The following is a 57,671-nucleotide window of genomic DNA, read 5'->3' as shown; positions in this document are numbered from 1 at the left end:
TACCAAAGCAGCTGACATTTTGAAGGTCTTCAATATTTACTACTATTTGATCTGGGCCTTCAAGAATTATCTCGAGTCCATGGATACAGCCAGCTGCATCAGAAACTAGGATCTTATAGGTACCTGCTGGTACCCCAATGAGAGATTGTGATGCGCCAGGGAAACTTTCAAAATCTCCATTTTCATTTTCCTTTTGCCATGAAATGTTATATCCTGGTGTACCACCACTCACTTGAATTTGAATAGAACCATCATTGGCATCTGGACAGGAAGGTGAGTTCAAGGCGAGTGTTTGAATTTCAATTCCTGCCACTGGTTGGTTAATCTGAATGTCTACAATTTCATCGTAGCAACCATTTTCATCTGTAACACGAACCCTATAGGTCCCTGCTGGAATATCGCTGATGTTCTGCGTGTCAGCGGTAAAACCATTTGATCCAGTCCATTCATAAGTATAGCTTCCAGTACCTCCACTAGCTTGGACATTGATGGCCCCAGTGGATTCTCCAAAGCAATTGATGTGCACTGGTGAGCCATCCAAGGTTATTTGAAGTGCAGGAGTAGGGGGTATGATAAAAGTTTCTTGAACATAGCAGTAATCATTAGTCAATTCTGAAACCCTCACAGTATAGCTTCCTGGACCTACATTGGTTAGGTCTTCAGTTGTAGCAATCACAGTAGAAAAGTCTCCAGCAATGTACCATTCGTGTTTCAAGCCTCCAGACCCACCATTAGTTTCGATTTGGATGGAGCCATTTTCTTGTCCAAAGCAAGTTTCTGGTGTGATGCTCACCAAGTCAATTTCTATTTGCGTTGGAGAATCAATGTCAAACTCAAACTCATCCAAGCTACAGCCACTAGCATCTCTTACGACAATTGTATTGTTTGTGCCTGCTGGGAGGTTATTTATGGTTATGTTTTGATTAGAAGTATTGACAAAAGTCCCATTATTTAAGGAGTAGGCATAAGGAGTTCTTCCACCACTGATATTGAAGGATACTGACCCATCTTGCGAACCAAAACACGATACTGGAGTTGTGGTAGGGGCTGATACTTGAAGTGCATCTGGTTCGGTGATTGTATAAATTTCCTCATCAAAACAACCATTTTCATCTGTTACAACGATTTTATAAGTGCCTACTCCTAGGTCGTTTAAATTGAGAGTTGTAGCTTCTGGGATTTCTATGTAGCTGCCATTATCTTCTATATACCACTGATACGATAAAGTGCCAGTGCCGCCATTGGCCGTGAGACCTGAGATAGATCCATCTTCCAAGCCATTACAGGAGATGTTATCTCGTTGGAGGTTTGTGGCATTAATTTGAACGCGTGAAGGCGTCCCAATGGTAATGTTTCTGGAAATTTTACAGCTATTTTCATAACTGATTACAGCTGTATAGTTGCCAGCAGTGAGTTTATCAAACGTAACATCGCTACCATATAAGGTCTCGCTCCCTATAGTAATCTCATACGCTGCTGTGTCATCTACTATAATTCTCACGCTACCATCATCAGCACCAAAACAAGTGACAGGGCTTGGGAAGTCTAGCACCAATGGAGCAGGTGGAGCAGTGACGTTTTCATAAAGAATTATAGAACAACCTTCACTATCGGTGATAGTGACCGAGATTTGACCTTCAGGCAAGTCATATGCTTCTTCCGTACTTTGGTTGCCAATGCTCCATTCTATGGTATATCCTCCATAGCCACCCGTGATATCATAAACTCTTGCAATCCCATCATTAGATCCCACACAGGTTAGATTTCTTACTACTTCAATTTCAGCTTTTAAGATTGCTGGCGGGCCTATGATTTCAAATTCTTCTCTAATCGTACAGCCACCTGCATCTGTGATGTCTACATAGTAGTTTCCTGCTTCTAAATTACTTATTTGTGAAGTAGTTGCACCATTGTCCCAGGCAAAAGTGTAACCACCCCATCCGCCTGCTGGAGTTACGGATGCTTGTCCAGTGCTTTCTCCAAAGCATTGTACATTGATAGCGTTTCTAGTAGTAGTTAGTAGGGCAGGAGGACCATTTATTTCTACAGTAAATGTCTGCATACATTCTGGGTAGTTTAATCCCCCATGTTTTGTTGTGATGGTATAGGTGTCAGCAGGGAGATTTGTGAAAGTATATTGACCACTTGTAGCATCTACATTGACAAGCTCTTCAGTAACAATGGTTAGACCAGAGGAATTCGTTAAACTCACATAGACTTCAGTGGGTAGGGGGTTGATATCTGTATAGTTTCGGGTGATTTCAAAGAGAATGCTCCCGTCAGATTCCCCGAAACATGTGATGTTGCTTGGTGTACTATCAAAGTAGAATAGGGACTCATCGATGATAGAAAAGGGTAACTCTTCAGGACAGCTTTCAAGCCTGAAGGCATCCGAAATTTCCAAGAAATAATCTCCAATAGGTAATCCATCAAACCTTACTTCACCACCATTTGCTACTGTCCACGGGTTGACATACCCTCCAGAAGCTCTTCTGATCCTAAACCTAACCTCACCTTCATATCCAAGGATATTATATGAAATGCTTCCATTGTCTTCACAAGTAACAGGAAATGCTCCAAGATTTCCATCATCATCGAACTCGATTGGCTCTATTTCTTCAAGTTCGACTTCGTCGTATTCAACACAACCATTTGCATTTTCTACCTCCACGACATAACTCCCCGCAGGGAATCCTGAAAGATTTATTGTGTTTCCAGATATAGGAGTAGATTGAACAACTTGTCCAAATTCATCATATATGGTAACAATGAATGGTGATAAACCATTGTTAATAACTCCTTCGATTCGTCCATAAGTAATACCATCACACTCATTTTCCTCCAAAAATTCTATATCAAGAGTAAAGTTTGAGGATCCTTGGAAAGTAAAGGTGTCTGAATATATGTCACCTTTCGCATCTACTACTGTAGCTATATAAGTTCCTCTTTGAGCTTGTGTCAAAATACTAACTTCAGAAGGACCAAGGTTTTCATCAACTTGTATTATTTCTCCATTAAGTTCCCATGTATATGTATATGGAGCTTCTCCACCTCTTACTCTAAATTCAGCAACTCTTAAACATTCTTCTCTAACATACCTGTCCCCCTCCATTGACTGAGCAATTGAGTTTTGCCAAGCCATTGTTGTTAGGAATAGAATTAGAATATTTATCTTTAAAAGGTATAATTTCACCATATAACTCATTTAGGAGAAAGCCCACTTTTCATCAAGCAATAACTATTAATAGGGTGCTCATGCAAGATTACAGGTCGATTTCAAATACAGATAAGAGGGTTTCGGTTAGGTTATACTGTATTTTATGATTACAAAACAATATTATTGTATTTCGTAATGTGTAAAATACTATTCTGAAATTACCTCATATCAGTTAAGTATATGAATAAAAAATCATATAATAAAAATAATATTTTTAGGGATTTTTCTACAAAAATCGTTGAATCTCTTTAATTAGGGTTTGTTTACGCATTAATGCAATTCATTGCTAAAAAATTGGTAATCAATAAATAATCGAATATTGTCTTAAATCTAGGCTACTTCAATAGCTTCTATTTTGTTGTTTCTAAATTCGCCTTTTTCACCCGCTTTCAATCCCCAAAGGGCTGATACCAGAGGGGATTCTTTAGAAACCAGCTGATAGTCTGTGCCGTCTAGAGATACTTTACCCATAGGTATAGAAACCCAGATCCAGCCCATTGCCACTTTAATCAAAGCACCCTCTTCTATCGTCTCCTGTTCTTTCACCGGGACAGCATTGAGTTGATTGAGCATCACCTTGGTAGTGCTCAGTTGCTTTTGTAGCATACTCCTGTTTTGGTTGAGCATTTCTTGATGCGTCTCATACTTGTCTCCTGCGGAACTCTTTTCTTCGGCTTCAGAAGACTGCTGAAGTTCGCTCAATTGTCTCTCGATATCCGTGATTTGATCCTTCAGCAATTGCTGCGATTTTTTTAAAAGTGCTTGCTTAATGTTCTGGCTTGATGTCTTCATGCGGCAAAAGTAAATAAAAAACAGGAAATCCACTTAGACTTCCTGTTTTCTCAAATAATAACCCAAATAAATATGTCTGTTGCAATTATTCTTAACTCTTGACTAAATAATTTTGCATAGCCTTTTGTACAGCTTCTACCAAGCCATTATGCCTACTTAGGTCTTCTCCCCATAAGGTTTCTTCTTTTAAAGCTGATGCTACGATCACACTTGTATCTTCTGTAGTCCAAAGGTTTTTGAAAAAATTTGTAACTTCCTTATCATCGTGAACTGGTGTTACCACACCTTCAAAATCTCCACTATAAAATATAAGCAAGGCTGCAAATGATTGTATTAAATTGTTAGGCCATTCACCCTTCCGCTTTTTATATTCTAGGATGCTAGGAAGTACCCTTACTTTAAATTTGGAAATGGAGTTCAGTGCAATAGAACTCAATTCATGTCTGATAAAAGGATTTTTGAATCTATCGAGTACATCACTTGCAAATTTCTCTAGTTCGGCGGGAGGGAGGTCTAGTGTCGGGATGATTTCTTTGTAAATAGCATCTTTGATGAAGTTTCCAATTTCTGGATCTTCCACAGATTCTCTCACTGTACGCAATCCTGATAGATAAGCTACAGGAACCAATGCTGTATGAGCACCATTCAGAATTCTTACTTTTCGTGTTCTATATGGACTTTGATCTTTCACGAATTTTACTTCAAGGCCTGTTTGTGGTCCAGGAAATATCTCTGCCAAAGATTTATCACCTTCTATGACCCAAAGATGAAACGGTTCTGCCATGACGACTAATTTATCTTCGAATCCCAGTTCAGCTTGAATAGTATCAATAGTGTCTTTTGGATACCCTGGCACGATCCTGTCTACTAGTGTATTACAAAACGTATTGGAAGACGCAATCCAGTTTGAGAAAGCCTCTGGAAGTTGCCATAGAGCAATATATTTCATTATAGCAGCTTTGAGTTGTTCTCCATTTTTATCTATCAATTCACAAGGAATGATGATAAGCCCTTTGTCATTATCTCCCTCAAACTTCTTAAATCGCTCATAAAGTAACGCTGTAAGTTTACCAGGGAATGTATTTGGTGTGATATGGTAGTCAGTGTCATTTTGATCAAATGCAATGCCTGCTTCTGTGGTATTGGAGATGATGAATTTCAAATCAACCTGATGGGCGAGTTGTAAATATTCTTGATAGGCATCATATGGATTAGTGACACCATTGACACAAGTGATCAGCTTGGTCTTGTCCACGGTGTTTCCATCAAGGATGCCTTGCAATTTCACATGGAAAAGTCCATCTTGATCATTGAGCAATTTCCCTAAGCCTTGTGCCAAGGGTTGTACAATTTGAACATTGCCATCAAATCCAGACTTTTCGTTCATTTCTTCAATCATCCAGTTTACAAACCCTCGTAAGAAATTGCCCTCTCCAAACTGAATGACTTTTACCGGTCTTTGTACTGTGCTGACCTGATCTCTATTCAAAGCTTTCATGGATTCCGTTTATTAGAAGTTGAAATAATTTTTTGCATTGTAATAGCTGATGTCGGATACTATTTTGCCTAGCCAAGCTTCATCAGCTGGTAACTCACCATTTGCGACATCTTGTCCTATGAGATTACACAGAATTCTTCGGAAGTATTCATGTCGAGGAAATGAGAGGAAGCTTCTAGAGTCTGTAAGCATACCAATAAAACAGCTGAGCAAGCCCATGTTTGAAAGGGCATTGATTTGCTTTTCCATACCATCTTTTTGATCTAAAAACCACCAAGCTGATCCGAACTGGATTTTTCCTCTAATGGATCCATCATTGAAATTACCAATCATGGTAGCCATTACCTCATTTGCGGTAGGGTTGAGGTTATAAAGTATCGTTTTAGCCAGCTGATCTGTTCCATCTAGCAAATTTAGAAAACTTGCCAATGCCCGAGCTTGAGAAAAGTCACCAATTGAGTCAAAGCCAGTATCTGGTCCGAGTTTACTTAACATGCGCTCATTGGTGTTCCTAAGTGCACCTAAGTGAAACTGCTGGGTCCAACCTTTTGTGTGATACATTTTGCACAGTTCATACAAGGTGTAGAACTTAAAGTATTGGGTTTCTTCTACACTTAAAATTTTGCCACTAAGGACATTGGTGAATAAGGTGCTGATGTCATAGCTTCCCAATTCAAAGTAATAGAGTTGTTCAAGTCCGTGGTCAGACAATGTCCCTCCATGACTGTGAAAATGATCAATTCTATTTTGTAATGCAGCAAGTAAGTCATTGTAGTTTTTAACCTCGATGCTTGAAACCTCAGAAAGTTGTGAAATATATGCTTTGAAGGCAGCGGGATTTTCTACTGCATAGACCTTATCAGGTCTGAATGCTGGAAACAATTTCGTGTCAGGGCTGCTGCTTTCGGCAATTTTGTGATATTCTAGACTATCAATAGGATCATCTGTAGAGCAAACTATTTCTACATTCATCTTTTTCAACAAACCTTGGGTGTGGTATGCTGTCGTTTGAAGTTTTGCAGTGGTTTCATCATAGATTCTTTTTGCATTGTCAGGCCCCAGTAAATCTGTGATGTCAAAGTATCGTTGTAGCTCAAGGTGTGTCCAATGGTAGAGGGGATTTCTTAAAGTGTAAGGAACTGCTTCTGCCCATTTGGTGAATTTTTCCTCATCTGTAGCGGCTCCAGTGATGAATTTCTCATCTATTCCCAGTGTACGCATTGCTCTCCACTTGTAGTGATCACCAGCAAGCCAAACTTCAGAGGTGTTGTTGAACTTTCTGTTGGTAGCGATATCGTGCGGAGAAAGGTGACAGTGATAGTCTATTATTGGAAGTTTTGAGGCGTAATCATGGTATAGAATTTTAGCAAAATCATTTTTTAGCAAAAAGTCTTCAGTGAGAAATTTGCTAGAGTTTTTTGTAGCTGAGATCATTTTGTAATTGAAAATTGATGAAATAATTAGCTTTTGTTAAGAGAAGATTCTCTAATGATAAGTTCTGGTTTCAAAACTGTTTTATGAGTGGCTTTCTTTTTGTTTTCTGATTTGAGTAATTCAAAGAAGGTCTCTGCGGTCACCCTTCCCATAGGAATACTCTTTTGATCCACTGTAGTGATAGGTGGGGCAGTGAAAGATGTAAAGGGTTCATTTCCAAATCCTGCAAGCTTGACTTGGTCAGGGACCGAGATCTTATGCTCTCGAAGCACTTGCATGGCCCCCATCACAGCATAGTCAGAAGATGAAAATACAGCATCAAAGCTTACTCCTTTACGGAGGATGTTTTCCATTGAAGTTCGACCATCTTCGAGTTGCATATTGCTTTCTTCAATTAAGTCAGAATCAAGAGGTATTTGAGCATCTCTTAGTGCATCCTCATAACCTCTTAGTCTTTCTCTATAAATGTTGATTTTCTTTGGCGAAGTGAAATGAACTATTCTCTTGCAGCCTTGATCAATGAGGTGCTTGGTGACCTCATAGGCTCCTAAATAATCATCTATCACTACTTGACTTACATCCAGTTCATTGGTGATCCTGTCAAAAAGAATAAGCGGAATACCTTTGTCAAGGACTTTTTTGAAATGATCAAAAGAATCAGTGTTTTTCCCAATAGAGGCTATGATGCCATCCACACGTGCATTGAGAAGGGCATCTACTGTTTGTACTTCTTTTTCAAAATCTTCATAAGACTGTGAAATGATAACCTTGTAATCTAGCTCATTGGCAATTTCCTCTATCCCCCTTACGACAGAGGAGAAGAAATTTCGGTTGGCAGTTGGCACAAGGACACCGATCAATTTACTTTTACCACTTCTTAAGGCAGAGGCGATATGATTTGGCTGATAATTCAGCTGTTTAGCCATTTTAATTACCTGCTTTTTGGTGTTTTCTGAAATCCTCGGGTTGTCATTCAGTGCACGTGAAACAGTCGAAGCTGTGATATTCAACTTTTCAGCGATATCATGTATCGTCGCCTTGCCTTTTTTCATAAATATTAATCTTGTGGCTTACCGATAGTTGCAAGAATGCCACCATCTACATAAAGAATTTGTCCATTGACAAAGTCGCTGGCTTTACTACTTAAGAATACTACAGCACCAGCCAAGTCACTTGGGTCTCCCCATCTGCCCGCAGGGGTTCGGCTTATAATCCACTCGTTGAATGGGTGGCCATCTACTCTTATCGGGGCTGTTTGTTCCGTTGCAAAATATCCTGGTCCAATGCCGTTCACTTGGATATTGTATTTTGCCCATTCTGTGGCTAAGTTTCTTGTCAACATTTTGAGGCCACCCTTAGCAGCAGCATATGCACTTACAGTGTCTCTTCCTAGCTCACTCATCATAGAGCAAATATTGATGATCTTTCCTCCACCTCTTTTTACCATTGATTTAGCAACGGCTTGAGCTAAGATGAACGGAGATACCAGATCCACATCAACGACTTTTCTGAAATCTTCAGGGTCCATTTCTAGTGCTGGTACACGCATGATCATTCCAGCATTGTTCACCAATATGGCAATGGCTCCCAAATCTGCTTCAATTTGAGCGATGTTTTTGTTTACAGCACTCACATCTGTGACATCAAAAAGGTAACCTTTGGCATCGATGCCCTCATTTTTATAAGCTTCAAGTGCTGCTTCCATTTTGGAAGGAGTGTGTCCGTTGATTACCAATGTGGCTCCATGCTCGGCAAGTGCTTTGGCCATCGCCATTCCCAATCCGTGTGTTGCTCCCGTTACTAGAGCAACTTTTCCTTTGATATCGAATAGATCTGTCATTATTTTAATGCTATAGGTGCTACTGTATCCATATCTCCATAATCCAAGTTTTCACCAGCCATACCCCATATAAACGTATAGTTTGATGTGCCAGCCCCACTATGAATTGACCAAGGTGGAGAAATGACGGCTTGATGCTTTTTCATCCATATATGCCTGGTCTCCTCTGGCTGCCCCATGTAGTGACATACTGCTTGATCTTCATTCATGTCAAAATAGAAATACGCTTCCATTCTTCTGTCGTGGGTGTGAGCTGGCATGGTATTCCATACAGAGCCAGGCTTCAATTCAGTCATTCCCATTTGTAGTTGGCAAGTAGGGACCACAGAGTTTACAAGGAGCTTGTAGATAGTTCTATGATTGGAGTTTTCCAATGCACCCAAAGTGACTACTTCTGCATCTTTTTGGCTTACCTTTTTGGTAGGGAAATTCTTATGAGCTGGTGCAGAATTGAAATAGAGATAGGTGTGACCATCACCAGAAGGATGGAAAACCACATCTTTTACCCCTTGTCCTATATAAAGCGCCTCTTTGTGAGCAAGCTCGAAGGTCTCTCCATCCACTTCAATTTTTGTGGGTGCACCTACATTGATGATACCAATTTCTCTTCTTTCTAAAAAGTATGAAGCTTTGAGTTGATCTACAGTTTCTAAACTTAAAGCTTTGTTTACAGGATGAATTCCACCTACAATAAGTCTATCATTGAGTGTGTATACACCGTTGATATGGTCTTCTACAAAAAGATTTTCAATTAAGAAATGTTCTCTGAGTTGAGAAGTATCATAGTTTTTAACATCTGCTGGGTGATTTGCGTATCTTGTTTCTATGTTGGTGTGCATAATTTATCTTTATGTAATCGTTTGCGCAATATAGTATTTTATGTGTGAAAGTTACAAAAGTTTAAATGAATAATTCTGCATCATTTTATAAAATTTTAGCGAAATTTAATTTTATAAATATCTAATTTGATAATTTATTAGCCCAGATTACATATTTATTCTTAAATTCTATTTTAAATTTCACTAATACTTTTTATATATGCAATCGATTGCCTTAATACACTTGATTTGTGCATGAAGCTGTGCAAATATTGTGCAACAATTACGAATAATCAAACCCTTTATTGATACTAAAAAATTATTTATGAAAAAACGATCTATACTTTATGCTTTGCTTTTTTGCTTGACAGCTTGTGGGACGCAAAATGATGATGTTTCTGATGCTTTTATGGCATTGAAAGTAACTAATCCATCTGATGCTTTGAGAGTCGATCAATTGATATGGATTGAAAAGTCTCAAATTCAAGACAATCTTAACGTTGTCAATGACAAAGGATTCACTGCATACATTGGAAACATTGAACTGGCGTCTCAATATGTCAGAGAAGGAGAGCAACAAGGTCTTGCAATTTTGATTCCTGAAATACAAGGTAAGGAGACCCTATCTGTTAGCGTGACTTATGATGGAGAACGTGAAGAGGGACGCTTTTATCCCAAGCGAACACAAGCAGAGCTTTCACATAAATTTGGAGGGTATTTTGAGAACCGCAAATACATTGGAGGTGAATTTCAAAATGTAAAAGAACTGCATGTACCACAAGAACACACGGACCACTCTTGGTACATCAGGTATGAAGGACCAGGATGGGAGTCTGATAAGGTAGGTTATAGGTTCTATCTTGATTGGAGAAATGGTGTTGATGTATTCGGTAAAAGGGTAACTGAGCCAGTACTACAAAATGTAGGTATGGATGATTTTGATTCCTATCATGATTTGCATGACTGGGGAATGGATGTGTTGAAAGTAGGAAAATCTTTGGGAATTGGCTCTATAGCAACATGGGAAGAAAATCAGGCAAGAAGAGTAGATGTGACTGATAGCCTGTATGCCGCTGTTACTAATGATGGAGCAATTTTTTCTTCTGTTTTGACTAAATATTATGGTTGGGATGTAGCCAGTGGTAAGACAGACTTGACTTCAAACCTAAGCATCCATGCAGGAAGCCGATTGAGTGAGCAGCGATTATATAGTAGTGAAGCAATTCCGACCATAGCTACTGGTTTGATCAAAGATAAATTGGCAGAAGTGATCCAAAGTAGAGATGATAAAGCATATAGCTACCTTGCTACCTATGGTAAGCAAAGCTTAAATGATGATAACCTTGGTATTGCAATATTCTATAAAACTAGCCAAAAACTGACTGTAACAGAAGATGAACATTCTCATGTAGTAGTGCTCAAGCCTGAAGCTAATCAAGTCAAGTATTATTTTGCGGCTGCATGGGAGCTAGAGCAAGAAGGCATCAAAACACTAGAAGATTTTCAGTCTTATCTTGATCAAGTAGTGGAAGAGCTATCAAATCCATTGGTCGTAGAGGTGAATAAATAGGTCAAATGAAGGTTGTATTTACATATTTGATAATAAGTTACTTGGCTTTGATTAATGTATCATGTCAAGCGAAAGAAATGGCACTTGGTGACTCGTCTAAAAGTATCTCTACCAGAATGGCAATCTCTGAAATCAATAGAAATCCAGAAGGCTGGACCTTAGATTTTAATCAAAAGCCCAAATGGGAATATACCCATGGCTTGGTTATGATGGCAATGCATAGGGTTTGGAGGGAGACGGGAGATGATCAGTTTTATGAGTATATCAGAAAATTCATTGATTTTATGATCGATGAAGGTGGTCAAATCAAAACTTATAAAAAAAGTGATTATAATATCGACAGGGTAAATGGTGGCAAATTCTTGATTGATATCTATGAAGTCACCAAAGAGGAAAAGCTTCAGATGGCCATCGAAATGCTCAGAGATCAAATGAGAGAACATCCCAGGAATTCAGAAGGAGGGTTTTGGCACAAAAAAGTCTACCCTCATCAGATGTGGTTGGACGGTATATACATGGGTTCTCCATTTTTGGCACAATATGCAGCGACATTTGATGAGCCAGCCCTTTTTGATGATGTGGTCAATCAGATATTCGTTATGGACAAGTTTGGATATAGTCAAGAGACTGGTCTATATCATCATGCATACGATGAAAGCAAATCAGAGCGTTGGGCTGATCCTGACACTGGCTTGTCAACAAACTATTGGGGTCGAAGTGTTGGTTGGTATGCGATGGCCTTAGTGGATGTGCTTGATTTTCTTCCTCATGATCATCCAAAACGAGATGATATCATTGAGATTGTAAAGAAGTTAGCGAATGGAATAGTTCAATATCAGCATCCATCTGGGACTTGGTATCAAGTACTTGATCAAGGAGATCGTGAAGGGAATTACTTAGAAGCTTCAGCTTCTAGTATGTTCGCTTATTTCTTGCTTAAAGGTACTCAGCATGGCTATTTAGATGAGGAGTTTGAGCAGGCGGGAGTCAAGGCATATGAAGGTGTACTCAAAGAATTTGTGAAAGAAGCACCTGATGGATCTCTCTCTTTGACTCAAATCTGTGGCGTTGCAGGTCTCGGGGGTAACCCTTATAGGGATGGCTCTTATGAATATTATGTGAATGAAGTAATTAGAGAGAATGACCCTAAAGGGATAGGTCCATTTATTCTAGCATCTCTACTTTATGAAAACATGGGCAAATGAACAAGCTTATTTATACCATAACCTTACTCTTAAATTGGCAGACAATATTAGCTGACCCTTACGATATAGTTGTCTCACAAGATGGTTCAGCTGATTTTGGTACTGTGCAGGAGGCGATCATGGCTGTGCCAGATTTTAGAGATTTGCCTACTGTAATCTATATCAAATCAGGGATATACAGGGAAAAAATTATTCTGCCGACATCCAAGACAAAAGTCGTTTTGATAGGAGAGGACCCAATGAAGACTATCTTGACTTATGATGATTATGCATCAAAGCAAAATCGATTTGGAGAAGAAATGGGTACCACAGGATCAAGTAGCTTTTTTGTTTTTGGGGATGATTTTATGGCCAAAAATATCACTTTTGAGAATTCAGCAGGACCAGTTGGTCAAGCAGTAGCTATGAGGGTGACTGCGGATAGGGTTTTCTTTGAAAATTGTAGGTTTTTAGGTTTTCAAGATACACTCTATGCTCATGGTGAGCGAAGCAGACAATATTATAAAAGTTGTTATATTGAGGGAACGACCGATTTTATTTTTGGATGGTCTACAGCTGTGTTTGAGGAATGTGAAATTTACTCCAAAGCAGGAGGTCAATATATTACAGCAGCCTCTACATTGGAGAATGTAGCCTATGGCTTTGTATTTGTCAATTGCAGCTTAACAGGCGATGCACCTGCTGGCAAAGTATACCTTGGTAGACCATGGCGAATTCACGCAAAGACAGTTTTTATCCATACAGAAATGGGGGAGCATATTCGTCCAGAGGGATGGCATAATTGGAACAAACCTGAAGCTGAAGAAACTGCATTTTATGCAGAATACAACTCTTCAGGTGCTGGAGCTGACAAAAACTCAAGAGTATCTTGGTCAAAACAACTCTTAGAAGAGCATTTGGAAAACTTTTCCATTGATAAAATACTCGCAGGAGCAGATGGATGGATACCTGGAAAACAGCTGGAAAATAAGCTATGGCCCTCAAAACATCATTCATTATACACTCCTCCTGGCTCAAAACCTTGGCTTCAAACAAGCTTGTCATTTCTATAAATAAACATTAGAACCTTAATAATCAAAATCCCATGAACAAGTATTCCCGCTTAACCTTTATTGTTTTCCTATTGATTTTTGGGTGTCAGCGAGCAGAAGTTTCTTCTCAAGGCAGCAGTAGTAAGATTGATATCAGCAGCATCTATCATGATGTAGAATTTGAAATGCCAGAGGTGAAACAAACCAGTTTTCCTGATTTGACTGTAAATATAATTGATCATGGTGCTGTCTCTGATGGAGTCACCAAGAATACTCAAGCATTCGAAAAAGCGATAGAGGCAATTTCACGGCAAGGTGGTGGTACTGTGTTGGTTCCACGTGGGATTTGGCTGACTGGTCCCATAATTTTTAAAAGTAACATTAACCTTCATCTTGAAGCAGGGGCTTTGATTCAATTCAGTAAAGATTTTGATGATTATCCATTGGTCGAAACTAGTTTTGAAGGATTGAATACAGTGAGGTGTATCTCGCCTATTTACGCAGATGGTGTAGAAAATATTGCAATCACTGGAGAGGGGACGCTTGATGGAAATGGAGATGCTTGGAGGCCAGTGAAAAAAAGTAAAATGACAGATTCTCAATGGAAAAGTTTACTGGCCACAGGAGGCATGTTGAATGATAAAGGAGATATGTGGTTTCCATCAAATTCTTCTTACCAAGGTTACCTAGCGAGTAGCAATTTCAATGTCCCGGACTTGATTGATGCCAGCGAGTTGGAGACTGTTAAGGATTTTTTAAGACCAGTAATGGTTAGTATCAAAAATAGCAAGCGGATTTTGCTTGATGGGCCAACTTTTCAAAATTCACCAGCATGGAACATTCACCCACTTATGAATGAAGATTTGATCATCCGAAATCTGAATGTCCGAAATCCTTGGTATTCCCAAAATGGCGATGGGCTTGATTTGGAGTCTTGTAAAAATGTGTTGATATATAACAATATCTTTGATGTAGGCGATGATGCTATTTGCTTTAAGTCGGGAAAAGATAAAGATGGAAGAGAAAGAGGGATGCCTACAGAAAATGTGATTGTAAAAAACAACATAGTGTATCATGGGCATGGTGGGTTTGTGATAGGAAGCGAAATGTCTGGAGGGGTAAGGAATGTACATATTTCTTCTTGTACTTTCATGGGTACTGATGTTGGGTTGAGATTCAAAAGTACCAGAGGTCGAGGTGGTATTGTGGAGCATATTTATATTTCTGATATAGATATGATAAATATTCCTACAGATGTTATCAATTTCAACATGTTTTATGGAGGAAACTCTCCAGTACTCGAAGCTGATCAAAGTGCCGAAGACGAAGCAAGAGATGAGCAGGCTTTTCCTGTAAATGAAGAAACTCCAATTTTCAGAAATATTCATATGAAGAATATCAAGGCAACAAATAGTGGGACTGCAGCAAATTTCCAAGGCCTTCCAGAAATGAATCTCCAGAATGTTACTTTAGAGAATGCTTTGTTGCAAACAAAAAATGGGATTCTTGCAGTAGATTCAGACGGTTTACAATTGAAAGATGTACGTGTGATTCCAACTAAGGGAGCTGCATTGACACTTTACAATAGTAAAAATGTAGAGGTGGTAGATTTCAGCTATGAAGTTTCAGATTCAAAAGTAGTGAAAGTGCTGGGATCTCTTTCTTCTAACATCAGTTTACGAAAGCAGGATTTTAAGAATCACAATGATGAAGTTGAAGTAAGTTCAGGTGCTTCGGTAGTAAGTTATCAATAACATAGAAACCAAATGTCTAGTAAAGTTCTGTTAATCATAGTCTTAATCGTGCTTGGGTTTTATGGGAAAGAAATGGAAAATCATCAAAAGGTTACCTTGTTTTTGATTGGAGATTCGACTTTGGCAGACAAGCCTTACACAGGAAGTAATCCAGAGAAGGGATGGGGACAAGTTTTGCCACTATACTTCAAGGAAGGAATTGTTGTTGAAAATCATGCAGTCAATGGAAGAAGCACAAGAAGCTTCAGAGATGAAGGAAGGTGGGATTTAGTTATGGCAAAAGTTCAGAAGGATGATTATGTATTGATTGAATTTGGACACAATGATCAAAAAGTTAATTCCCCAGATAGATATGCTGAAGCGAATACAGACTTTAGAAATAATTTGATCCGATATGTGGAGGAAATTAGAGAGAAAGGAGCATTGCCAATTTTGGCAACTCCGATCTCTAGACGAAGCTTTGATGAGAATGGAAAATTGACGGATACTCATGGAAGATATACAGAGGTAGTGCGGGAAGTATCAGAAACATTTGATGTTCCATTATTAGATTTACATCAGAAGACTGTTGAATTGCTAGAGCAGTTTGGAATGGAGAAATCAAAGGAGTTATTTCTTCACTACAGACCGGGGGATTATGAGCAATTTCCTGATGGTATAGAAGATAACACACATCTTTCGCCCACAGGGGCATTCAAAGTAGCTGATCTTGCAGTGCAAGAAATGAAAAAGCATGTGCCAGAAATAAGCAATTATCTAAAAGAGTAAGTTGAAATTTAATAATAGCTATTTTTCGTTTGATTCTTATTTGCATTAATTGTGTAATTTTTTTCAAATAATAAAGATAAAAGGATGTATTTTGATATTTTTGTTGGCAACTTTATTTACCGTTAACTCAAAATCTAATGCCATGAAATTCGGAAAATTCAATTTGGTTTTAAGGGTATTTGCTTTGCTTACCTTAGCCTTTTGTAATTCGATAACGCTTCAAGCTATTGAAATTAATCATGGATTTGAAGGGAATATGTTTGATACCATTATTGATGAACATCGTTTTGTCAACTCGGAGTCAAAGACTGAGTTAAGAGAAAATGAAGATTCTTTTATTCAAAATGAAGCTTTAGATTCTTTGCAATTGGGGATTATTTTCAGAGATGATTTTTCTAATGAAGAATTGGGGGCAATGCCAAAATTGTGGAAGAGTAGTGGTGGTGGTGCTGTAGTCAATGAAAAAGGTGAGAACTGGCTAGAGTTAAAGGCAAATGTTACTTACAGAATTGATTCCTTGATTGATTTACCGGAGGATTTTGAAGTATCATTTGACTTGCTTACCAAAAGTGACCAAGCTAGAGATATAGGTGCTATGCGTTTTGGCTTTGGGCGTGACAACTCTGTGCGAAGATATATTATGGATGCGTATAACAACAATGCGATAACATCCACTCAAATACATTTTTCAAATAAGAAAGTCACTAGTTCTAGTAGCGATACTAAGTTATATACCACTGATAACTTTCCTTTAAACTCTTATGCTAATCGTCTAATGAAAGTTCGTATTCAAGTTAAAGGTGAAAACATGATCATTTTTATTGACGATGAAAAGTTACTTGACGCTGCTATGTTTAATAAAAATTCGGTAAAATTTTTTTATCTGAGTGCACCTTTTAATTATAAAAATGATGCAAGAATGTATTTCAAAAATTTTAAAATTGTTGCTATTGATTAAATGATATAGTGGTTTGTCAAAACATTTTAAAATGAAATTAATTGATTTTGGTGTTTTTAAAATATCATCACACAATTTATTGAAACTTGTTAATTCTTTATAGCATGACGGGGAAATGTAACCTTGAAAAGCATTACATTTTTGATTTGTTTCCTATCATTAGGTTTTAATTTTCATTGTAATTTAAAAGTGTTGGTATTGTATTTTTTGCTCGATCATATCCCAGACAGTAATTGTTAAGCCAGATAGAGCTGGTATATGGTGAATATTTCAAAATGGAACTGAGCCTTAACATGCGGGATCTATCCACTTTTTAATAGAAAACAAGCTACCCTGTGTAAACGATTGCGCAAAAGAGTGATAAATTATAACTAATCATTGAAAATTAAATGTTTCTATAAAGTGCTTTTTGACACTTAATATACTAAATGGTTGAAAATAAGTGCTAAATATATTTTTTTAAGAAAATTCTTGGCAATAAATAAAAAATTTTATAATATGCAATCGATTGCGCAAATGGTAGCTCTTTTGGTTAAATTTGTGTATTGAAAAACAAGCAATAAACCCCAATAATAATGATCTTAAGATTTGATTCTCCAACAGTCATCCTTTCTGGATAGCTCGTATCTCTTGCAATGATTTTTGGCATGGATACGTACATTTATTCATGCCATCTATAAGTTTTCTTAACAATTAACCCTATATCTTATTGAAATGAACATTACAAAAGGAATTCCGGGTACAATCCGGTTGATATTCTTGATGTCCTTCCTGTTGGTGCTGACCACAGGGATAGTTTGGGCACAAGGATCTTTAGTCAGAGGAACAGTGACTGACGAAGGTGGAGAGCCAATCCCAGGGGCTTCTGTCCTAGTCAAAGGAACCAGCATAGGTGTAGCAGCAGACATTGATGGGAGGTTTTCGATAGAAGTACCCTCCAATGCCACATTGATTTTTTCTTTCATAGGTATGGTTGCAAGAGAAGTTCAAGTGGGCAATCAGACAGTAATAGACATCAGTCTCAAAGAGGATATATCTACGCTAGATGAATACGTCGTAGTAGGATATGCTTCTATAGAAAGAAGAGACTTGACGAGTTCTGTTTCATCAGTCAATGCGAAACAACTTGCTGATATTCCTATCAACTCTGCTGCTGAAGCACTGGCTGGCCGACTGGCAGGGGTTCAGGTCACGGGCAGTGAAGGCTCGCCGAATGCTGAAGTTCAGATCAGGGTTCGTGGAGGAGGTTCTATTACTCAAGATAATTCACCACTTTATGTAGTAGATGGTGTACAGGTGGAAAATGCCCTTTCTGTACTTTCCCCACAAGATATAGAATCTATAGATGTACTAAAAGATGCCTCAGCCACTGCAATTTATGGTGCTAGAGGAGCAAATGGAGTTGTTATCATCACTACCAAAGGAGGAAGTGAAATGAAGACAACGGTAAGTTATAATGGATTCGGAGGTGTAAAACAATTGGCGAGGAGACTTGAGGTAATGAACCCTTATGAATTTGTGAGGTATCAGCACGAGAGATCAAGAGGTTCGGAGCAAGAGAGAAATAACTTCTTAAATACCTATGGTAATTTTGGTGATATCAACAATTACAGACAGGTTCCTTTCGTGGATTGGCAAGATGAGATCTTTGGGAGAAATGCCATCATGCAAACACACAATGTGAGTGTAGCTGGTGGTACAGCTGCCACTAAATACAACCTTTCAGTGACTTCTAATACTGAAGAAGGCGTAATGCTTGCCTCGGACTTTGATAGGAAATTGTTGAATTTTAGGTTTGATCACAAAGTAAATGAAAAACTATCAGTGGGCTTCAATGTGAGGCATAACAGTACAACTGTCAATGGTGCTGGCACTGCTTCTGAAGGATCATCCTCAACCAACAGGTTGAGACATGCAGTCAAGTATAGGCCTTTGCTTATGGAAGGAGGAGATTTGACAGCTTTTGATCCTGATTATGCTGATGAAACCAATGCGAATTCTTTGGCATTGATCAATCCGATATTGCTTACTGATGCAGAATATAGGCAGAGAAAGCAAAGTGTAACTAACTTCAGTGGGTCAGTCAATTACAAAATCAATGATCATTTTTCATTCAGGACAACACTAGGAATTGATTTTTCTGATATTAAGGATTATGCATTCAACGACACCATTACCAGTCCTGCCAGACAAGTTGGAGCAGGTCAGCCTATAGCTTCTATTCGTAGAAATGAAAGAATGATTGTCAATAATTCAAATGTATTCTCTTTCAGTACTGCCAAAATGAAAACGGCATTTACAGAAAAAAATAAATTTGATGTATTGATTGGGCATGAGATATTCGAAGAGGAGTTTAGGATTGATTATCTTGAATCTAGGTTTTTCCCAATCGGTATCACTGCAGAAAGAGCCTTAGGTAATCTTTCATTGGGAACTCCGCAAATACCTACATCAAATCAACAAGAAGCTAAGCTGGTATCATTCTTCGGGAGGGTGAATTATGCCTTTGGAGATAAGTTTTTGTTTGCAGCTACAATGAGAGCTGATGGCTCTTCCAAGTTTGCACCAGGTAGAAAGTGGGGATATTTCCCTTCATTCTCGGGAGCTTACAGGATCTCAGATGAACCATTTATGATGTCAGTCAACAATACGATTTCTGATTTGAAAATAAGGGCTTCGTACGGTGAATCTGGAAACAATAGAATTGATAATTTCTTATACTTAACCCAGTTTGGTCCAAATGCATTTTATGGTTTCAACAATCAAGTAGATGTTGGGTTTTCACCTGTTTCGCTTGCTAATGAGAACTTGATTTGGGAAACTACAGTTGCTAAAAATATCGGCCTTGATGCGGGGTTATGGGGAGGAAGGATTCAACTTTCAGTAGATGCATATATCAACAACACAAGAGACCTTTTAGTCGAAGTACCTGTGCCATCTACTTCAGGATATGTAGTTCAGATTCAGAATGTAGGCGAAACTTCCAATAAAGGTATAGAAGTCCAGCTTTCTGGTGCGATTATCAATAAAAAAGACTTTAATTGGACATCAAGTTTCAATATTTCACACAATGTCAATCGTGTGGAGAGTCTTGGTGAGCAATCTCAATTCTTAGTGCCATCTGGATGGGCTGGTGGTAATGTTCCATTTGACTACGCAATCCAAGTAGGGAAACCTGTTGGTACAATGTGGGGACTAGTGACAGATGGCTTCTATCAAATCAGCGATTTTGATTACAATGATGGGGTCTATACCCTTCGTGATGGTGTTCCCAACAATCAGGGAATTACTTCTGTAGTTCCTCGTCCTGGTACGATAAAATTCCAAGATTTGAATGGTGATGGAGTAGTGGATGATAATGATAGGACTGCGATCGGGAATGCAACACCCCGATTCTTTGGTGGATTGAACCAGCAATTCACCTTCAAAAACTTTGATGCGAGTATTTTCTTAAATTTTGTATTTGGAAATGATATTTTGAATGCAAATAAGCTTGAGTTTTCATCAGGATACACGCCAAACTCAAACTTGCTGGCTATCATGAATGATAGGTTTACCAATGTGAATGAAGCAGGTCAGGTTGTGACAGACCCTGTGGCTTTGGCAGAATTGAATGCCGATGCTAAGATCTGGACGCCTTTGACTTCAGCTTCATCTTTTTATATGCACTCTTGGGCTGTAGAAGATGGTTCATTTTTGAGGATTAACAATGTGACCTTGGGCTACACTTTGCCAGCTAGATTGCTACAGCAATACAAAATCCAAAGAATGAGGTTTTATGCAACAGGAAATAACTTGGCGATTTTCACAAAATACACTGGATATGACCCAGAAGTGAATACCAGAAGAAGGACACCGATGACGCCAGGGGTAGACTATTCAGCCTATCCAAGAGCCAGGACATTTATAGCTGGTGTCAATATAACTTTCTAATGCCTTAATGAAAATAATCATGAAAAGAATATATCAAATTACTTTAGTGCTGGTGTTTTCCTTGGGAACTATGACTTCATGTGAGAATTACCTAGAGGTGCCACCAGTGTCTTCATTTGGACCAGATTATGTGTTTAGTAACGTAACGAATGCTACCATTGCACTTACTGGAGTTTATGCAGCTTTGGGAGGAGATAATGGATATGGTATCAGGTTAAGCATGTACTATCCACTTGATGATGATATCCTGATGGGACAGGGAGGTAACCCCTTTCCAGACAACGAGCGTAGAGATATCGCCCATTATAATGTACAACCTTCAAATACACAGCTTAGGCTACCATTCAATCAGCTTTATACTGGTATAGAGCGTGCAAATATTTGTATTGCTGAGATTCCACGCATGGCGATGTACAGCAATGGAACTGAAGCTGAAAGAAGGGAACTTAGAAGACTACATGGTGAAGCTTTGACACTAAGAGCACAGTTTTACTTCGAATTAGTTAGAAACTGGGGTGATATTCCAGCTCAGTTTGAGCCATCCAGTACATTGGATGATTTGTTTTTGGAAAGAACAGATAGGGATATCATCTATGATCGCATCATTGAAGATCTTGGGCAAGCTGCAGAATTGCTTCCGTGGGCGACAGCAAGCTCTTCCAATGAACGTATTACCCAAGGTGCCGCAAGAGCTTTGAGGGCTAGAATAGCTCTTTTTAGAGGTGGATATTCATTAAGGTTAGACAGAACAATGAGAAGAGGGGCAGATCATCGACAATTTTATCAAATTGCTAGAGATGAGGCATTGGCCGTGATCAACAGTGGTTCTCATCAACTCAATCCTTCTTTTGAAGCCGTATTTAGAGAAGGATTGTTGGCAAGAAGGAGAGAGCCTAATCAAGAGATCCTTTGGGAGATTGCAATGACTGGTGGTGGAAGTTCATTTGGTGATAGTAAATTAGGCTATTACAATGGCCCAAGATGGAATAATTTAGGAAACTCAGCATTGACAATCTTACCTACATTCTTTTATTCATTTGATGAAAATGACCTAAGAAGAGATGTGTCTGCAGCGCCATATAATATCAATCAAGATTTTACTATTGTAGCAAGAAACATACAGACGATGGTGGATGGGAAATTTAGAAGAGATTGGATGTCAAACCCGGTAGTGATCAATTCAAACGCTCAGTATTTTGGAATCAATTGGCCGATGATCAGATACGCTGATGTGCTCTTGATGTTCGCAGAAGCGGAAAATGAACTGAACAATGGACCTACAGCAGCGGCTATTCAAGCTTTTGAGCAAGTGAGAACTAGGGGCTTTGGAGGTGATGCGTCTCTGATCGGTACTACTCCAAGTTCTTATCAAGAATTCTTTGAGGCAATCGTGCAAGAAAGAGCATTTGAACTTTCGGGAGAGGGAATCAGAAAGTATGATTTGATCAGGTGGAATCTCTTAGAAACCAAGCTGAATGAAACCAAAGCGAATTTAGAAGCTATGGCTACAAGGGCTGGAGCATATGCAAACTTGCCAACGACCATGTATTATGAAGCTGGAGCAAATGAACTGAGATGGCTGAATTCTTTGTATCAGCCTCAGCCAACAACAGCACCTGCAGGATCAGCATCGGTGGCATGGTTAGGAAATGGAATCAACACTACCATTTTGACCTATTTTGCGGTAGGTTTTACACCTGGTAAAAGTGAGTTGCTTCCACTTCATACCTCGATTTTGGATGCTAATTCAAAGTTGAAACAAGAATATGGATATTAATCAAGCCCAAATGTCTGAAATCATGAAATCAATTAATAAAAATATACTCAATTTATGCTTAGTAATTCTATTAGGGATAGGCCTTGGAGCTTGTACTGATATAGAGCCAAACTATGAGGCTCCTGATGATATGAAGCGATTCAGGCCTGTACGTATCACTGGTACCAATGGAGAGATAGCTGTGACATTGACATGGCCAGAAGCATTGTTTACCAATTCTGGAGAGGTCAATTACCTCGTTCAAATTTCTCAGGACAGTCTTTTTTCAGCTATCACTTTAGAAAAAGAGACTGTGGTTAATACCTTGGAAATTACTGATGAAGAATTAGAAATCAATGTCGATTTCTTTGCTCGGGTCAGAACACTGGGGGTAACTTCATCCACTGATTCTGAATGGCAAAGGACAATGCTACCTTTTAGAATTACAGGTGAGCAGATTTTCTTACCTACTTTTGACAATGAAATAGGAGCGTCTACAGTGTTACTCAGGTGGAGGCCAACAGCCAATCCTTCCAGAATAGAATTGACAGACCAAGATGGGATTGTATCAGAAGTTATTCTTTCTGATGAAAACCGTTCAGATGCTGAGGTACTACTAGAAGAGCTCAATCCCTTGACAGAATACTTTGCGGAGATTTTTGAGGGCAATAGGACAAAGGGAACTACTTCATTTGTTACTAAGGAGCCAAGCATTTATGATATTGTGCTGACCCCATCTGATAATTTTAGAGCGATAGTAGAAGGTGCAGAAGATGGTGCCATGATAGGGTTACAACCTGGGACTTACGAAGTCAAAGATGAAGCAGGGGAATGGGCGAACCTCAGAATTATAGGAAAGTCGATTACTTTGCAATCAGTCTCAGGTGATCCAGAAGATACTAAAGTGTTGTTCAGAGAATTTACTTTCACCGAGTCAGGAGCAGGTTTCAAAGTAAGTGGAATCACATTTGATGGTGGACCAGGAAATGGAGCTTATTTTATCAATTTTGCTGGTGGTGCAGCCACATTTACGGATATCATAGTAGAAAATTGTATTGTAGAGCATGTCACTACCTCATTTATGAGAGCCAATCGTGCAGGCAATAATGAGCATAAAATGAATAAAATTAGTGTAGCGAGTTCAATTTTGAGAAACCATAGTGTAGAGAATTACCATATTTTTCACCTTGATAAATTAGAGTTTAGTGAGATCGAAATCATCAATTCTACATTTGCCTCAATTGGTAGTAGAGGGTTTATCGGATGGGCTACCAATATTCCAATGCCATCTACACCGAAAATCACCATCGATCAGGTAACATTGAATGGATTTGGGTCTCGAAACAGAAATGATAACTTGCTTGATGCAAACAACAACCTTGTTGAGTTCACCATGACAAATTCGATAATTACAAATATGCCTTATGAAGGTCAGACTGTAGGTGGAAGACTTGTAAGGGCAAACCCTGATTCACAGATCTCACTCAGAAACCTTAATATGTTCAATCTTACCACAGGAGGAGCTGACCCTGAATCAGCTACTTTGCAAAGCTATGTACAGACTGCAAACATTCTGAATGTAAACATGGGGTGGGATTCGAGAACAACAAATTTGACATTACCTACAGGATCACCTTTGAGGACAGCAGGTACGACAGGTGGTCCAATTGGTGACCCAAGGTGGGCATTCTAATGATTATATTAAGTTGTTTATAGTTCAAAAAGGCTGTGGGAATACGTTAATTTGTTGCACCATAGCTTTTTTTACATTTAAGTTATTGATTTGATTTCGGATAATCAATTATTTAGGAAGAAGGAAGGAAATATGAGATTTTCAAGAAAAAAAGTTGTAGGTTGTTTAGCTTTAGTGTGTGTGATAATAGCTTGTAAGGCTCAGCTTGCATTTGATTCGGAGGATATTGATGTTAAAAAATCAGAAGAAATAAATCATATTCAGGTTTTAGCCTTCCCTGGAGCGGATGGATATGGGAAAAATACTTCTGGTGGACGTGGCGGGAAGACTTATATTGTCACGACGCTTTCTGATGATGGTCCAGGATCATTGAGAGAAGCTGTGAGAAAAAAAGGGAAACGAACCATTGTTTTTGCTGTAGCGGGTAATATTAAACTCAAATCAGAGCTAAATATTAATAATGGAGACCTCACAATAGCTGGTCAATCTGCACCTGGGGACGGTATTACTATCCAAAATTTCCCTATCAAGATCAAAGCAGACAATGTTATCATAAGATTTATCAGAAGTAGGCTCGGAGACCTTTATGATGTAGAGGATGATGCCATGTCAGCCATTAGAAATAGAGACATTATCATAGATCATTGCTCTTTGAGTTGGGCAACTGACGAGTGTGGATCATTTTATGACAATGAAAACTTCACTTTGCAATGGTCTATTATCTCAGAGAGTTTAAATGAGTCTGTGCATGCCAAAGGTGATCATGGGTATGGTGGTATTTGGGGAGGAATGAAAGCTACCTTTCATCATAACCTGATTTCAAACCATAATAGCAGATTGCCTAGGTTCAATGGTTCAAGATACCATAAGCAACCTGAAAGGGAGATCGTGGACTTTAGAAATAATGTAATCTACAACTGGAAAAGCAATAGTGCTTATGCTGGTGAGGAAGGTAAGCATAATATCGTTGGTAATTATTATAAATATGGCACAGCCACCAAATCGAACAGGTCGAGAATCATAGAACCCTATGCACCATTTGGTAAGTTTTACATCAATGACAATTTTGTGTTTGGTTCGGAGGAAGTGAGTAGAGATAATCGCCTAGGTATTGCTAATGCTGATCCTATAGCCGTTATGGTAGATAGGCCTTTTGATTCTTCTTTAGACAAAGAAGAATCACCTGCCAATGCATTAGCGAACGTAATAAAATATGCTGGTGCAAGTTTGAATAGGGATAAGGTCGATGTCAGATTGCTTGAAGAAGTTGAAAAGGGGGATTCTCATTATGGCAAAAATAGTGATGGGATAATTGATTCTCAAGAAGATGTAGGAGGTTGGCCTATTTTGAATGCTGGTGATGTACCTTTGGATTCAGATAGTGATGGCATTCCAGACTTCTGGGAAAATGAAAATGGACTCAACCCCAATGACCCCAAGGATGGAATAGGGTATACTTTAGACCCTCAATATACCAACTTGGAAATGTATCTTAACAGTCTTGTCAATCATTTGTATCCAAGGGATTGATATTTTAGATATGCTATAAATCTCAGGTTACGCTGATTTTTTCAGTAATTATTCTTAATGAACAAGGATCAATTATTAAAGTCAAATTTATTTAGAATTAATCTAAATAAATTTGACTTTCTCATATTCATCCTGCATCTTTACATCAGCAACAACAATTACCAAGTATTAAGTCCTGGGTTTGGCTGACATAAATAGTGCATTTGGGTTTATTTGCAACTAAATTACATAAGCTAAATTCCAGGCACTATTTTTTAAAAGAGTCAATAAGTATTTATCAACTCTTCCTGCTCAATTTTGATGTTTGCTCTGACGACTCTAGCTTTTTGTTCTAAGAATTGAATTGTCTCATTCAATACATTTTGCCAATCTTTTGACGTGATTTCTGAAGCAATTACATGATCTGCAGATTCTGGAAATGCTATTTTTGATTTTAGCGAGTCAGCAGTATTGATCTGATCAAACATCTCAAGCATTTTGGGCACGGACACTACCATGTCTTGTTCTTGATCATTTTTATAATAGTATCCAAGAAAAAGTGGTTGATGAATACTGGCAAAAGTTCCTTGGTGCATGGTGCTTTTCAGTAAGATGGCAAGACTTTCATAGCCATTTACGTGATAGTTGTCAGACCAGTATTTGGCTTTTTCGCCAGTTCGACTTATCGTTTGGACTCCGTTAGCAAACATGAATTTTTCAGCATAAGTTTTGACCCATGGTTGAAAAAATTGATCTAGCTGGTCACCCCATACAGCAATAGCTGGTGAGTAAAGTACTATGGCCTTGATGTCTGGACGTTCGGCTGCGAGATTTAGTGCCAAAGCACCTCCCATAGATGTACCAATCACGATGACACTGTCTCCAAGGCTCTTACCAATCATAAAAGCTTCTCTAGCACTTTCCATCAATTTGGCGGCACTTAGGTGTTTCATTGCATCATCTCTTTGGATACCGTGCTCAGGTAGCCTTACTAAGAAAAGATTTGATTCAAAATGAGCTGCAATTTCTCTGTTCACAGGATTGCCCTCCATTTCACTGGCGCCAAACCCATGAATATAGATGATACTATACTTTGTCTTTTGTTTATTTGTACTGTCAGCCCAGATTATTTTGGCTTCATTGTTTGGTTTTAGCCCGCTAGTAGTATCCTCTCTATGTTTTATAAAATCTTCCAAAGCAGATAAATCTTCAGTAATCGTAGGGTAAGTGCCATTGAGTCTCTCGATGGACGCTTTTGGACCTACTGCATAAGCTATGACCAAAATAATGGCTATTGCCATGATGAAAGGAATGATTCTTTTTAGCATATTATGTTTAGTTGAATGCTTTTTGATTTGGATGCAAATATAGCGTTTAGTGAATCTTTTATCTTGATGTTTGCTGATTAATAATATTTGTTGGAAAGTTTATATTTTAATTTAATTTTCATAATGTAAATATAGTCAGATATTTACCTATTTTGTTTTACCCTCATGAATAGTAATTGTTAAGTTTTTGTTAGTATTACAAACAAATTAATCATTTTTGTAAACTATTTCAAAAAGGTTCTCGTTAGTAGGAAAGTTTACAAGGTTTTATGGAAAGATTACTTAAGAATATTCGTGTAGATATCAATGAAAAAATCTACATGAAAGATCCATTCAGTTCTGATTTAGGTAGGGAGATAGTCAATAATAGTTTGGACTTAATTCCGGAACTTGGATTAGAACATTTTACTTTTAAGAAACTTGCAGGTAGAGTGGGTTGCACAGAAACGGCTATTTATCGATATTTCGAAAACAAACATAAACTGATGTTGTTTTTGACACTATGGTATTGGGGGTTTTTAGAGCAAAACCTAATTTTGTCTACAATGAACCTCCAAGATCCTATCAAAAGGTTAAATATTGCTATCGAGATTATAGTCAAAGGTCCCATATATAAAGACAATGACTATGTAGACCCAATTTCTTTGAAAAAGTTAATTATAGATGAATCTACCAAAGCCTATATGACCAAAGAAGTGGATGAAGATTATAAGAATGGTTTTTTTAACTTGTACCACAGGTTGGGAGAGCGAATAGCGAGTATCATTTTAGAGATAAACCCAAATTACGAATTTCCCAAAACACTAGTATCCACTGTAATGGAGTCAAGTCTCCTACAGTCCTATTATTCAGAACATATCCCAAACCTCACCGATATACATCCGATGGATAGTAAGCGTGTTGAGTTTTTCCAGCAGTTAGTATTTAAAGCCATAGAAAATGAAAATTGAAGCAGCACTGACACCTCTTAAGCGGTTTCTCAGATTTCTTAAAGAGGAAAAAAGAGACGTCTATGCGATTTATTTCTATGCCATTTTAAATGGTATAGTAGCATTGAGTTTACCTTTGGGTATACAAGCTATATTGAATTTTATCCTCGGTGGTAGGATCAGTACATCATGGATATTGTTGGTAGTAGTGGTAGGGGCAGGGATTTCTTTTGGAGGTTTTTTGCAGATCAGCCAATTGTATTTGACAGAGAAGCTTCAGCAGCGGATATTCACTAAATCAGGCTTCAGCTTTGCATATAGGTTGCCAAGGCTTAAGTTAGATAACCTTCACGACAAGCATGCTCCTGATTTGGTCAATAGGTTCTTTGACGCAGTGAACTTGCAGAAAGGAATGTCAAAAATTTTGATTGACTTTTCTGCCGCATCGATCCAAGTAGTTTTTGGCTTGATTCTATTGGCATTTTACCATCCATTCTTTATCATATTTGGGTTTATATTGATCCTTCTTTTGATCTTGGTGTTTTATTATACCAGTCCTCAAGGTATGGAAACATCACTCAAAGAGTCTACTTCGAAATATAAAGTGGCTTATTGGTTGGAGGAGATTGGTAGAACAATGGCTACTTTTAAGCTAGCTGGAAACTCTAAGCTACCATTTATGAGGGTGGATAAGCTATTGCAGTCCTATGTGGATTTCAGGAACAAGCACTTTTCGGTTTTGATATTTCAATATAAAATCCTCATTGCTTTCAAAGTTCTGATCGTTTGTTCCTTGTTAGTTGCAGGTAGTTTGCTATTGATCAACAATGAAATTAGTATTGGTCAATTTGTAGCAGCTGAAATCATCATCGTTTTGGTGGTGAACTCAGTAGAGAAATTGATTTTGACCCTAGAAACCATTTACGATACTTTGACAGCTACAGAGAAGATAGGTCAAATTATGGATCTTCCCGTAGAAAGGATTGAAGGTACTGATAAGTCGCTTACTGCAGAGTATAGAGGCTTGGAGTTCAGTGTTAAAAACCTGTCATATAGTTCTAGGGATATGCAATCTAACATTCTTGATGATGTCTCTTTTCATTTAGGTACTGGAGAAAAGATTGCATTGACAGGTACCAGTGGAAGTGGGAAGAGCACATTGATGTATCTTATGGCTGGTCTATATGCTGATTATAAAGGGAAAATTCTTGTCAACGGCTTGCCTATAGATACGATGAACTTGGATAAATTCAGGAGTTTTGTGGGAGACAGTTTGACTCACCAGTCGATCTTCCATGGGTCGATTTATGAGAACATTACCTTAGGTAAAGAAGTAGAAGACAGTCAACTCAAAGAGATCATTGAGTTGGTCGGATTGAAAGAATATATTTTTGCACTTCCTGATGACGTAGATACGATATTGATGCCTGAAGGAAAAGGTTTGAGCAAGAAAACGATCAGTAAAATCATCATGGCTAGGTGTCTGGTAGGTTCTCCAAAGGCTTTGATATTGGAGGATTTATTTAGCTATTTTGACAATGACCTTAAGCAAAAGGTAGGAGACTACATTTTGAGTGGAACATGGACTACAGTAATGGTGACAGATGATGTTGAATTGCTGAAAAAGGCACCTCGGATCATTGAGTTGAGCGAAGGTAAGGTTTCATTTGATGGACCAAGTGATGCTTATTTTGAATTTAAAAATCTTTAATCTGCTAAGAAGATGTTAAATATTTCAAGAAATAACGTAGAGAAGATGGTTTCATTTGATGGGTTCAAGAGCTTGATCATGACTGAGCCCTCTAATCAGAGCAGGAAACGAGTTAGAATATTGTTGTGGGTAATGCTTGCAGTGGTATTGATGGTCTTTTTGCCATGGACGCAGAATGTCAGGTCTAATGGTTATGTTACTGCCTTGCGTCCAGATCAAAGGCCGCAGACAGTACATTCGATTATAGCAGGTAGAATTGAGCAGTGGTATGTTTCAGAGGGAGACTATGTCAGTAGAGGTGACACCATTCTAATGATTTCGGAAGTAAAGGATGATTATTTTGATCCCTTGCTTTTGGAAAGGACACAGCTTCAGGTTGATGCGAAGAATATGTCAGCGAAGTCTTATGAGCAAAAAGTAGTTGCTCAGCAAACACAGATAGAGGCTTTAAGGGCCAATAATGTACTTCGTAAGGAACAGGCTACAAACAGGTTAAGGATGGCGGAATTGAAGGTGACTTCAGATAGTATTCGCTTTGAGCAAGCTAAGGTAAATTATGCCATTGGTGAAGAGCAGCTTCAAAGGGCAGAGGTATTGTTGCAAGAGGGACTCAGGTCTTTGACTGATTTTGAAGCTCGAAAATTGAGGTTTCAGGAAGTTCAAGCTGGATTGATTGCAGCTGAGAACACCTTGTTGAGCTCCAGAAATGAGCTAATTGCTGCGCAGATTGAATTGAATGCCATTGATAATGATTTCAAGGATAGGATGGCCAAAGCAGAATCGGATATGTATTCAGCATTGTCTTCACAGTTTGACTCTGAAGCGGCTGCTACCAAGCTTTCTAATCAGTACACCAATTATGAATTCAGAACAGGCTTTAGATACATTTTGGCACCTCAAGATGGTTATGTGACCCAGGCTATTCAAGTTGGTATAGGGGAGACGATTAAGGAAGGAGCAGAGATCATCAGTATCCTTCCAGCAGATGCTCAGCTTGCTGTTGAAATGTATGTAGATCCTGTAGATCTACCCTTGTTGAGACCAGGTAATAAAGTTAGATTTATCTTTGATGGTTGGCCAGCTATTGTTTTCTCGGGATGGCCACAGCTTTCTAATGGTACCTTTGGAGGAAAAGTAAAAGCCATAGATAACTTCACTGGACCAAACAATAGGTACAGGGTGTTAGTGGTAGAAGACCCTGAAGAAGATCCATGGCCTTATGCATTGAAGATTGGGTCTGGTGCTGACGGCATCGCCTTGCTTAACGATGTACCAATATGGTATGAGATATGGAGACAATTGAACGGCTTCCCAGCAGATTACTACACTAGAAAAGAAAAACTCGCAAACCAGAAGAAATAATTGATAAATGGAAACTTGCTTGCTTGATGTAATTTCACAAAATAGAATGATCTCAAAAAGCAAGGATCAGATCAATGAAAGAAGAATTAAAAGACATATGAAGTATTTTGCTGGTATTTGTTTGAGCATTATCCTCCTTGGAACCAATCAGTCAGTGGTAGCACAGGAGATGCTTAGCTATGAACAGTTCTTAGAGTGGGTTAGATTTTATCATCCTGTGGCTAGGCAAGCTGATATCAATTTAAGATTTGGTGATCAAGAGTTGCTTATGGCTAGAGGAGGATTTGATCCTTTACTTTATGGAAACTACGACAACAAGGATTTTAATGGAACGGAATATTACGATAAGCGTGAAGCTGGAATCGTTGTACCTACCATGGCAGGTGTGGAATTAAAAGGAGTCTTTGAGCAAAACTCTGGAACATACCTTAATCCTGAAAGAACTGTTCTTAACAATGGTTTGATTGCCGCAGGAGCTTCTGTGAACTTAGGTCAGGGTTTGTTCATTGACCAAAGAAGGGCTACTTTGAGACAAGCAGAAATCTACAGAGAGTTGACCCAATCAGAAAGGCAACTTTTTCTCAATGATTTATTTGTAGAGACAACAGAAAGCTACTGGGATTGGGCTACTGCCTACCAGAATATGCTTATTTTTGAAGAAAGTGTTGAACTTGCTCAAATTAGACTTGAAGCAGTAAAGGAAAGCTATAGATTGGGCGATCTACCAGCCATTGATACGATTGAAGCATTTACGCAAGTAATGAACAGGACCTACAGGTATCAGTCATCACAGATAGAGTTCATCAATGCAACTCAAGATTTAAGTACCCATCTCTGGGATCAGGATGGAGAACCAATGATACTGGCAGAGACGGTATTCCCTCAGAATGTGCTAGAGCCTATAGAGCTTCCTTATGATGAAATTACTTTGAGGACATTGGTGAATGATCATCCTGTGATAAGGATCACTGATTTTGAACTGGCAAGCTTGGGTGTAGAAAGAAGGTGGCGTGCCGAGCAGCTCAAACCAGTAGTTAAGATTAGCTATAATTTTTTGACCGAATCTGTTGGGCAATTTAATGAATCACAATTCTTTGAAAACAATTACAAATGGGGATTTACCATCTCCACACCATTATTTCTTAGAAGAGAAAGGGGAGGACTTGGGTTGACAAAGGCTAAGATTGATTTTAAGCAAAATGATAGGGACCTTAAATTTGTTCAGCTTCAAGCCAAGCTTGAAGCTGAAATCAATGGTTTCCAGATTTTAGGTGAGCAGCTGAATGTATTCAATGCTAATATTGTGGGCTTGGAGCGTCTACTCGAAGGTGAGCAAACCAGGTTTAGGATTGGTGAAAGTTCTCTTTTTCTAATCAATGCCCGTGAAGTCAGTGTGCTTGACGGAAGGCTAACCTTGAATGACCTTGCAGCCAAGCGTAAAATAGCCTATGCTAAGATGCTCAATGCCGCTGGTATTGGGTTCATAGAATAAGAAATTATGAAAATCCGTTTCAACAGGAATTGAAATTATATGATGTAGTTCTAAAGTACTTTTTTACTTCTAGGGTTTTTTAATTTCGAAAGCTCTATTGTTATTAAGCCTAGCACTTTGGAAAATCAAAAATGCCTTCTTTTCTATATGTGTTTTTCAATACCTATAAAAAGAAAGGCATTACAAGTTTTTAAGATTTACTTATTACCTAAAATCCGCAGACCGTTCAGGTTTTTATTGACTTCCAATCACTTGTTAGAAATGATCGAGTGAAACCTGGAAGATTCTATTGTCACTATAAATCAATCAAATACAACATTATCTTGCGGATTTGGTATTGCTAATCAAATTTACATTTATAAGCTTTGATAATATGCAACTACAGCATCATGATCATTGAGGTCAATGTCTGGTAATGTGGCTCTGCCTCCAGGGTTGTTTACCAAAGGTAACTTCAAAAATCTTAAGGTATAGGTTTCTCCAGGTCCAGAGTATCTATTTATTCTCACACTTATTGCTGTGCCTATTCTTAGCCACCAGAACCTGTACATTGAATTTGCAGAACTCCCAGGACCGGGGATTGGATAAGTTACACCAACTGAAGAATCTATCAAAAATGCTAGAAAAGTAACATCATTGATTTGAGAACCTATATTGGGAATGTCAATAAACCGGTTTGAATTAGAAGCAAAGTTGTGTGCTGGATAATCATAAATCTCAAAATTTATTCCACCAGGAACTCCCTGTTGTCCTTGTGGACCAGTAGGGCCTTGTGGTCCTTGTGCCCCAGCAGGGCCTTGTGAACCTTGCGCCCCAGCAGGCCCTTGCAATCCCTGTTCACCTTGTGGACCTTGGTCTCCTTGAGGACCTTCTGGTCCCTGACAACCAATGAATATGCTAAAGCATAAAATCATCAGAATTAAGTAGTTTTTTTTCATATTCTTGAAAATTTAGTGTTGTTGAAAAAATTTAAATTTCATAAAATTAAATAATGTCCATGAATTTTCATATATGTTTCTAATAACTAGGTTGTTATCTGTCCAAAACCACTTTTTCCTTCCTCGGATATTTGACTTCGTATGCAAACTCAATGACTTTCTGTTCACCAGGTTTTAAGTTCAATACCCAGTCGATAATTCCAGTCTCTTTGTTCACATTGCCATTCGATGATCTTAATAGATTTACACTGATATCACTTACTATAGATATGGGATATTGATCGAGTATTTTTAAATTAATTTCAGATGATTTATTATTTTTAATGGTGATTTTGTAGGCTCTTGATTCAGTGTAATTTGATCCAATGAGTCGCTTTGTTGCGTTTTGATCTATTTTTTCTCTCTCGATTATAATACTTCTATCTCGGCCCAAGGAGATAGGCAAAGTATCCTTCAAGCTCTCCGCTTCTAATATAGATCTTCCAATGTAAGTGTCTTCAAAATACAAATTTGCTTCTCCTTGTAAGAGATTGTACTTTTCCCAATTAACCAACTCGGCCATTAGAAAAGCATCCTTTTCCTTTTTCGGGATTGCAAAATATTCATAAGTTGATTCAAGCTCATATTTTTTCAGATCAACCAGTAATTTATCGCTATTGGATAAAATCGTGTATGGTTTGTCTACAGCAATTTCTACGGTAGTTTGATTTTCAATGGAAGTTGTTTCAAGTTCTAATGATTCACTTATAATGGGTTTCGAAGAATTTGAATTTCTGATTTGCAAACTAGGAGTTTTGAATTGTCTTCCTCCATTTCCAACTAACACTACTTCATCGAGCGACTGGATATCTTCTTCCATAATTACATTAATAAGATCGCTGGAAATAATCAATTCTTTGCTTCTGTAACCAATAAACGAATAGACTAGCCTGTGAGCAGATGAAGGTAATGTAAGGCTATATCGACCATTGCTATCTGACGAAGTTCCTATAGCTGATCCTTTTACACTAATGTTTACACCAGGGATTCCCATTCCATCACTATCAGTGACAGTACCACTCACAGAACCAATATTCCTGACGCCATTTTGATCAAAGGTCGTCAGTCTTGCGTAGGTGAGATCCCATTTTTTCAAATCAGGCACTACACCACTCTTTTGTGGGTTAGCATTGGAAAATTTAAGTTTCACATTGTTCCAGTCATTTCCTGTATTTTGCCATACTTCAGCTTTGTAATTTAATTGGAGAGGTTTTGAAATGTCTTTGGCTCTAATGTCGTATTTTGGAAACCAGCCAGCATTACTAACCAAATAGGAAATGGACAACTCTCCTGACACCTGTTTGTCAGTACTTACTTTGATAATGATATCATTTACAGGAGTGATTGGTTTATTTGCATTTTCGTTCAATTGCTTCTCTAGTCTTTGGATTTTTTCTCTGGTTGCATTTGATTTTTGCCTATTGGCGATTTCATCATTTTTAATGCTCGTAATTTCTTTTTCGAAAAAATCCAAGGCTTGTTTTAATTGAACCATACTTAAACCATTGTTTTGTCCTCCAAGATTTTTGTTGGTGTTCAAAACTGTCATTTTTTCCCTCAACACTTCGGCTTGCGCTTCTAATTTTTGAAGTGAAATCTTCTCTTCATTGAGAATGGACGAGAGGCTGTCAATTGAGCTATTTATCTTTTCTTCTAAAAAATTAGACATTACATTGACAGAGAGTATGGTAAACTCACCATATCCTTTCACTTGAATGCTTTTACTATCAATGTAGGGGGACTTTCCTCGAATCGTCAAAACTGTTTCCCCAGAATTAAGGCTAAAGCTGCTACTTTCTGATATTTGAGCACCATTTTGAAATACTGTTACTTCTTTGATTTCAGATTTGATTGATTTTTCTGAAGGTATTGCCAATATGTTTGCTAAAAGGCTAAATGTTAAAAGTAAGTATTTTACCATGATGAGGAAGGTTTTATTTGAATTTGATCTTAAATCTACTAAAAAATTCATCTAAATAAATAAAAAGGAGCAGTGAATAATACTGCTCCTTTTGATAAAATTATTGAATTTAGCTATTCGATTAAACTCCTAATTCCCAGCCATCTCTGTAAGTTCTTTTTACAAACTGGTTTGCAGCTTCAAAGTTGGTGACTTTCATGTTATCTCCATCCCAAAGTAACTTGATTCCTCTTCCAGGATAGTCGTATCCATTACCTTCTGTTTTTGGAACCCTGTAATCATAACTTCTGATCGCCAAGTTACCCATCAAAACTGATTCTGTCAATGGACCTGCTATGGAGAATGGCGAGCTTAATTGTTTGAACTCTTGACTTCCATGCCCTGCAATACACGCATCTACCCAGTTGTTATAATGTCCTGACTCTCCATTAGGCACTCTATAAAGTGTTTCAGCTACATTTTCCTCGCTAGTTCTTGAGGTAGGTAATAACTTAGGATCTCTTCCATATGTGCTACACATCATCTTGCCTTTTGTACCTTCTATGATCACACCATTACCACCATCTCCCATCATCTCATTGGCTCCCAATTCCTCAGGCCTTGTCGGCTGAATTCCACCATCCATCCAGTGGAACTCTAAGTCCTCCTTGGCATCTCTTTTGAATCGTAAGGTGATGTGAGAAGAAGGAGGGCAGCTTTCTGGGAAATATCCTCTTTGAAACTCTCCGACATATACTGAACCTACGCTACATTCGGCAGATTCAGGATATCCTAGTTCCAATACCCTGAAAGGTGCTTCCATGATATGGCATGCCATATCTCCAAGTGCTCCAGTTCCATAATCCCACCAACCTCTCCAGTTGAATGGGATCAAATTGGCTACATAAGGTTTTTCTGGTGCAGTACCAAGCCAAAGATCCCAGTCCAGATCTTCAGGGGGTGTTGCTGGCTGATTTGGCCATGCAAGACCTTGAGGCCACACCGGTCGGTCAGTCCAGCACTGTACTTTTGTAGCTTCACCAATTAGTCCAGCTTTGTACCATTCCATCATTTTCCTCACGCCATCACCTGAAGATCCTTGGTTTCCCATTTGTGTTACTACTTTGTACTTTTCAGCTGCTTGAGTTAAAGCTCTAGCTTCATAAATATCATGCGATAATGGTTTTTGAACATATACATGCTTGCCAAGTTGCATGGCAGCCATCGCTTGGATAGCATGCATGTGGTCAGGGGTAGATATGGTAACTGCATCTATGTTTTTATGCTCTTTTTCAAGCATTATTCTGTAATCTTTGTAGTATTTTGCTTTTGGGTGATCAGCTACACTACGAGCGGCTCTACTATCATCTACATCACATAAGGAAACGAAATCTACTTTTCCAGAATTGAATACACCTCTGACATCTCCACCTCCCATTCCACCTACACCGATTCCAGCTACTCTTAGCCTGTCAGATGGTGCCACAAATCCTGGCCCTCCTAATACATGTCTAGGAACGAAATAGAATCCTGCTAGTGCTGTAGCTGATGATTTGATAAAATTCCGCCTTGAATTTTGATCTTGAGTTTTACTGTTTTTTTTCATTTTTATTAATAGGTTAAGCAATAGATTGAATTCCAAGATATATATTTTTCGGTAAATATTCTATAACTATTCTTTATGATTGCAAAAACAAAAAAATCGTTATAATATGGTCTTTCATTTCAGAAAAATAATGGGAGATTTAATCGTTAAATTTAGTAATTGGATATGGGATACTCCCATGTTGGTGTTGTTGATGGGTGGGGGATTTATATTGTTTGTTTACTCGGGGTTTTTACCTTTTAGGAAATTAGGTCATGCGATCAAGCTGGTTCAAGGAAAGTATGATGATCAAAATATGCCCGGTCAGATTTCATCAAGACAAGCTTTATCAGCAGCCATAGCCGCTACTGTTGGTTTAGGGAATATCAGTGGAGTGGCTATCGCTATCAATATGGGAGGCCCAGGTGCTATATTTTGGATGTGGATGTCGGCATTTGTGGGCATGGCTACCAAATATTTTTCCTGTAGTCTCGCCATAATGTATCGAGGCAAGGATTCCAATGGAGAGATCCAAGGTGGTCCAATGTATGTGATTGAAGAGGGTATGGGCAAAAAGTGGAAACCACTAGCCGTATTGTTTTCCGTTGCTGGTGTATTAGGATTATTGTCAATTTTTCAAGCCAATCAATTGACCACAGTGATCAGATCAGTCCTTTTGGAACCCAACAATCTAGATAATGGCGAAACTACCAAATGGATTTTAGGAATTGCCATGATGATTATTGTGGCAGGAGTCATATTGGGAGGGATCAAACGCATTGCATTGGTAGCTTCTAGACTTGTGCCATTTATGGTTGGCTTATATTTTATCACAGTGATTATTATTTTGATCCAATACATTGGCAATGTGCCAGATATGCTTAGCTTGATCATAACTGATGCTTTCACAGGTGAGTCTGTATTAGGTGGTGCTGTAGGTGCAGTGATTGTGATTGGGGCTAGAAGAGCTGCTTTTTCCAATGAGGCTGGCATAGGCACTGCGCCGATGGTACACGGAGCATCCAAAAATAATGAACCAGTTAGAGAAGGTCTGATTGCCATGCTTGGACCATTTATAGATACTGTTGTGGTGTGTACGCTTACTGCTTTGGTGATTTTACTTACAGGTGTATGGGAAAGCACGGAAAATGATGGGGTTAGGCTTACACTTTCAGCATTTGAGATGGCTCTTCCCGGTTTTGGAAAATACTTACTTATGATTGCCGTATTGGTGTTTGCATTATCCACGATGTTTACTTACTCTTATTATGGGCACAAATGTTTCAATTACTTGTTTGGTGCAAAAAAGGCTGATTATTACAACTATTTTTATCTAATTACAATTGTAGCTGGTGCAGTGGTCTCTTTAGAAGTTGTAGTTAGTTTTATTGATGGTATGTACGCTATCATGGCGATACCTACCATGATATCTACCATATACCTTGCGCCAAAAGTGAAGGCTGCAACGAAGGATTATTTTAATAGAATGGCTAACAAATCTTGATGAAAATCCTAATTGCCCCAAATGCATTTAAAGGTACTATTTCGGCAAATAGAGCATGCGAAGTAATCGAGTCAGTGCTTGATGAATTGATGCCATCAGCAAAGTTGATTTCATGTCCAATCGCAGATGGTGGCGATGGCACTTGCGAGCTTCTAGGTAAATATTTGAGTTTAGAAAAAGTCAACATGATGGTCCTAGATGCCTTGGGTAGATCTAAATTGAGTTTTTTTTATTGGGATGGTGAAAAGGAGCGAGCATACATTGATGTATCTTCTGCTACCGGAATAAGTGGCCTATCAATCAATCAAAGAGATCCTTTTGTAGCAAGTACATATGGCACTGGAATGCTGATTAGCAAAGCTATTGAATATGGAGCAAATGAAATTGTATTGGGATTAGGTGGCTCGGCAAGTATAGATTTAGGTTTGGGCATTCTTGACGCATTAGGTTTTACTTTCTTAGATGGATATGGTCGTGAGTTGGTGCCTTTTTCTGATATTTCCCTAAGCCAGATCTGCCATATCCAAAGGCCAGTTTATAAATACAATGTTTCCTTTACTTTTTTATGTGATGTAGATCATCATTTTTTTGGTGAAGCTGGAGGGCTTTACACTTTTGGGCCACAAAAAGGACTTTACGAAAATGATTTTTTGATAAAAGAAAAGCACTGTAAAAATGCACTTGCTCAACTTTCTAAGAAGGCACATCAGCAAATACATGATCAATCAGGTTTTGGTGCAGCTGGTGGTGTTGCCTATGGGTTGAGCTTTTTTTTTCCTGTTAACATACAGCCAGGTGCTTCTTGGTTTTTTAAAAAAGTAAGCCTGGAGGAGAAAATCATGGATGTAGACCTTGTGATCACAGGTGAAGGACGATATGATGCCCAATCTTCAGGAGGTAAAGGGAGTTTTGAATTGGTTTTGCTAGCTAAAAAGCACAAAAAGAAAACCATCTTGATCACCTCTGGTGTAGAAGGAATTCAAGATGGTTTTGATGATTTGATTAGGCTGCCACCCATCAACTTTCAGGCTTTGAATTTTCAAGACATTGCAATACAAAATCTCGAAAATTCACTTCGATTATACTTCGAGTAAGTTACTTTTAATTTTACTTTCCAATTAAGGTGCTTAATTGATCTTCATTTAAGCTTTCAATTTGTTTACCAAATCGGGTTTTTCTTTCTAAGGATGTCTCAATCATGATTCTGCCTTCGACATTTCCTTTAATTCTTCCACCATTGAGATTGCCTTTGATTGCGCTGATAGCTGTTTGCAATAGGGGATCTCTAGTGTCTCCAAACTCTCTCCAAGGGAAAAAGTCGAATTCATCCACTTCTATTGTAGGGGTGAAACCTGTACTATAATCTGATTGATCTAGGCTATTGAAACTTTTTGAAATAATAGGTAAAAGTCCATAAGTATTTTCTGCATTATCTTCATCTTCAAATGCAACAGAACCTACATTTTTACCATTTGTAGTTTCACCTACCAGTACAATATCTAAATATGGTCTCAAGCCATTGATAATTAGCTCACTAGCAGAAGCTGTTCTGCCACTTGTTAATATGTATATTTTTCCATCTACAAGTTGATTACCTATGTTTTGATCTTTTTTAGTAAATCTAGATTGAACATTTTGGAAATCACTAAACCTAGAAAGGAAACTATTGAATCTTGTTTTTGAAAAGATTAAATCTGAGCTAAAATTCGGTACAATCAAACTTGCTAAACTATTGGCACTGGATACATAGCCACCACCGTTGTATCGCAAGTCCAGAATGAGTTGATTAACATTTTCAGCTTTAAAATCAGCAAAAACAGCTTCCATTTCTTCGTCATATCGTCTATCTGGAATACCTGTCTCCTGATCTAGTTTACCAGGAGCAAAAAAGTGATATACTATATAGCCAATTTTATGATTTCCATCTGTAATTATTGAATGGTAGAAGTTTGGATTCTCTTCCAATTCTACTGCATTTACAGAAACCGTTTCTGGAGCTCCAAACAAGTCATTTTCTTCATTGTATTTTCTTAATGTGACAGTATGAGCTTCACTTCTTCCCCTTAGTACTGTTTGATAGTTGGAAAGCGTCATCGTGGTGCCATTGATTTGTGTTATCAAATCTCCTCTTTGAATATTGGTTGATTTGGCGGGGCTATCTTTCTTGACATACAATACCAATGCTATCACATTGTTATTTGAGCTACTTTCTCTCAATAGTGCAATTTCATAACCTGATTCGGTAGATACCCCTGAAAGGTTATTGATCAATTCCTGATAATTTGGATAAATGATTGAAAACCGATCTGTTGGTGTATTTAGAAATGCCTCAAAGTAATCTTCTGGATCAGATGTGTTGGCAATTGGAGGGTTCATTTCTTCCAACCAGTAGTAGTAAGTTTCCATAATCTCTTTGATCCAGAGATTAGTTAGAATTCTTTGAGAATTTCCAGCATTGTCATCTTCGTTTTCTTCTATAGGCTCTATTTCTTCCTTATCTTTACAAGCGCTTGTAAAAGCAAGATTAGCTACGATAGAAAACAGTAAAAGCAGATACTTAAAGTTCGAACAATTTTTCATAATCATCATTTTTGGTGTTCCAAATTAATGATTTTATGCTCAATTCAAAAATTTTTAAAAAGAAGTATTGATAGAGATATCTGCTGTTTTACTATCAAGCAATTGTCCTTTTTCGCATTTCAATACCCGATATGGATATTTTCTTAGGAGGTCGTGGTTGTGTGTTGCCATGAGAATAGCTGTTCCTTGTTTGTTGATCTCTTGAAAAAGTTTGAAAACTCCATCAGCGACGTCAGGGTCGAGATTTCCTGTAGGCTCATCAGCCAATAGAATGTCAGGGCTATTGATAAGTGCTCTCGCAATTACTACACGCTGTTGCTCTCCTCCTGAAAGTTGGTGTGGCATTTTGGTAGCAGCATCTGCCAAACCTACTAGCATAAGGACTTCTGCCATTCTACTTTTCATTTTCCCTTTATCTTTCCAACCTGTCGCTTTCATGACAAAAAATATGTTCTCAGCTACAGAACGATCTGGGAAAAGTTGAAAATCTTGAAACACTATTCCCAACTTTCTTCTTAAGAATGGAATATCTTTATTTCTTATTTTTCCTAAATCAAAACCAACAACTTCTACATTTCCCATACGAAGTGGGAGGTCTGCGTACAAGGTTCTTAAAAGAGAGCTTTTTCCACTTCCTGTTCTTCCTATCAAGAACACAAATTCTTTCTTTTGTATGTTAAAATTCACATTGGTAAGGACGGCATCTAGACCTTGGAATATCCCTGCCTGGCGTACATCGATGATTGGTTCTGTTTTGAAATCCATGATTATAATTCCAGTTTTTGTAATTTACCAAAAGGCAACTCTTTAATGAGTTTTTCCATTTCCTCTTCTTTTCCTTCAAGGCCAAATTTTTCAATGTTTTTCATCGGTCTATCAGCTCTAAAATAGGCGACAAGAACAAAATTCTCATCTCGGATCTGAATGTAATCTGGTATTTTTGCTTTGCCTTTTACTTTGATAATGTACATGGGAAACAATGTATATGGATAATAAATTTTACTCATGGAATACCAGATTTAGTAGCAAATTGTTTCAAATCTACTTCGATTTTGGTATCCCATGAGCAATATAGGAATTACTTCCCAGCAGCTTTGGCATGGTCAGCCAAGAACTGTGCAAGTCCAGAATCTGTCAAAGGGTGCTTCAAAAGTCCAGTGATCACTTTCAATGGGCAAGTAACTACATCAGCACCGATTTCAGCACATTTGATCAGGTGCATGGTGTGTCTTACAGATGCAGCAAGTACTTCTGTAGCAAATCCATAAGTATGATAAATATGGACGATCTGCTCGATCAATTCAAGACCATCATAAGAGATATCATCTAACCTTCCGATGAATGGAGAAAGGTAAGTTGCACCAGCTTTTGCTGCCAAAATAGCTTGTCCCGAAGAGAATACTAGTGTACAGTTTGTTCTGATGCCTTCAGAATGGAAATACTTAATAGCTTTAACCCCATCTTTAATCATTGGGATTTTTACTACAATTTTATCATCAATTTTTGCAAGTTCTTTCCCTTCTCTGATCATTCCATCAAAGTCTGTAGAAATTACTTCTGCACTCACTTTATCATCTACAATGTCGCAGATTGCTTTGTAATGAGCCCTCACATTGCTGTCTCCACTGATGCCTTCTTTGGCCATTAGAGAAGGATTGGTAGTCACACCATCCAATACACCTAGATCATAGGCTTCTTTGATTTCAGCTAAATTAGCTGTGTCAATAAAGAATTTCATTGTTATTAGGTTTAAAGATTGTTTTAGATGCAACAAAGTTAAAGGAATATCTAATAATTGGAAGGTAAGTCAAATGCTTTCTTCAAAAAAGAACTAATAAAAGCCCATATTGTGTTGTATCTTGATTTTAAGTAAATTTTATGACTAATGCAAAACGACCAGAAAGTAGAGTCAGAATGGCTCAAGTATTTAAAACAATTATTTGGCCGAGAAAAAAACACCTTTTATTAGGTTTGGTATTGATCATCATCAGTAGACTAGCTGGCCTGGTACTTCCTGGAGCTTCAAAGATTTTGATTGATGATGTGATTCCTTCTAGTGACATGAATATGCTCAAATGGCTAGTGATTGGCGTAGTAGCAGCCATTACGATTCAGTCAGTTACTTCCTATGCATTGACACAAATACTCAGTGTAGAAGCCCAGCTGTTGATCGCTAAACTACGCTCTAAAGTGCAGCGCCATATCATTCAGCTTCCAGTAAGGTTTTTTGATAATACAAAGACAGGTGAATTGGTGTCAAGGATAATGACTGATGTGGAAGGTGTTCGTAATCTTGTGGGTACAGGATTTGCCCAGATGGTAGGAGGGGTTTTGACAGCAATCATTTCATTGGTTCTTCTGATTTATATTAGCCCTCTGATGACGCTATATGTATTGGTTCCCGTGATTATTTTCGGGCTTATCTCACTGAAGGCCTTTGGAAGAATCAGGCCAATATTTAGAGAAAGAGGTAAAATCAATGCAGAAGTTACAGGCAGGTTAACAGAGACTTTGGGAGGTATTCGTGTAATCAAAGGATTCAATGCTGAAGAGCAAGAAATAAGGACTTTCGAATCAGGTGTAGATAGACTGTTTCAAAATGTGAAGGCAAGCTTGACTGCAACGAGCTTTGTGACATCAGCAGCTACATTCTTACTAGGACTTGCATCAGCTGGAATTATGGGGATTGGTGGTTACATGATCATGGATGGTCAGATGACCTTCGGTGATTTTTTAGCGTTTACTTTGTATTTAGGATTTATGATTGCACCTATTGTACAGATGAGTAATATAGGAAGCCAATTTACAGAAGCCTTTGCAGGCTTGGATAGGACAGAGGAAATTATGAATATGCCTCTAGAAGAGGACGCTACACAGCGTATTTTACAGTTGCCAAATATAGTAGGTCACATACAGTTTCTAAACGTTAGCTTCGCCTATGAAAAAGGGAAAGAAGTGCTGCATGAAGTTTCTTTTGATGCTCCAGCTGGATCAGTGACGGCCTTGGTAGGTACTTCTGGGTCGGGAAAGACCACAATAGCAGGTATTGCAGCATCCTTTCTTAATGCGGGTTCTGGTCAAGTACTTATAGATGATGTGGATTTGCAAAAGGTAAGTTTGTCTAGTTTCAGATCCCAACTTGGTGTTGTGTTACAAGATGACTTTTTGTTTGAAGGTTCGATAAGAGAAAATATCCTATTTCCTAGACCCGATGCTACAGCTGACGAACTTCAGAATGCTGTGATTTCTGCACATGTTCAGGAGTTTACGGATAGGTTTGAAGAAGGACTGGACACCCTGATAGGTGAGCGAGGAGTGAAGCTGTCGGGTGGGCAAAGGCAAAGGATAGCCATAGCACGTGCGATTTTGGCAGACCCTAGAATTTTAATCTTGGATGAAGCTACCTCCAATTTGGATACTGAGAGTGAATCCCTTATACAAGCAAGTCTGAAATCTTTGATGAAAGGGAGGACTACTTTTGTGATTGCCCATAGACTCAGCACGATAAGGCAAGCAGATCAGATTTTGGTTATAGAGCAGGGTAAAATTGTGGAGAAAGGAAAACATGATGAGCTAATTGCAAGCCAAGGAAGGTATTATCAACTTTATACTTATCAAGCAAGGATTTAAAGTACGTCCTTTTTATGCTTAATGAGTTAATTATATGTACATTAAGTGAAATTGAGAGAAGAGAGAAACAATAGACGAGAATGTCAAACAAGCCTTCTGTTCATTCTGTGGTAAATTAAACTAACCACAAAGACATGAAGTTCACAAAGGGAAAAGATGTGAGAGGAGTTGAAGGTTGTGTATTTACTTAAAATCCGATAGACCTAACAGGTTTTTATTGACTACCAGCCAGTTGTTAGAAATAATCGAGTGAATCCTGGAAGGTCTATTGGTGCTATAAATTAACCGATTACAACATTCTCTTGCGGATTTTAGGTATCTATTAAAATCATTGTGTCCTCTGTAGCTCAGTGGTGAATAGACTAACCACAAAGACACAGAGAACACGCAGTGGATCAAATACTAGCCAGGCCTAAGGAATTATCAAGGTTTCAGAACTTAGGACAAGGACTGATTTTCTTGTGAGGCAAGCTCTAGGATTTTTTCATATTCGCTTGGTTCTAGGTCTTTGAACAGATAATGAACGGGGTTAATAAAATTACCATCTTTGATTACTTCATAATGCACATGTGGAGCTGTTGATGATCCAGTATTGCCTACAGTACCTATTTGGTCACCACGTTTTACCTTTTGACCTTTTCTTACCTTGAATTCATTCATGTGCGCATATCTTGTCACAAAACCAAAACCATGATCTATTTCAATGTACTTTCCATAGCCACCAAAAACAGTTTTGACATCTGAAACCACTCCGTCACCGGTTGCATAAATGGGTGTACCTTGTGGTGCAGAGAAATCTACTCCAGTATGCATTTTTCTAACTTTCAAGATTGGGTGCAGTCTACTTCCAAATCCTGAAGCTAGCTGTGTCAATTCTTCATTGACAATAGGCTGGATGGCTGGTATAGAAGCCCAGTACTCCTCTTTGTTCAATGCCAAATTTGACACTTCATCGTAGCTGACATTTTGAACATACAACTGACGCTTAAGATCATCCACCTTTGACCTCAGATCAATAATCATTTTCTCTGGATTAAGTCCTTTATCTTTGATTTCTCTGTACCGGTCTACACCACCAATACCGGCCTTTCTAATTTCAGTAGGAATAGGTTCAGTCTCAAAAATCACGCGGTATAGGTTATCGTCTCTTTGCTGAAGATCGCTCAGCATCCTTGACATTTGTACCACCTCAGACTCCATGAGTTCGTAGTAGTATCGCAATTCTTTATTTTCTTTTTTGAGAATCAACTCTTTGGGGCTATCGAAGTAATAATTGAAAACGATCAATATTCCCACAGCAAGAATCAATGCAGATGATAAGAATCCCAATGTGTTTAAGGTAATGTCCCATTTGCTGCGCTGATACCTTTCGTATTTGCAAGTTTTGGGATCATAGTAATATTTTATTCTACTCATTATAATATGAAGGGTAATTATTCTAATTTTGCAAACCTTGGAGGTTTCTGCATCTAATAACGTTCAGAGGACTGCAAATATATAAAATAAGAAAATATAATCCGAACATAGTCAAAAGCTTACATGGAAGCAAAGAAAGTAAGAAGTACCTACATTGAGTTTTTTCAATCCAAACAGCATCAATATGTGCCTTCCTCACCGATAGTGGTCAAGAATGATCCCACATTGATGTTTACCAATGCAGGCATGAATCAATTCAAAGATTTTTTCTTAGGAAATGAAGTGCCCAAAGTAAAAAGGGTGGCCAACAGTCAAAAGTGTTTGCGTGTATCTGGTAAGCACAACGACCTTGAGGAAGTAGGAGTAGATACCTACCACCACACCATGTTCGAAATGCTTGGTAATTGGTCTTTTGGAGATTATTTCAAAAAGGAAGCCATAGAATGGGCTTGGGAATTGTTGACCATAGTATATGAATTACCTAAAGACAGACTTTATGTGTCCGTCTTTGGTGGTGATGAAAAGGACGGGTTGGACAAGGACATGGAGGCCTTTGATCTATGGAAACAAATCGTACCTGAGGATAGGATCATCTTTGGATCCAAAAAAGATAATTTTTGGGAAATGGGTGACACAGGGCCATGTGGCCCATGTTCAGAAATCCATATAGATTTAAGGTCTGAAGATGAACGTAAACTTGTAAATGGATTTGATCTTGTAAATAATGATCATCCTCAAGTAATCGAAATTTGGAACTTAGTATTCATGCAGTTTAATAGATTGAGCGATGGATCCTTGAAAGAACTACCAGCAAAGCATGTGGATACGGGGATGGGTTTTGAGAGGCTTGTGAGGGCTATTCAGCAGAAATCATCCAATTATGATACGGATATCTTCATGCCTTTTATCAATATCTTGGAGGAGAAATCTAACAAAAAATATGGTAAAGATGAGAAAATAGATATCGCAATGAGGGTGATCGTAGATCATATCCGAGCGATAGCATTCACCATAGCTGATGGTCAATTGCCTTCGAATAATAAAGCTGGGTATGTGATCAGAAGAATTTTGAGAAGGGCAGTAAGGTATGGATATACGTTTTTGGGCTTTCAAAAGCCATTCATGTACGAGTTGATGCCGATGATTGCAGAGAATTTTGGGGAAATCTTTCCAGAAGTTGCTTCTCAGCAAGATTTTATTGCCAAGGTGATTCAAGAGGAAGAAGCTTCTTTCTTGAGAACTTTAGACAATGGCTTGAAAATACTAGATCAAATCACAGAAGATCTGAAGCAACAAGGGAACAGTATTATAGATGGAAAAACAGCTTTTGAATTGTATGATACATTTGGTTTTCCACTGGATTTAACTTCTTTGATTGCAAGAGAAAATGGGCTTTCAGTAGATGAAGTTGGTTTTGCCGCTGAGATGGAGGTTCAAAAGAATCGCTCAAGGGCAGCAGCCGAGCAGGAGACAGGAGATTGGACACTGGTAAGAGAGGAAGAAGGAGTAGCATTCGTAGGCTATGATGAACTGTCTTGCGAGAGTCAATTGATTAAATTCAGAAAAATCAAGGATAAAAAAGGAAATAGGTTCCAATTGGTTTTGGATAAAACTCCATTCTATGCAGAAAGCGGAGGGCAAGTTGGAGATACTGGCGTATTGGTCAGTGCTAATGAAAAGATCAAAGTATTGGATACGAAAAAGGAAAATGATCTTATTGTACACTTTGTCGATAAGCTACCTGCAGATCCTTTAGCTGTTTTTACCGCTCAAGTGGATGTCCAAAGGAGGAAACTGACCATGAGTAATCATACTGCCACGCACTTGCTACAATCTGCCTTAAAGCAGGTTTTGGGTGATCACGTGCAGCAAAAAGGCTCACTAGTGAATGAGGAGCTATTGAGATTTGATTTTGCACATTTCGCAAAACTTTCTGATGAGGAAATCACTCAAGTAGAGGGTATTGTAAATGAGAAAATCAGAGAAAATATTTTCCTCAATGAGCAGCGAAATGTCCCTATAGAAGAAGCGAAGAAAGCAGGTGCAACGGCCTTGTTTGGAGAAAAATATGGAGACTTTGTGAGAGTGATCACATTTGATCCACAATTTTCTGTAGAACTTTGTGGAGGAACCCATGTGGCATCTACAGGAAATATTGGCTTGTTCAAGATAGTCTCCGAAGGCTCGATTTCATCTGGTGTCAGAAGAATAGAGGCGATCACTTCAGTTGCAGCAGAGAAATATTTCAATGAGCACCTTCTTGTAGTAAAGGAAATTCAAGAATTACTCAAAGCTCCAAAAGATCTCAAGAAAGCTGTAGAAGCGTTGATTTCGGAAAGGAATGAGTTAAGAAAGGAGATTGAAGTACTTCATGCCAAGCAAACTGGCGCATTGAAGGGAGAGTTGATTGCTAAGGTCGAAACAAGTGAAAAAGTGAGCAAGTTATTCGTGAAAATCGATCTTCCTTCAGCAGATGCTTTGAAGAAGCTTTCTTTTGAGTTGAAAAATGAAGTTAAAAACCTAGTCGCAGTAATAGCTGCATCTATAGATGGAAAGCCTCAAATTGCTGTTGTTATTGATGAGCAATTGGTAAGTAATTTGGGATTGAATGCTGGACAGGCTATTAGAGAACTGGCAAAAGAAATCCAAGGAGGTGGAGGCGGGCAACCGTTTTTTGCTACAGCAGGAGGAAAAAAACTCGACGGACTTGATGCTGTAGTCGACAAGGCAAAAGTTATGTTTGAGGCTATATAGTACAATTAGATTACAGCTTATTTGGTTTTAGGTGATTTCTAAGCCATTTTTGAGCCTCAAATCACTACAATTATAAAATTGAAATAAAGAATAAGATGCTTTCAGCAGAGATAAAAGATAAATATGAACTAGTCGTAGGCCTTGAAGTCCATGCACAATTGCTTACCAAAAGTAAGATGTATACTTCAGACTCGACAGAATTTGGTAATCTACCCAATACCCACATTTCAGTGATTACATTGGGACATCCAGGCACACTTCCCAAAGTAAACAAGAGAGCTGTAGAGTTTGCCGTAAAGATGGGTATTGCCTGTGATTCGGAGATTACAAGAAAAAATATTTTTGCTAGAAAAAACTATTTTTATCCTGATCTACCAAAAGGATATCAGATCACGCAAGACAAAAACCCTATTTGTGTAGGTGGTCAAGTACCATTGACATTACCAGATGGGACGGCAAAATCTGTGACCTTGACAAGAATCCACATGGAAGAAGATGCGGGTAAATCCATGCACTTAGCTGGTGAAGTTGATACTTTGGTTGATTATAATAGAGCAGGAGTTCCATTGATAGAGATCGTATCTGAGCCTGATATCAGGTCTTCGGAAGAAGCCTATGCTTTTTTGGTAGAGATCAAAAAGCTGGTGAGGTACTTGGATATCTGTGATGGAAACATGGAAGAGGGCTCTTTGAGATGTGATGCAAACATTTCTGTAAGATTGCATGGGGCTGCGGAATATGGGAAAAAGGTAGAGGTGAAAAACATGAACTCCTTTAGAAACGTAGCTAGAGCGATAGAACATGAGCTAGAGAGGCAGATCATCATGATAGAAGCGGGAGAGGAGATCATATCAGAAACGAGGACTTTTGATGCTACTACTGGTACTACTGCCAGTATGCGTACCAAAGAAGATCTCAACGATTATCGCTATTTCCCAGAGCCAGACCTTAGCCCCGTCGTCGTATCAGAGGAATGGCTTGAAAGTGTCAAAGCTGAAATGCCAGCTTTACCACGTGAACTGCATGCCAAATTTGTGAATGAATATGGTCTTCCCGAATATGATGCCGGAGTATTGACAGATTCTAAAGAAATTGCACTTTTCTTTAACGAGCTATGCGAGGCAACGTCAAACTACAAAGCTGCCTCAAACTGGATGATGGGACCAGTTAAATCATACCTGAATGAGCTTACTTTGCATATTAATGATTTTCCAATCAGCCCTAGTCGTCTAGCGGAGTTGATAGGAATTATTGATGAGGGTAAGATTAACTTCTCTGTGGCATCACAGAAAGTATATCCTATAATGCTCAAAGATTCAAATAAAAGCCCATTAGCTATAGCCCAAGATCTGAACTTGATCCAAGAAAGTGATGAAGGATCATTGAAGCCAATAGTAGAGCAGGTATTGTCTGAAAACGCTGCAAAAGTAGAGGAGTATAGGTCAGGGAAAAAGGGTTTGATGGGAATGTTTATGGGACAAGTGATGAAAAAGTCGCAAGGTAAGGCTGATCCTAAAGTAGCTACAAAAATATTAATGGAATTACTTGAAAACTAAAAAGATGAAGTCTCTTAAAATACCAATTTTACTTTTCTCAGTACTTTTCTTTTTCTCTTGTGGTGAGAAAGAGAGCGTGTTTGACGGGAAAGTAAATATATCAGGAAAAATCTCAAATGCTGGAGAAGGTAAATTGATTTTGTCAAAGTACCTTGATGATAGGGCAGAAGTAGTAGATACGATCAAGCTCAATTCAAATGGTAAATTTGACTATGAACTTAGCTTGGATGGGCCTTCATTCTATGAGCTTAATATCTTGGATAAGAAATCTGTAAGGTTGGCACTCTATGATGAAGACATAGATATAAGCTATGATGCAGCAGATGATAGTAGCTACAAAGTCTCAGGTTCCGAGGACTCTAAACACCTTCAAAAAGTAGATGAGCTTGCACAAGCTTACCAAGATGAAATCAACAATTTGAATTCAGCATATTATGAAGCCATGACCAACAAAGATCAAGCGGCGATTAAAGAGATTCAAACTAAAGCCATGGATTTGGAAGGGGCGCATGCAGAGAAAGTGAAGGCAGCTATCAATGAAATGGATGGTAGTTTTGCATCACTTGCTGCATTGGGAATGTTGAATTTCAAAAATGACTTTTTGTTTGTAGATGAATTGGTAGAGCAGTTGAATGAGAGATATCCAAATACAAAGATGATCACATCCCTGAAATCTCAACTAGATGATATGAGGCTACTATCAATAGGTCAGGAAGCACCTGAGATTTCTCTTCCAAATCCAGAAGGAGAGTTGGTTAATCTTTCTGATTTGAGAGGTAAGTATGTTTTGATTGATTTTTGGGCAGCATGGTGTAAACCCTGTAGAGAAGAAAATCCTAACGTAGTTCGGCTTTATAACAAATACAACGAATCAGGTTTCGAAGTATTTGGTGTCTCACTCGATAGAACTAAGGATGCCTGGGTAAAAGCCATTGAGGAAGATGGTTTGACTTGGACTCATGTTTCAGATTTGCAATACTTCAATTCAGCCGCTGCTGCCATATATCAAATCAATGCAATACCTGCAACCTATTTAATTGATCCAGAAGGCATTATTGTCTCTAAAGACCTTCGAGGGACTAGTTTAGAGAAGAAATTAGAGGAGATTTTTGAGTAAAAAACAGTTAGATTTAAGTGCAGTCGTCAGCAGGTAGTTGACGACTTTTTTTTATGGGAAAAAATATTTTCTCATATTGCATTGAGGGGCATTTGAATGTTGAGTTTTTCACATACATTTGCGCCTGAAAATGCCACAATAAAGTTCGGAAAAGATATTTCAAGAAATAAAATCTGTAATAAGGATAATATGGAATGCTTTTTGAATAATTGTGGTCGTTCATACTGAAAATCATAAATATTAATTCCAAACATGAAAAAAAGAACCTTTCAATCATCACCTATGAACAGGATGGTAATTATTGCGCTGTTCGGTTTGCTAGCTATGGGAGCTTGTAAAAGTAAGAAGAAAGTTGTAGCAGAGCCTACACCCGAACCAGTTGAAAAAGTAGAACCCGCTCCAGCACCTGCACCAGCACAACCTTCAGCAGAGGAAGTTGCTGTCGGTAAGTTGGAAAACTACTTTAGTAGCGTTGCTAACTCTTCAAACGTACAAGCCGCTAATAGCACAATTCAAGAAGCATTGGGTATGTTCTCAAACCAAGAGACGCCAGTTTTAATCGTAATTCATGAGGAAAGTGGTATCAAAGATTATGATGAACCTACCACAATAGTTAAGTACTTGAACTACTTGAAAGACACCAAGAAAAACTTGAACTTCATTAGCGATATCAGACTTGATTCTAACGGACGAGTATCTGAGCTTGAACTTCGTCGCAAATAATTATCATTAAAGACAATATTTTAATCATGAAAAAATACATTTCTCTATTCCTATTCTTGTTTTTGGCAGGAGCTTCGGTTTCAATGGCTCAGTCAGAGACTATAAGTCCAGCAAGAAAGCAAGCCATTGATTCTTTGGCATTAGAAAAAGTAAAAGATTTGAGTAAATACATCTCTATTATCGGAAGCAAAGAAACACAGTTTTCTGAAGCAAACAGGGTAATGGACAGAGCAGAGGAGCTATTTGCTCCAGATGCAGAGATGGGTGTTTCATCTTTGAATAGAAAAGAAATTGCTTACTATAAAGTAAGAAGATACTTTGAAAGATTGATGGCATTGAACTATGATAGAGTAAACATCACATGGTATGATATCCATTATATTTCTGATCTTGAAAGACAGCCTGATGGAAGATACGTAGGTGTTGTGACTGTTTATCAAAGATTTGAAGGTACTTCACTTGAAAGTGGTCTTAATTACAGGGATACTACGAAGAAAGATATTACAATCTACGTGGAGAAAAAACAAACTCAAATAGCAGGTAGAACAATCGAATTCTGGGATGTGATGCTTGGCGATATTAGAGTGACTGAAACTTCAGCATGAGAAAACTGACAATAATTATCATATTAATTATTTCATCATTTGAGTTGGCATCGGGGCAAGGATTATACAGCCCCGGTTCCCCTCAAGATGATGGAAGGTTCGCTTCTTCTACCAAACAAGTGAATCAATTTTTTAGAAGATTCAATGGGGAGGAAAGTGCAGATGGATCCAAAAGGTATTATGATACCGATTCAGAATACAGGGACAGAACTTTGCGAGGCAAATTCATCAGTATTCTATTTGACAATGAAACTTCAAGTGTGGATGGTCAATTGAAGGCTGACTTTATGAAAGAAGTATTGTCTGAAAATTTGCCTCAATATTTGGCTTTTCACCGAGGAGAATGGTTTTCCGAAGTTGAGACAACCTTTATTTATAAAGGGAAAAAAGAAAATGTAACCCTATTCATGAAGCTTCAGCCAGAAGGTCTTGGGTATGAATGGGTCGTAGATAAGGTTAATTTTACACCTTTTAAAAATTTGTTTAAAAAGCCTGAAGGAGATCAGAAAAGTTTTCTTCATCCCATGAGCCATGAGATAGGGTTTATGAACCTTCGAAAGGCATTTCAAGATAATAAATTACCTGAAGCTTATACACCAAAAGAGTATGAGCCTGATTATTTGACATTGTTTTTGTATGAAATCAAAAACGGGAATTTGAAATTTGATAACGTATTGGATGTCAAATTTCATTTCTTCCAGATTGACAATTGGTATTTTGAAGTAAATCAATTCAATAGACCAGGATTCAATACCGGTTGGTTGATCAGTAACTTGATCAAACTAAAGCCAGGAGAAAAGGATGTAGTTCAAAGATATATTTATGACCAAAAATAAAATACCATTTATTTTTATCGCTTTGATGTTTGTGAATAGTCTAGTCACAAAAGCACAGCAAGCGATAGGGGATTACTCTAAGCAAGAAATCAAAGATCTTAGCCAAAAAGTTGAAGATCAGGTAACTTTTTTAGAGTACTTTTTCAATACAGTAGGTAGTAAAGATACACCTGCAAGAGATAAAGACGTGATCATTCGCGAGAGCTACAAGAAAATCTTCAGAGATCACCTTGTACAAGTAGAAGATGACTTGTTACTGGATCGTAAAGTGATTACCAACAAAGACATTACAGCTTATTTGAAAGACATAGAATTCTTCTTTAACGATGCTTCATTCAAATTTAAAGTAAGAGAAGTTAAGCCTTTCCTTAGAGATAATGGAGAGCTTTCTTTCATCGTATCTATGGATAGGACGCTTACTGCTACGGGGCTTAATAAGGAAAAAATCACCAATACAAAGGAAAGATTTGTAGAAGTGAATGTAGATAAAAAATCTAATGAACTCAAAATTGCGAGCATTTACACTACAAAGTTGAGCCGTGATGAAGAATTGCAAGAATGGTGGAGCAGACTTTCATATACTTGGGAGAGTTATTTTAGAAACAAAATTGGAGTTTCTGAGCAAGATTCCATTACCCTTGATCACCTTTACAAAGTTAGTAATATAGATTCTATCAATCTCTCTGGAAATCAATATGTCATGGATCTAGAGCCAATCGAGGCTTTAAGAGAGATTCGTCACCTAGATATTAGTAACACGCAGATACAAGAGTTGAATCCTATTAGCAATGTTACCTTCTTGACATCTTTGAATATTTCTAACACTCCAACTAAAGATATTCAGTTTATAAAATATTCAGATAGATTGACTCATCTTGATATTTCCAATACGCAAATAGAAGATATCAGTGAATTAGGAAATCTTAAGGCGCTTTCTTCTCTGAAAGCCGAAAATACTCCAATCATGAGCTTTGGAGTTTTAAATTCATTTAGTTCATTGAGAAGCTTGGAATTAAAAGGAAGTGGATTCAATAATCTGGAGAATGTTCAGGAGTTGGATAAATTGAAAACACTTGATATCAGCTCAAATTACTTGATCAACTTTGAAGCACTTTCAAACTTAGAAAGTCTAGAATCCATTAACCTGAAAGAAACTAATATTGTTGATTTGACGCCTTTGAAAGGGTTGAAGAATTTAAATACAGTCAATATAGATCAGACTGAAATTTCAGATATCAATGCCCTTGATGGATTACCTTCGCTCAAAAGAATCTATGCCGATAGGACTAGAATAGAAGAGTGGGTGGCTGATGAGTTTGTTCGTAGGAATAGGAATATTCTTCTTATTCACCATGTAGAAAATTTACAAACTTGGTGGGATGGATTGTCTCAACCTTGGAGAGCAGTGTTTGAAAAAATTAACCCAAGACTTTCTAGGTCAAAAATCAATGCAGAAGATCTATCCACCTTAGTGGCTATGGACTCTTTAGATATTTCTAGAAGTGAAGTGCTCAACCTCGGTCCAGTTTTGAAGTTTAAGAAAATCAACTTTCTGGCTTTTGATGATACCGAGATTACAGACTTAACGCCGTTATCTGATATCAAAACTTTGGTTAAAATCACTGGAAGAAATACTGGTATAACTTCTCTTCAACCACTAACCAACTTATCAAATTTAGAAATTCTTGATTTTAGAAACACTAAAGTAGTTGAAATTGGTCCTTTGACGCAGTTGAAGAACTTAAAATACCTTAATGTAGATAATTCACCAGTTGATAGAGAAGATGTAGTTCCTTTGTTGACTTCCAACCCTAAATTGACGTTGATTTACAGGACTGAAGAAGTTCAGCAATGGTGGGATCGTTTGGACGATACTTGGAAGAGTTTAGTAAAGAATAATTTTGATGCTGATTCAGATCCAAATTCAGAAGAATTACACGAATGGACATCATCAGCTACCTTTGAAGTTGAGAAGGTTTCAGTGTCTAGCTTTGATCATTTGACAGGTTTCGTAAATCTTAAAGAATTGAAGATTTCCGATGTGCCTGCTATGGATTATAATGCCTTGAATGATTTAAAGCATTTGGAATCACTTACGATCAATCAGGCTCCAATAGCTGACCTTTCAGTATTATCAAATTTGGTAAATCTTAGTTATCTTAACTTGTCTAATACGGGTATATCAGATCTCAGACCATTATCTTCTTTGAGGAGCTTGAATACTTTACTGATTCCTGGTACTAATGTAAAGAACCTAAGAGGCCTAGATCAACTCCACGAACTTCAAGAGCTTGATATTGCTAGCACAAATGTAAAATCACTCAAGCCAGTACAAGGACTTACAAGCCTAAGTAAGCTGATTTGTTTCAATACTAGGATCAAGAAAAGAGCAGTAGACAATTTCAAAAAGCTTAACCCTGACTGCGATGTGAGGTACTATTAAAGAACCTATAAATATTCAAAAGCCAACAGTAACTTTTAAACTGTTGGCTTTTTTTATTCTCTGATCAATAGTATTTTATGGAAAGAATTTCAATCTTTAAGGAAACAGCTTCTTTTTTGTAAATTCTGGAAAGTCGTAAAAAGTCAAAATGATAGTATTCAGTGTTAATCAGTACTGAACTTACGTCCACCATTTTTACTGAGCAATGATTTTTGGAGACTAGATATGCTATTTCTCAATCCTTTTTTATCAATACTTGCTCTAAACTTTCTCTTAATATAGACCCCATATTGGTGCATTTTAGAAACTTAGCATACTTGTAATGTTTTGCCAGATCATTTTTAAGGGACTCAATATTTTCTGGCTTGGAAATTCGATCTTTTTCCATGCTTTGCAAAATATCTTCTATCTCTTTTGGGGAAGATTTGAGTCTATTTGCAATCAAAGCACGTTCTTCTCGCTGGTATTGAATCATTGACTCAGTGGTGATGTGCTTGATTCCTAATTGGATGAGTGCATTGTTTTCTTTGAAATATTGGGGTAGATAGATTGATTTTTTTCCTTCATAGGACTGTTGATCAAAATCAATAGCCCTGATCCTGTAGTGTGTCTCTTCAAAATCAGGCGTGACATCTATCACAAAGTTTGATGAGTGCATATCTCCTAAAAGCCTCACAAAACACCTTTCATTAAACTTGACAAACTCTTTTGCAAGACGAATAGGGTTTACAGTATGATCATGTATATGATGTTTCATAAACATCTCTCCTGGTATTCCAGCGATATGCTCTTCTATAAGCGTGTTTTCATGTACCAGATAAGAAATTCTATTGGGAGAGAGTAGGTGCTCCAGTTCTAGTCCATAAACCCTCGATGCATCTGCATTTTTGACATAGAAATAATCAAAATTATCATTGATTCTGTTTACTATTCTCACTCTAAAAGGTTGAGTGTTTCCATAAACACACAAATCTATTCGGTCTACATAGAGGTGTTTCATTACTGATATATCACCTTCTGCTTTTAGTAGGGCGTAGATTTTTTTGATGCTATAGTGGATTTCCTCACGATCTGATTCGTTGAAAAAAACAGTCTCCCAGAGTGTGTCATTTCCTCTAGAATCATAAAGAGGTATCGAGCTGCTGTATCTTAGTAAATCTTTGTAGTGAATAGGGAAGTCTACTTCTCTTCCATAGTTGAATAGGTATTCTCTCAAATTACTGCTGATGGTAAAGACAATCTTTTTTTTACTGATCAATGCCATAGCTGATTTATTTATGTTAAAAATGCATTAGGATGCAATTACTTCTTTTTCCTTTTTCTTTAGGTTACGGTCAAATATAAATGGACCAAATGGTAATACAGAAGCAATTAGCCCGAAAAGAGTTTTTCCAAAGGACCAATCCAGCTTTTTAGCTGTAGGGAATATTACATAAATATAAATTAC

42 protein-coding genes (2 of these 42 cut by a window edge) are annotated in these 57,671 nt (G+C 38.0%); 24 read left to right on the top strand and 18 right to left on the bottom strand.

Annotated elements, in window-relative coordinates; translation table 11 throughout:
- From MM239_RS03325 to kduI, 7 genes are all read right to left on the bottom strand, one after another.
- Positions 1-3,142, bottom strand: the 5' portion of a protein-coding gene (locus MM239_RS03325) for a T9SS type B sorting domain-containing protein (protein WP_241346580.1). 6,491 nt of this gene lie to the left of the window's left edge; the window shows 3,142 of its 9,633 coding nt (coding positions 1-3,142); its start codon is at positions 3,140-3,142; its stop codon lies beyond the left edge, outside the window.
- A 405-nt stretch (positions 3,143-3,547) separates the two neighbouring features.
- Entirely contained in the window at positions 3,548-4,009 is a 462-nt protein-coding gene (locus MM239_RS03320) for a hypothetical protein (RefSeq protein WP_241346579.1), read from the bottom strand.
- A gap of 91 nt (positions 4,010-4,100) precedes the next feature.
- Entirely contained in the window at positions 4,101-5,507 is a 1,407-nt protein-coding gene (locus MM239_RS03315; RefSeq protein ID WP_241346578.1) for a tagaturonate reductase, read from the bottom strand.
- Between the two features lie 12 nt (positions 5,508-5,519).
- Entirely contained in the window at positions 5,520-6,941 is a 1,422-nt protein-coding gene (uxaC, locus tag MM239_RS03310) for a glucuronate isomerase (protein WP_241346577.1), read from the bottom strand.
- 26 nt (positions 6,942-6,967) lie between these two features.
- Positions 6,968-7,993, bottom strand: a complete 1,026-nt coding sequence (locus MM239_RS03305) for a LacI family DNA-binding transcriptional regulator (RefSeq protein WP_241346576.1) — start codon at positions 7,991-7,993, stop codon at positions 6,968-6,970.
- A gap of 5 nt (positions 7,994-7,998) precedes the next feature.
- Positions 7,999-8,781 carry a gluconate 5-dehydrogenase gene (locus tag MM239_RS03300; RefSeq protein ID WP_241346574.1) on the bottom strand — a complete coding sequence of 261 codons (783 nt, stop codon included), beginning with the start codon at positions 8,779-8,781 and terminating at the stop codon, positions 7,999-8,001.
- The gene (gene kduI, locus MM239_RS03295; protein WP_241346573.1) at positions 8,781-9,620 is read right to left on the bottom strand and encodes a 5-dehydro-4-deoxy-D-glucuronate isomerase; all 840 of its coding nucleotides are present in this window, start codon (positions 9,618-9,620) and stop codon (positions 8,781-8,783) included. Before kduI ends, MM239_RS03300 begins: the two co-directional genes overlap by 1 nt.
- A 304-nt stretch (positions 9,621-9,924) precedes the next feature.
- Between kduI and MM239_RS03290 the strand changes: the two genes are divergently transcribed.
- The 10 genes from MM239_RS03290 (at position 9,925) to MM239_RS03245 (ending at position 25,797) form a co-directional block, all read left to right on the top strand.
- A complete protein-coding gene (locus MM239_RS03290) occupies positions 9,925-11,169 on the top strand; it encodes a DUF4861 domain-containing protein (RefSeq protein WP_241346571.1) in 1,245 nt (414 codons plus the stop codon).
- A gap of 5 nt (positions 11,170-11,174) precedes the next feature.
- On the top strand, positions 11,175-12,374 hold the full coding sequence (locus MM239_RS03285; RefSeq protein ID WP_241346569.1) for a glycoside hydrolase family 88/105 protein: 1,200 nt from the start codon (positions 11,175-11,177) through the stop codon (positions 12,372-12,374).
- Entirely contained in the window at positions 12,371-13,426 is a 1,056-nt protein-coding gene (locus tag MM239_RS03280) for a pectinesterase family protein (RefSeq protein ID WP_241346567.1), read from the top strand. The genes MM239_RS03285 and MM239_RS03280 overlap by 4 nt, the downstream gene beginning before the upstream one ends.
- 32 nt (positions 13,427-13,458) lie before the next feature.
- Complete coding sequence (locus tag MM239_RS03275; RefSeq protein ID WP_241346566.1) at positions 13,459-15,159, top strand: glycoside hydrolase family 28 protein; 1,701 nt, start codon at positions 13,459-13,461, stop codon at positions 15,157-15,159.
- 12 nt (positions 15,160-15,171) lie between these two features.
- Positions 15,172-15,927 carry a rhamnogalacturonan acetylesterase gene (locus tag MM239_RS03270; protein ID WP_241346565.1) on the top strand — a complete coding sequence of 252 codons (756 nt, stop codon included), beginning with the start codon at positions 15,172-15,174 and terminating at the stop codon, positions 15,925-15,927.
- A 142-nt stretch (positions 15,928-16,069) separates the two neighbouring features.
- Complete coding sequence (locus MM239_RS03265; protein WP_241346564.1) at positions 16,070-16,885, top strand: hypothetical protein; 816 nt, start codon at positions 16,070-16,072, stop codon at positions 16,883-16,885.
- A 714-nt stretch (positions 16,886-17,599) separates the two neighbouring features.
- Positions 17,600-20,818: a SusC/RagA family TonB-linked outer membrane protein gene (locus MM239_RS03260; RefSeq protein ID WP_241346563.1), complete on the top strand. Its 3,219-nt coding sequence runs from the start codon at positions 17,600-17,602 to the stop codon at positions 20,816-20,818.
- A 19-nt stretch (positions 20,819-20,837) separates the two neighbouring features.
- A complete protein-coding gene (locus tag MM239_RS03255) occupies positions 20,838-22,595 on the top strand; it encodes a RagB/SusD family nutrient uptake outer membrane protein (protein ID WP_241346562.1) in 1,758 nt (585 codons plus the stop codon).
- Between the two features lie 22 nt (positions 22,596-22,617).
- Complete coding sequence (locus MM239_RS03250) at positions 22,618-24,267, top strand: DUF4957 domain-containing protein (protein ID WP_241346561.1); 1,650 nt, start codon at positions 22,618-22,620, stop codon at positions 24,265-24,267.
- 180 nt (positions 24,268-24,447) lie between these two features.
- The gene (locus MM239_RS03245) at positions 24,448-25,797 is read left to right on the top strand and encodes a pectate lyase family protein (protein WP_241346560.1); all 1,350 of its coding nucleotides are present in this window, start codon (positions 24,448-24,450) and stop codon (positions 25,795-25,797) included.
- Positions 25,798-26,060: 263 nt separating this feature from the next.
- Here MM239_RS03245 and MM239_RS03240 read toward each other — a convergent pair whose 3' ends face one another.
- Entirely contained in the window at positions 26,061-27,104 is a 1,044-nt protein-coding gene (locus tag MM239_RS03240; RefSeq protein ID WP_241346559.1) for an alpha/beta hydrolase, read from the bottom strand.
- Between the two features lie 269 nt (positions 27,105-27,373).
- Here MM239_RS03240 and MM239_RS03235 point away from each other — a divergent pair, with 269 nt between their 5' ends.
- The 4 genes from MM239_RS03235 to MM239_RS03220 are packed head-to-tail and all read left to right on the top strand — an operon-like array spanning position 27,374 to position 32,598.
- A complete protein-coding gene (locus tag MM239_RS03235; protein ID WP_241346558.1) occupies positions 27,374-28,054 on the top strand; it encodes a TetR/AcrR family transcriptional regulator in 681 nt (226 codons plus the stop codon).
- The gene (locus MM239_RS03230) at positions 28,044-29,744 is read left to right on the top strand and encodes a peptidase domain-containing ABC transporter (RefSeq protein ID WP_241346556.1); all 1,701 of its coding nucleotides are present in this window, start codon (positions 28,044-28,046) and stop codon (positions 29,742-29,744) included. Before MM239_RS03235 ends, MM239_RS03230 begins: the two co-directional genes overlap by 11 nt.
- 12 nt (positions 29,745-29,756) lie before the next feature.
- Positions 29,757-31,106, top strand: a complete 1,350-nt coding sequence (locus MM239_RS03225) for an HlyD family secretion protein (RefSeq protein ID WP_241346554.1) — start codon at positions 29,757-29,759, stop codon at positions 31,104-31,106.
- A gap of 7 nt (positions 31,107-31,113) precedes the next feature.
- Positions 31,114-32,598, top strand: a complete 1,485-nt coding sequence (locus MM239_RS03220) for a TolC family protein (protein WP_241346552.1) — start codon at positions 31,114-31,116, stop codon at positions 32,596-32,598.
- Between the two features lie 356 nt (positions 32,599-32,954).
- Here MM239_RS03220 and MM239_RS20950 read toward each other — a convergent pair whose 3' ends face one another.
- The 3 genes from MM239_RS20950 to MM239_RS03205 form a co-directional block, all read right to left on the bottom strand.
- Positions 32,955-33,536 (bottom strand): collagen-like protein, encoded by a 582-nt coding sequence (locus MM239_RS20950; RefSeq protein WP_262918418.1) that lies wholly within the window; start codon positions 33,534-33,536, stop codon positions 32,955-32,957.
- Between the two features lie 94 nt (positions 33,537-33,630).
- Positions 33,631-35,496, bottom strand: a complete 1,866-nt coding sequence (locus tag MM239_RS03210; RefSeq protein WP_241346550.1) for a mucoidy inhibitor MuiA family protein — start codon at positions 35,494-35,496, stop codon at positions 33,631-33,633.
- 121 nt (positions 35,497-35,617) lie between these two features.
- Entirely contained in the window at positions 35,618-37,081 is a 1,464-nt protein-coding gene (locus MM239_RS03205) for a Gfo/Idh/MocA family protein (protein WP_241346548.1), read from the bottom strand.
- Positions 37,082-37,211: 130 nt separating this feature from the next.
- On the opposite strand from MM239_RS03205, the gene MM239_RS03200 reads away from it, so the two are divergent.
- Together MM239_RS03200 and MM239_RS03195 are read left to right on the top strand one after the other, a co-directional pair.
- On the top strand, positions 37,212-38,564 hold the full coding sequence (locus MM239_RS03200) for an alanine/glycine:cation symporter family protein (protein WP_241346545.1): 1,353 nt from the start codon (positions 37,212-37,214) through the stop codon (positions 38,562-38,564).
- Positions 38,564-39,658 (top strand): glycerate kinase family protein, encoded by a 1,095-nt coding sequence (locus tag MM239_RS03195; RefSeq protein WP_241346544.1) that lies wholly within the window; start codon positions 38,564-38,566, stop codon positions 39,656-39,658. Before MM239_RS03200 ends, MM239_RS03195 begins: the two co-directional genes overlap by 1 nt.
- A gap of 13 nt (positions 39,659-39,671) precedes the next feature.
- On the opposite strand, the gene MM239_RS03190 is transcribed toward MM239_RS03195, so the two are convergent.
- From MM239_RS03190 to fsa, 4 genes are all read right to left on the bottom strand, one after another.
- The gene (locus MM239_RS03190) at positions 39,672-41,144 is read right to left on the bottom strand and encodes a S41 family peptidase (protein WP_241346542.1); all 1,473 of its coding nucleotides are present in this window, start codon (positions 41,142-41,144) and stop codon (positions 39,672-39,674) included.
- A gap of 54 nt (positions 41,145-41,198) precedes the next feature.
- Positions 41,199-41,909 (bottom strand): cell division ATP-binding protein FtsE, encoded by a 711-nt coding sequence (locus tag MM239_RS03185; RefSeq protein WP_241346540.1) that lies wholly within the window; start codon positions 41,907-41,909, stop codon positions 41,199-41,201.
- Positions 41,910-41,911: 2 nt separating this feature from the next.
- Complete coding sequence (locus tag MM239_RS03180; RefSeq protein ID WP_241296334.1) at positions 41,912-42,115, bottom strand: fructose-6-phosphate aldolase; 204 nt, start codon at positions 42,113-42,115, stop codon at positions 41,912-41,914.
- A 107-nt stretch (positions 42,116-42,222) separates the two neighbouring features.
- A complete protein-coding gene (gene fsa / locus MM239_RS03175) occupies positions 42,223-42,882 on the bottom strand; it encodes a fructose-6-phosphate aldolase (protein WP_241296332.1) in 660 nt (219 codons plus the stop codon).
- Between the two features lie 140 nt (positions 42,883-43,022).
- On the opposite strand from fsa, the gene MM239_RS03170 reads away from it, so the two are divergent.
- Positions 43,023-44,774, top strand: coding sequence for an ABC transporter ATP-binding protein (locus tag MM239_RS03170; protein WP_241346538.1), 1,752 nt, complete (start codon positions 43,023-43,025; stop codon positions 44,772-44,774).
- Between the two features lie 438 nt (positions 44,775-45,212).
- Here MM239_RS03170 and MM239_RS03165 read toward each other — a convergent pair whose 3' ends face one another.
- Positions 45,213-46,190, bottom strand: coding sequence for a M23 family metallopeptidase (locus tag MM239_RS03165; protein ID WP_241346537.1), 978 nt, complete (start codon positions 46,188-46,190; stop codon positions 45,213-45,215).
- 123 nt (positions 46,191-46,313) lie between these two features.
- On the opposite strand from MM239_RS03165, the gene alaS reads away from it, so the two are divergent.
- The 7 genes from alaS to MM239_RS03130 all read left to right on the top strand — a co-directional run bounded on the left by alaS (position 46,314) and on the right by MM239_RS03130 (position 56,224).
- Positions 46,314-48,944: an alanine--tRNA ligase gene (gene alaS / locus MM239_RS03160; RefSeq protein WP_241346535.1), complete on the top strand. Its 2,631-nt coding sequence runs from the start codon at positions 46,314-46,316 to the stop codon at positions 48,942-48,944.
- Between the two features lie 95 nt (positions 48,945-49,039).
- Positions 49,040-50,500, top strand: a complete 1,461-nt coding sequence (gene gatB, locus MM239_RS03155; RefSeq protein WP_241346533.1) for an Asp-tRNA(Asn)/Glu-tRNA(Gln) amidotransferase subunit GatB — start codon at positions 49,040-49,042, stop codon at positions 50,498-50,500.
- A gap of 4 nt (positions 50,501-50,504) precedes the next feature.
- Entirely contained in the window at positions 50,505-51,617 is a 1,113-nt protein-coding gene (locus MM239_RS03150; protein WP_241346531.1) for a TlpA disulfide reductase family protein, read from the top strand.
- A 252-nt stretch (positions 51,618-51,869) separates the two neighbouring features.
- Positions 51,870-52,340: a nucleoid-structuring protein H-NS gene (locus MM239_RS03145; protein ID WP_241346530.1), complete on the top strand. Its 471-nt coding sequence runs from the start codon at positions 51,870-51,872 to the stop codon at positions 52,338-52,340.
- A gap of 26 nt (positions 52,341-52,366) precedes the next feature.
- Complete coding sequence (locus MM239_RS03140) at positions 52,367-52,945, top strand: hypothetical protein (RefSeq protein WP_241346528.1); 579 nt, start codon at positions 52,367-52,369, stop codon at positions 52,943-52,945.
- Positions 52,942-53,781 carry a hypothetical protein gene (locus MM239_RS03135; protein WP_241346526.1) on the top strand — a complete coding sequence of 280 codons (840 nt, stop codon included), beginning with the start codon at positions 52,942-52,944 and terminating at the stop codon, positions 53,779-53,781. Before MM239_RS03140 ends, MM239_RS03135 begins: the two co-directional genes overlap by 4 nt.
- On the top strand, positions 53,768-56,224 hold the full coding sequence (locus MM239_RS03130; RefSeq protein ID WP_241346524.1) for a leucine-rich repeat domain-containing protein: 2,457 nt from the start codon (positions 53,768-53,770) through the stop codon (positions 56,222-56,224). Before MM239_RS03135 ends, MM239_RS03130 begins: the two co-directional genes overlap by 14 nt.
- Before the next feature lie 235 nt (positions 56,225-56,459).
- Here MM239_RS03130 and MM239_RS03125 read toward each other — a convergent pair whose 3' ends face one another.
- Together MM239_RS03125 and MM239_RS03120 are read right to left on the bottom strand one after the other, a co-directional pair.
- On the bottom strand, positions 56,460-57,488 hold the full coding sequence (locus tag MM239_RS03125) for a hypothetical protein (protein WP_241346523.1): 1,029 nt from the start codon (positions 57,486-57,488) through the stop codon (positions 56,460-56,462).
- A gap of 27 nt (positions 57,489-57,515) precedes the next feature.
- A protein-coding gene (locus tag MM239_RS03120) for a DUF3817 domain-containing protein (protein WP_241346521.1) crosses the window boundary here: on the bottom strand, positions 57,516-57,671 show its 3' portion. Its footprint extends 168 nt past the window's final position; the window shows 156 of its 324 coding nt (coding positions 169-324); its start codon lies beyond the right edge, outside the window; it ends in the stop codon at positions 57,516-57,518.

The organism is Belliella filtrata (assembly GCF_022549775.1).
GTDB lineage: Bacteria > Bacteroidota > Bacteroidia > Cytophagales > Cyclobacteriaceae > Belliella > Belliella filtrata.
The sequence above is the reverse complement of the archived record's forward strand: the minus strand, read 5'-3'. Positions and strand labels throughout refer to the sequence as shown.

What these genes read in the sequence shown, in the direction of transcription:
- MM239_RS03315 (WP_241346578.1), bottom strand. Translation starts at nt 5,507, where the DNA reads ATGAAAGCTTTGAATAGAGATCAGGTCAGCACAGTACAAAGACCGGTA.
- MM239_RS03230 (WP_241346556.1), top strand. Translation starts at nt 28,044, where the DNA reads ATGAAAATTGAAGCAGCACTGACACCTCTTAAGCGGTTTCTCAGATTT.
- MM239_RS03170 (WP_241346538.1), top strand. Translation starts at nt 43,023, where the DNA reads ATGACTAATGCAAAACGACCAGAAAGTAGAGTCAGAATGGCTCAAGTA.
- MM239_RS03205 (WP_241346548.1), bottom strand. Translation starts at nt 37,081, where the DNA reads ATGAAAAAAAACAGTAAAACTCAAGATCAAAATTCAAGGCGGAATTTT.
- MM239_RS03280 (WP_241346567.1), top strand. Translation starts at nt 12,371, where the DNA reads ATGAACAAGCTTATTTATACCATAACCTTACTCTTAAATTGGCAGACA.
- kduI (WP_241346573.1), bottom strand. Translation starts at nt 9,620, where the DNA reads ATGCACACCAACATAGAAACAAGATACGCAAATCACCCAGCAGATGTT.
- MM239_RS03210 (WP_241346550.1), bottom strand. Translation starts at nt 35,496, where the DNA reads ATGGTAAAATACTTACTTTTAACATTTAGCCTTTTAGCAAACATATTG.
- MM239_RS03200 (WP_241346545.1), top strand. Translation starts at nt 37,212, where the DNA reads ATGGGAGATTTAATCGTTAAATTTAGTAATTGGATATGGGATACTCCC.
- MM239_RS03265 (WP_241346564.1), top strand. Translation starts at nt 16,070, where the DNA reads ATGAAATTCGGAAAATTCAATTTGGTTTTAAGGGTATTTGCTTTGCTT.
- MM239_RS03220 (WP_241346552.1), top strand. Translation starts at nt 31,114, where the DNA reads ATGGAAACTTGCTTGCTTGATGTAATTTCACAAAATAGAATGATCTCA.
- MM239_RS03185 (WP_241346540.1), bottom strand. Translation starts at nt 41,909, where the DNA reads ATGGATTTCAAAACAGAACCAATCATCGATGTACGCCAGGCAGGGATA.
- MM239_RS03320 (WP_241346579.1), bottom strand. Translation starts at nt 4,009, where the DNA reads ATGAAGACATCAAGCCAGAACATTAAGCAAGCACTTTTAAAAAAATCG.
- fsa (WP_241296332.1), bottom strand. Translation starts at nt 42,882, where the DNA reads ATGAAATTCTTTATTGACACAGCTAATTTAGCTGAAATCAAAGAAGCC.
- alaS (WP_241346535.1), top strand. Translation starts at nt 46,314, where the DNA reads ATGGAAGCAAAGAAAGTAAGAAGTACCTACATTGAGTTTTTTCAATCC.
- MM239_RS03180 (WP_241296334.1), bottom strand. Translation starts at nt 42,115, where the DNA reads ATGTACATTATCAAAGTAAAAGGCAAAGCAAAAATACCAGATTACATT.
- MM239_RS03260 (WP_241346563.1), top strand. Translation starts at nt 17,600, where the DNA reads ATGAACATTACAAAAGGAATTCCGGGTACAATCCGGTTGATATTCTTG.
- MM239_RS03275 (WP_241346566.1), top strand. Translation starts at nt 13,459, where the DNA reads ATGAACAAGTATTCCCGCTTAACCTTTATTGTTTTCCTATTGATTTTT.
- MM239_RS03240 (WP_241346559.1), bottom strand. Translation starts at nt 27,104, where the DNA reads ATGCTAAAAAGAATCATTCCTTTCATCATGGCAATAGCCATTATTTTG.
- MM239_RS03290 (WP_241346571.1), top strand. Translation starts at nt 9,925, where the DNA reads ATGAAAAAACGATCTATACTTTATGCTTTGCTTTTTTGCTTGACAGCT.
- MM239_RS03165 (WP_241346537.1), bottom strand. Translation starts at nt 46,190, where the DNA reads ATGAGTAGAATAAAATATTACTATGATCCCAAAACTTGCAAATACGAA.
- MM239_RS03190 (WP_241346542.1), bottom strand. Translation starts at nt 41,144, where the DNA reads ATGAAAAATTGTTCGAACTTTAAGTATCTGCTTTTACTGTTTTCTATC.
- MM239_RS03305 (WP_241346576.1), bottom strand. Translation starts at nt 7,993, where the DNA reads ATGAAAAAAGGCAAGGCGACGATACATGATATCGCTGAAAAGTTGAAT.
- gatB (WP_241346533.1), top strand. Translation starts at nt 49,040, where the DNA reads ATGCTTTCAGCAGAGATAAAAGATAAATATGAACTAGTCGTAGGCCTT.
- MM239_RS20950 (WP_262918418.1), bottom strand. Translation starts at nt 33,536, where the DNA reads ATGAAAAAAAACTACTTAATTCTGATGATTTTATGCTTTAGCATATTC.
- MM239_RS03195 (WP_241346544.1), top strand. Translation starts at nt 38,564, where the DNA reads ATGAAAATCCTAATTGCCCCAAATGCATTTAAAGGTACTATTTCGGCA.
- MM239_RS03285 (WP_241346569.1), top strand. Translation starts at nt 11,175, where the DNA reads ATGAAGGTTGTATTTACATATTTGATAATAAGTTACTTGGCTTTGATT.
- MM239_RS03140 (WP_241346528.1), top strand. Translation starts at nt 52,367, where the DNA reads ATGAAAAAATACATTTCTCTATTCCTATTCTTGTTTTTGGCAGGAGCT.
- MM239_RS03150 (WP_241346531.1), top strand. Translation starts at nt 50,505, where the DNA reads ATGAAGTCTCTTAAAATACCAATTTTACTTTTCTCAGTACTTTTCTTT.
- MM239_RS03145 (WP_241346530.1), top strand. Translation starts at nt 51,870, where the DNA reads ATGAAAAAAAGAACCTTTCAATCATCACCTATGAACAGGATGGTAATT.
- MM239_RS03125 (WP_241346523.1), bottom strand. Translation starts at nt 57,488, where the DNA reads ATGGCATTGATCAGTAAAAAAAAGATTGTCTTTACCATCAGCAGTAAT.
- MM239_RS03135 (WP_241346526.1), top strand. Translation starts at nt 52,942, where the DNA reads ATGAGAAAACTGACAATAATTATCATATTAATTATTTCATCATTTGAG.
- MM239_RS03255 (WP_241346562.1), top strand. Translation starts at nt 20,838, where the DNA reads ATGAAAAGAATATATCAAATTACTTTAGTGCTGGTGTTTTCCTTGGGA.
- uxaC (WP_241346577.1), bottom strand. Translation starts at nt 6,941, where the DNA reads ATGATCTCAGCTACAAAAAACTCTAGCAAATTTCTCACTGAAGACTTT.
- MM239_RS03130 (WP_241346524.1), top strand. Translation starts at nt 53,768, where the DNA reads ATGACCAAAAATAAAATACCATTTATTTTTATCGCTTTGATGTTTGTG.
- MM239_RS03225 (WP_241346554.1), top strand. Translation starts at nt 29,757, where the DNA reads ATGTTAAATATTTCAAGAAATAACGTAGAGAAGATGGTTTCATTTGAT.
- MM239_RS03270 (WP_241346565.1), top strand. Translation starts at nt 15,172, where the DNA reads ATGTCTAGTAAAGTTCTGTTAATCATAGTCTTAATCGTGCTTGGGTTT.
- MM239_RS03300 (WP_241346574.1), bottom strand. Translation starts at nt 8,781, where the DNA reads ATGACAGATCTATTCGATATCAAAGGAAAAGTTGCTCTAGTAACGGGA.
- MM239_RS03250 (WP_241346561.1), top strand. Translation starts at nt 22,618, where the DNA reads ATGAAATCAATTAATAAAAATATACTCAATTTATGCTTAGTAATTCTA.
- MM239_RS03235 (WP_241346558.1), top strand. Translation starts at nt 27,374, where the DNA reads ATGGAAAGATTACTTAAGAATATTCGTGTAGATATCAATGAAAAAATC.